General features: G+C 42.1%; 58 protein-coding genes and 1 riboswitch (1 of these 59 running past the window's edge). Of the genes, 32 read left to right on the top strand and 26 right to left on the bottom strand.

Features of this window, described 5'->3' with window-relative positions:
* Positions 1 to 284: 284 nt before the first annotated feature.
* From Q7U33_RS06635 to Q7U33_RS06660, 6 genes are all read right to left on the bottom strand, one after another.
* A complete protein-coding gene (locus tag Q7U33_RS06635) occupies positions 285 to 1,265 on the bottom strand; it encodes a TniQ family protein (RefSeq protein ID WP_304858869.1) in 981 nt (326 codons plus the stop codon).
* Positions 1,262 to 2,986: a TnsD family Tn7-like transposition protein gene (locus Q7U33_RS06640; RefSeq protein WP_304858871.1), complete on the bottom strand. Its 1,725-nt coding sequence runs from the start codon at positions 2,984 to 2,986 to the stop codon at positions 1,262 to 1,264. Before Q7U33_RS06640 ends, Q7U33_RS06635 begins: the two co-directional genes overlap by 4 nt.
* On the bottom strand, positions 2,986 to 4,482 hold the full coding sequence (locus Q7U33_RS06645) for an ATP-binding protein (protein ID WP_304858873.1): 1,497 nt from the start codon (positions 4,480 to 4,482) through the stop codon (positions 2,986 to 2,988). Before Q7U33_RS06645 ends, Q7U33_RS06640 begins: the two co-directional genes overlap by 1 nt.
* Positions 4,475 to 6,898 carry a hypothetical protein gene (locus Q7U33_RS06650; RefSeq protein WP_304858875.1) on the bottom strand — a complete coding sequence of 808 codons (2,424 nt, stop codon included), beginning with the start codon at positions 6,896 to 6,898 and terminating at the stop codon, positions 4,475 to 4,477. The genes Q7U33_RS06645 and Q7U33_RS06650 overlap by 8 nt, the downstream gene beginning before the upstream one ends.
* On the bottom strand, positions 6,895 to 7,818 hold the full coding sequence (locus tag Q7U33_RS06655) for a hypothetical protein (protein ID WP_304858877.1): 924 nt from the start codon (positions 7,816 to 7,818) through the stop codon (positions 6,895 to 6,897). The genes Q7U33_RS06650 and Q7U33_RS06655 overlap by 4 nt, the downstream gene beginning before the upstream one ends.
* 291 nt (positions 7,819 to 8,109) lie before the next feature.
* Positions 8,110 to 8,358 (bottom strand): DNA-binding protein, encoded by a 249-nt coding sequence (locus tag Q7U33_RS06660; RefSeq protein WP_304858879.1) that lies wholly within the window; start codon positions 8,356 to 8,358, stop codon positions 8,110 to 8,112.
* An 83-nt stretch (positions 8,359 to 8,441) separates the two neighbouring features.
* Between Q7U33_RS06660 and Q7U33_RS06665 the strand changes: the two genes are divergently transcribed.
* Both Q7U33_RS06665 and Q7U33_RS06670 read left to right on the top strand, forming a co-directional pair.
* A complete protein-coding gene (locus tag Q7U33_RS06665) occupies positions 8,442 to 8,876 on the top strand; it encodes a helix-turn-helix domain-containing protein (protein ID WP_304858881.1) in 435 nt (144 codons plus the stop codon).
* Entirely contained in the window at positions 8,869 to 9,483 is a 615-nt protein-coding gene (locus Q7U33_RS06670) for a hypothetical protein (RefSeq protein WP_304858883.1), read from the top strand. The genes Q7U33_RS06665 and Q7U33_RS06670 overlap by 8 nt, the downstream gene beginning before the upstream one ends.
* Positions 9,484 to 9,545: 62 nt before the next feature.
* Here the strand turns inward: Q7U33_RS06670 and Q7U33_RS06675 are convergent, their stop codons facing one another.
* From Q7U33_RS06675 to Q7U33_RS06695, 5 genes are all read right to left on the bottom strand, one after another.
* Positions 9,546 to 11,126, bottom strand: coding sequence for a hypothetical protein (locus Q7U33_RS06675; protein ID WP_304858884.1), 1,581 nt, complete (start codon positions 11,124 to 11,126; stop codon positions 9,546 to 9,548).
* Between the two features lie 44 nt (positions 11,127 to 11,170).
* Positions 11,171 to 11,356 (bottom strand): hypothetical protein, encoded by a 186-nt coding sequence (locus Q7U33_RS06680; RefSeq protein ID WP_304858886.1) that lies wholly within the window; start codon positions 11,354 to 11,356, stop codon positions 11,171 to 11,173.
* Between the two features lie 542 nt (positions 11,357 to 11,898).
* Positions 11,899 to 12,348 (bottom strand): DUF6527 family protein, encoded by a 450-nt coding sequence (locus tag Q7U33_RS06685; RefSeq protein WP_304858888.1) that lies wholly within the window; start codon positions 12,346 to 12,348, stop codon positions 11,899 to 11,901.
* Positions 12,338 to 13,507 (bottom strand): ThiF family adenylyltransferase, encoded by a 1,170-nt coding sequence (locus Q7U33_RS06690; protein ID WP_304858890.1) that lies wholly within the window; start codon positions 13,505 to 13,507, stop codon positions 12,338 to 12,340. Before Q7U33_RS06690 ends, Q7U33_RS06685 begins: the two co-directional genes overlap by 11 nt.
* A complete protein-coding gene (locus Q7U33_RS06695; RefSeq protein WP_304858892.1) occupies positions 13,482 to 13,763 on the bottom strand; it encodes a multiubiquitin domain-containing protein in 282 nt (93 codons plus the stop codon). The genes Q7U33_RS06690 and Q7U33_RS06695 overlap by 26 nt, the downstream gene beginning before the upstream one ends.
* A 61-nt stretch (positions 13,764 to 13,824) precedes the next feature.
* Between Q7U33_RS06695 and Q7U33_RS06700 the strand changes: the two genes are divergently transcribed.
* On the top strand, positions 13,825 to 14,463 hold the full coding sequence (locus tag Q7U33_RS06700) for a sigma-70 family RNA polymerase sigma factor (RefSeq protein WP_304858894.1): 639 nt from the start codon (positions 13,825 to 13,827) through the stop codon (positions 14,461 to 14,463).
* 8 nt (positions 14,464 to 14,471) lie between these two features.
* Entirely contained in the window at positions 14,472 to 14,885 is a 414-nt protein-coding gene (locus Q7U33_RS06705) for a hypothetical protein (protein ID WP_304858897.1), read from the top strand.
* A gap of 232 nt (positions 14,886 to 15,117) precedes the next feature.
* Here the strand turns inward: Q7U33_RS06705 and Q7U33_RS06710 are convergent, their stop codons facing one another.
* The 4 genes from Q7U33_RS06710 to dapF all read right to left on the bottom strand — a co-directional run bounded on the left by Q7U33_RS06710 (position 15,118) and on the right by dapF (position 18,244).
* Positions 15,118 to 15,699 (bottom strand): superoxide dismutase, encoded by a 582-nt coding sequence (locus Q7U33_RS06710; RefSeq protein ID WP_304858899.1) that lies wholly within the window; start codon positions 15,697 to 15,699, stop codon positions 15,118 to 15,120.
* 83 nt (positions 15,700 to 15,782) lie between these two features.
* A complete protein-coding gene (gene xerC / locus Q7U33_RS06715) occupies positions 15,783 to 16,664 on the bottom strand; it encodes a tyrosine recombinase XerC (RefSeq protein ID WP_304858901.1) in 882 nt (293 codons plus the stop codon).
* Between the two features lie 19 nt (positions 16,665 to 16,683).
* Positions 16,684 to 17,376 carry a DUF484 family protein gene (locus tag Q7U33_RS06720; protein ID WP_304858903.1) on the bottom strand — a complete coding sequence of 231 codons (693 nt, stop codon included), beginning with the start codon at positions 17,374 to 17,376 and terminating at the stop codon, positions 16,684 to 16,686.
* Between the two features lie 28 nt (positions 17,377 to 17,404).
* Positions 17,405 to 18,244, bottom strand: coding sequence for a diaminopimelate epimerase (gene dapF / locus Q7U33_RS06725; protein WP_304858905.1), 840 nt, complete (start codon positions 18,242 to 18,244; stop codon positions 17,405 to 17,407).
* 344 nt (positions 18,245 to 18,588) lie between these two features.
* On the opposite strand from dapF, the gene metK reads away from it, so the two are divergent.
* The 5 genes from metK to metF all read left to right on the top strand — a co-directional run bounded on the left by metK (position 18,589) and on the right by metF (position 24,086).
* Positions 18,589 to 19,752 (top strand): methionine adenosyltransferase, encoded by a 1,164-nt coding sequence (gene metK / locus Q7U33_RS06730; RefSeq protein ID WP_304858907.1) that lies wholly within the window; start codon positions 18,589 to 18,591, stop codon positions 19,750 to 19,752.
* Positions 19,753 to 19,938: 186 nt separating this feature from the next.
* On the top strand, positions 19,939 to 21,162 hold the full coding sequence (locus Q7U33_RS06735; RefSeq protein ID WP_304858909.1) for an HD-GYP domain-containing protein: 1,224 nt from the start codon (positions 19,939 to 19,941) through the stop codon (positions 21,160 to 21,162).
* Between the two features lie 95 nt (positions 21,163 to 21,257).
* Positions 21,258 to 21,338: riboswitch (S-adenosyl-L-homocysteine riboswitch) on the top strand.
* 88 nt (positions 21,339 to 21,426) lie between these two features.
* On the top strand, positions 21,427 to 22,836 hold the full coding sequence (ahcY, locus tag Q7U33_RS06740; RefSeq protein WP_304858911.1) for an adenosylhomocysteinase: 1,410 nt from the start codon (positions 21,427 to 21,429) through the stop codon (positions 22,834 to 22,836).
* 43 nt (positions 22,837 to 22,879) lie between these two features.
* Positions 22,880 to 23,224 (top strand): phage holin family protein, encoded by a 345-nt coding sequence (locus Q7U33_RS06745; RefSeq protein WP_304858913.1) that lies wholly within the window; start codon positions 22,880 to 22,882, stop codon positions 23,222 to 23,224.
* Between the two features lie 19 nt (positions 23,225 to 23,243).
* Positions 23,244 to 24,086, top strand: coding sequence for a methylenetetrahydrofolate reductase [NAD(P)H] (gene metF / locus Q7U33_RS06750; RefSeq protein WP_304858915.1), 843 nt, complete (start codon positions 23,244 to 23,246; stop codon positions 24,084 to 24,086).
* A gap of 128 nt (positions 24,087 to 24,214) precedes the next feature.
* On the opposite strand, the gene Q7U33_RS06755 is transcribed toward metF, so the two are convergent.
* From Q7U33_RS06755 to Q7U33_RS06765, 3 genes are all read right to left on the bottom strand, one after another.
* Positions 24,215 to 24,688, bottom strand: coding sequence for a DUF494 domain-containing protein (locus Q7U33_RS06755; protein WP_304858917.1), 474 nt, complete (start codon positions 24,686 to 24,688; stop codon positions 24,215 to 24,217).
* A gap of 65 nt (positions 24,689 to 24,753) precedes the next feature.
* The gene (dprA, locus tag Q7U33_RS06760; RefSeq protein ID WP_304858919.1) at positions 24,754 to 25,878 is read right to left on the bottom strand and encodes a DNA-processing protein DprA; all 1,125 of its coding nucleotides are present in this window, start codon (positions 25,876 to 25,878) and stop codon (positions 24,754 to 24,756) included.
* A 6-nt stretch (positions 25,879 to 25,884) separates the two neighbouring features.
* A complete protein-coding gene (locus Q7U33_RS06765) occupies positions 25,885 to 27,054 on the bottom strand; it encodes a LysM peptidoglycan-binding domain-containing protein (protein ID WP_304858921.1) in 1,170 nt (389 codons plus the stop codon).
* Between the two features lie 183 nt (positions 27,055 to 27,237).
* On the opposite strand from Q7U33_RS06765, the gene def reads away from it, so the two are divergent.
* The 3 genes from def to htpX are packed head-to-tail and all read left to right on the top strand — an operon-like array spanning position 27,238 to position 29,643.
* Positions 27,238 to 27,738 (top strand): peptide deformylase, encoded by a 501-nt coding sequence (gene def / locus Q7U33_RS06770; RefSeq protein WP_304858923.1) that lies wholly within the window; start codon positions 27,238 to 27,240, stop codon positions 27,736 to 27,738.
* A gap of 20 nt (positions 27,739 to 27,758) precedes the next feature.
* The gene (fmt, locus tag Q7U33_RS06775) at positions 27,759 to 28,721 is read left to right on the top strand and encodes a methionyl-tRNA formyltransferase (RefSeq protein WP_304858925.1); all 963 of its coding nucleotides are present in this window, start codon (positions 27,759 to 27,761) and stop codon (positions 28,719 to 28,721) included.
* Between the two features lie 58 nt (positions 28,722 to 28,779).
* Positions 28,780 to 29,643 carry a zinc metalloprotease HtpX gene (gene htpX, locus Q7U33_RS06780; protein ID WP_304858927.1) on the top strand — a complete coding sequence of 288 codons (864 nt, stop codon included), beginning with the start codon at positions 28,780 to 28,782 and terminating at the stop codon, positions 29,641 to 29,643.
* Between the two features lie 157 nt (positions 29,644 to 29,800).
* Here htpX and Q7U33_RS06785 read toward each other — a convergent pair whose 3' ends face one another.
* Positions 29,801 to 30,247: a hypothetical protein gene (locus Q7U33_RS06785; protein WP_304858930.1), complete on the bottom strand. Its 447-nt coding sequence runs from the start codon at positions 30,245 to 30,247 to the stop codon at positions 29,801 to 29,803.
* Positions 30,248 to 30,381: 134 nt separating this feature from the next.
* On the opposite strand from Q7U33_RS06785, the gene rsmB reads away from it, so the two are divergent.
* The 5 genes from rsmB (at position 30,382) to Q7U33_RS06810 (ending at position 36,479) form a co-directional block, all read left to right on the top strand.
* On the top strand, positions 30,382 to 31,686 hold the full coding sequence (gene rsmB / locus Q7U33_RS06790; protein WP_304858933.1) for a 16S rRNA (cytosine(967)-C(5))-methyltransferase RsmB: 1,305 nt from the start codon (positions 30,382 to 30,384) through the stop codon (positions 31,684 to 31,686).
* Positions 31,664 to 32,233 carry a DUF4390 domain-containing protein gene (locus Q7U33_RS06795; protein WP_304858935.1) on the top strand — a complete coding sequence of 190 codons (570 nt, stop codon included), beginning with the start codon at positions 31,664 to 31,666 and terminating at the stop codon, positions 32,231 to 32,233. Before rsmB ends, Q7U33_RS06795 begins: the two co-directional genes overlap by 23 nt.
* The gene (locus Q7U33_RS06800) at positions 32,230 to 34,371 is read left to right on the top strand and encodes an ATP-binding protein (protein WP_304858938.1); all 2,142 of its coding nucleotides are present in this window, start codon (positions 32,230 to 32,232) and stop codon (positions 34,369 to 34,371) included. The genes Q7U33_RS06795 and Q7U33_RS06800 overlap by 4 nt, the downstream gene beginning before the upstream one ends.
* 31 nt (positions 34,372 to 34,402) lie before the next feature.
* Positions 34,403 to 35,719, top strand: coding sequence for a sigma-54 dependent transcriptional regulator (locus tag Q7U33_RS06805; protein WP_304858940.1), 1,317 nt, complete (start codon positions 34,403 to 34,405; stop codon positions 35,717 to 35,719).
* A gap of 133 nt (positions 35,720 to 35,852) precedes the next feature.
* Positions 35,853 to 36,479, top strand: a complete 627-nt coding sequence (locus Q7U33_RS06810; protein WP_304859021.1) for a hypothetical protein — start codon at positions 35,853 to 35,855, stop codon at positions 36,477 to 36,479.
* A 124-nt stretch (positions 36,480 to 36,603) separates the two neighbouring features.
* Here the strand turns inward: Q7U33_RS06810 and hemB are convergent, their stop codons facing one another.
* From hemB to Q7U33_RS06845, 7 genes are all read right to left on the bottom strand, one after another.
* Entirely contained in the window at positions 36,604 to 37,593 is a 990-nt protein-coding gene (gene hemB / locus Q7U33_RS06815; protein WP_019896955.1) for a porphobilinogen synthase, read from the bottom strand.
* An 82-nt stretch (positions 37,594 to 37,675) separates the two neighbouring features.
* Entirely contained in the window at positions 37,676 to 38,464 is a 789-nt protein-coding gene (trpC, locus tag Q7U33_RS06820; protein ID WP_304858945.1) for an indole-3-glycerol phosphate synthase TrpC, read from the bottom strand.
* Between the two features lie 88 nt (positions 38,465 to 38,552).
* Entirely contained in the window at positions 38,553 to 39,011 is a 459-nt protein-coding gene (locus tag Q7U33_RS06825; RefSeq protein WP_304858947.1) for a DUF3465 domain-containing protein, read from the bottom strand.
* The gene (trpD, locus tag Q7U33_RS06830; RefSeq protein ID WP_304858950.1) at positions 39,008 to 40,024 is read right to left on the bottom strand and encodes an anthranilate phosphoribosyltransferase; all 1,017 of its coding nucleotides are present in this window, start codon (positions 40,022 to 40,024) and stop codon (positions 39,008 to 39,010) included. The genes Q7U33_RS06825 and trpD overlap by 4 nt, the downstream gene beginning before the upstream one ends.
* 4 nt (positions 40,025 to 40,028) lie before the next feature.
* The gene (locus tag Q7U33_RS06835; protein ID WP_304858953.1) at positions 40,029 to 40,592 is read right to left on the bottom strand and encodes an aminodeoxychorismate/anthranilate synthase component II; all 564 of its coding nucleotides are present in this window, start codon (positions 40,590 to 40,592) and stop codon (positions 40,029 to 40,031) included.
* Positions 40,593 to 40,771: 179 nt separating this feature from the next.
* Positions 40,772 to 41,857 carry an FAD-binding oxidoreductase gene (locus tag Q7U33_RS06840; RefSeq protein ID WP_304858955.1) on the bottom strand — a complete coding sequence of 362 codons (1,086 nt, stop codon included), beginning with the start codon at positions 41,855 to 41,857 and terminating at the stop codon, positions 40,772 to 40,774.
* 22 nt (positions 41,858 to 41,879) lie between these two features.
* Positions 41,880 to 43,865, bottom strand: coding sequence for a monovalent cation:proton antiporter-2 (CPA2) family protein (locus tag Q7U33_RS06845; RefSeq protein WP_304858957.1), 1,986 nt, complete (start codon positions 43,863 to 43,865; stop codon positions 41,880 to 41,882).
* Between the two features lie 311 nt (positions 43,866 to 44,176).
* Between Q7U33_RS06845 and Q7U33_RS06850 the strand changes: the two genes are divergently transcribed.
* From Q7U33_RS06850 to Q7U33_RS06920, 15 genes are all read left to right on the top strand, one after another.
* A complete protein-coding gene (locus tag Q7U33_RS06850; RefSeq protein ID WP_304859022.1) occupies positions 44,177 to 45,193 on the top strand; it encodes a KpsF/GutQ family sugar-phosphate isomerase in 1,017 nt (338 codons plus the stop codon).
* Positions 45,194 to 45,754 carry an HAD family hydrolase gene (locus tag Q7U33_RS06855; RefSeq protein WP_304858961.1) on the top strand — a complete coding sequence of 187 codons (561 nt, stop codon included), beginning with the start codon at positions 45,194 to 45,196 and terminating at the stop codon, positions 45,752 to 45,754. It begins immediately after the preceding gene.
* A gap of 68 nt (positions 45,755 to 45,822) precedes the next feature.
* A complete protein-coding gene (lptC, locus tag Q7U33_RS06860) occupies positions 45,823 to 46,533 on the top strand; it encodes an LPS export ABC transporter periplasmic protein LptC (protein ID WP_304858964.1) in 711 nt (236 codons plus the stop codon).
* The gene (gene lptA, locus Q7U33_RS06865) at positions 46,526 to 47,212 is read left to right on the top strand and encodes a lipopolysaccharide transport periplasmic protein LptA (RefSeq protein ID WP_370651994.1); all 687 of its coding nucleotides are present in this window, start codon (positions 46,526 to 46,528) and stop codon (positions 47,210 to 47,212) included. The genes lptC and lptA overlap by 8 nt, the downstream gene beginning before the upstream one ends.
* Positions 47,213 to 47,248: 36 nt before the next feature.
* On the top strand, positions 47,249 to 47,971 hold the full coding sequence (lptB, locus tag Q7U33_RS06870; RefSeq protein WP_304858969.1) for an LPS export ABC transporter ATP-binding protein: 723 nt from the start codon (positions 47,249 to 47,251) through the stop codon (positions 47,969 to 47,971).
* Positions 47,968 to 49,551 carry an RNA polymerase factor sigma-54 gene (locus tag Q7U33_RS06875; RefSeq protein WP_304858972.1) on the top strand — a complete coding sequence of 528 codons (1,584 nt, stop codon included), beginning with the start codon at positions 47,968 to 47,970 and terminating at the stop codon, positions 49,549 to 49,551. The genes lptB and Q7U33_RS06875 overlap by 4 nt, the downstream gene beginning before the upstream one ends.
* 145 nt (positions 49,552 to 49,696) lie before the next feature.
* Positions 49,697 to 50,023, top strand: a complete 327-nt coding sequence (gene hpf, locus Q7U33_RS06880; RefSeq protein ID WP_019896968.1) for a ribosome hibernation-promoting factor, HPF/YfiA family — start codon at positions 49,697 to 49,699, stop codon at positions 50,021 to 50,023.
* 36 nt (positions 50,024 to 50,059) lie between these two features.
* Entirely contained in the window at positions 50,060 to 51,001 is a 942-nt protein-coding gene (hprK, locus tag Q7U33_RS06885; RefSeq protein ID WP_304858976.1) for an HPr(Ser) kinase/phosphatase, read from the top strand.
* 26 nt (positions 51,002 to 51,027) lie between these two features.
* Entirely contained in the window at positions 51,028 to 51,861 is an 834-nt protein-coding gene (gene rapZ, locus Q7U33_RS06890; protein ID WP_304858979.1) for an RNase adapter RapZ, read from the top strand.
* A gap of 90 nt (positions 51,862 to 51,951) precedes the next feature.
* Complete coding sequence (locus Q7U33_RS06895; protein WP_304858982.1) at positions 51,952 to 52,374, top strand: PTS sugar transporter subunit IIA; 423 nt, start codon at positions 51,952 to 51,954, stop codon at positions 52,372 to 52,374.
* Positions 52,375 to 52,406: 32 nt separating this feature from the next.
* The gene (locus Q7U33_RS06900; RefSeq protein WP_304858985.1) at positions 52,407 to 52,676 is read left to right on the top strand and encodes an HPr family phosphocarrier protein; all 270 of its coding nucleotides are present in this window, start codon (positions 52,407 to 52,409) and stop codon (positions 52,674 to 52,676) included.
* A complete protein-coding gene (gene ptsP, locus Q7U33_RS06905; protein ID WP_304858987.1) occupies positions 52,673 to 54,439 on the top strand; it encodes a phosphoenolpyruvate--protein phosphotransferase in 1,767 nt (588 codons plus the stop codon). Before Q7U33_RS06900 ends, ptsP begins: the two co-directional genes overlap by 4 nt.
* 15 nt (positions 54,440 to 54,454) lie before the next feature.
* Positions 54,455 to 54,796 (top strand): DUF4870 domain-containing protein, encoded by a 342-nt coding sequence (locus Q7U33_RS06910; RefSeq protein ID WP_304858989.1) that lies wholly within the window; start codon positions 54,455 to 54,457, stop codon positions 54,794 to 54,796.
* A 36-nt stretch (positions 54,797 to 54,832) separates the two neighbouring features.
* Entirely contained in the window at positions 54,833 to 56,857 is a 2,025-nt protein-coding gene (locus Q7U33_RS06915; protein WP_304858992.1) for a M3 family metallopeptidase, read from the top strand.
* A 185-nt stretch (positions 56,858 to 57,042) separates the two neighbouring features.
* Positions 57,043 to 57,671, top strand: partial view of a hypothetical protein gene (locus Q7U33_RS06920; protein WP_304858994.1) — the 5' portion only. 118 nt of this gene lie beyond the right edge of the window; 629 of the gene's 747 nt are visible here — the first part of the coding sequence; its start codon is at positions 57,043 to 57,045; its stop codon lies off the right edge, out of view.

Consider the following 57,671-nt stretch of genomic DNA (forward strand, 5'->3'; position numbering starts at 1 on the left):
TGTCGTAACCAGCTTTTTATCTAAAATTTCATTTGAGAATTACGAGTGGCCGCTATTGCAAATTATGGGTGGATTTTTTGCGATAAGTTTAAGTGGCCTTTTTGAAATTGTTTTAGTTGGCCTTTTTACTAAGAATACGCACTAAGATCGAAACTATCTTTAAAGATAGCCTAGGATGTTGTCAGCGTCTTCAAAAGTTAAAACATCAATTAATGTGTGTTGGCAGAGTTTTTCTAATAATGCCACTTTTAGAATTCTTGAATCACATTTAATGTTGGAAAGTTTCACCACATGACAGGTGTTGGCTCGATGTAATCTATAGCCTTTTTAAGGCTGGGTATATTTCGTGTTAACTTGTACGGAAGGCTGCTCAAGTTTTGAAAGATTACAGATGCTAGTAAAAGAAGATTAATCAGTTTTGGGTCGTCTTTTATGATCTTGTCGAGCCCTTTATTAAGCTCTCCAGCAGAATTCTTTTTTAACTCAGGAAAATTTCTTACTAACCATGCTCTTGGAAATTTCTCAATTAAGAAATCACTCAAAAGTGTATCACTGGGCCGTAAAGAATTGTAAATGAGTTCATTAAACTGATAATTAATCAGGGAGGATATATCAGAATAATCAAAATTATGATCAGTAGCTGATAGATATTGAATGAGATTAATGAATTTCTTAATAAAACGGTTCTGCCCTGATTCATCATTTATCTCATAAATAAGATTTTTATGACTTTTTATATACTTGTAAGGTGGCTGATTCATCGCATATTCTTTATACACAATAAATAGGCCACAATGATGTTTTAAGCACCAATCTACACCTATAAGTTGGTGGGATCTTTTCCAGCTAGAGATCCCATATTCATCTATATCCTCTTCAGCACATTTTTTGCAGAAAAATGCCCCTTTTTTCATTATTTTTCTAGCATATTCATTGAAAACAACAGGTTTCTTGGTGGGTCTGTAATGATATGAATTTCTTGTTATCAATAAAGGAATGAGCGTGTGATGTTGAATAAATTCTTTATATGGAGTTTGGGACATAAGAGCTAGCTTATACGACATGGATGCTTTTATATTTTCATAATCAGCATTGCCAAAAAGACCATTAAAATAGGGATTGGCTTTCTGAATTGTCGGAATGTCCTTAATACTATTAGCCATCAGTATTCTGCCAAAATATCCAATCCAGAATTCATCAGGTATCAAAGATGGAATAAATAAGTGTGATTTGGGAAAAATAATTTTCTTTTTTTTGGCGGTCATAATTTATTTAATCGCTGAATTTCACCTTGAACCCATAATTTTGATTTTGGTAATTTATCTAATCTTGGTGAAAATGATAGTTTCGGAAGACGCCTCAGAAAAGCTTTAGGTTTTATTCGTTCCCAGCTTTCAAGGTTTTCCATATTTATAACCTTTAGTGCAGCCAAACACTGATTGTCTCTTTTTACCCAGTTAACTCTTGGTTTAACAGGAAGTGATTGTGCTCTTTTTATTGTGCGTTTCGTTGGTAGGTGTTGTGACAGCCATAATAAATCATTGTTATAGAGCCACCGGTATCCTGAGTCGTTACTTTGCCTTAGCTCAGATTGTGTTGTTGATGGATAGAGGGTTAAAAAATTCAGAAACTTTTCACGTTCTTTTTGACGTTTGTATTTCTTGTGGGCTTCTTTCCAAATTTTCTGCAGATTAGGTTCTTCATTACATATTCTGTCAATGGAGGAGCTCGAAAGTCCCGTTTGATAGGAAACGGCTTTCAGTGGGCAGCCCTGTTTAAGAAGATTGATAACATTCGCTCTGATCTTTGCAGATATTGTTTTCGGTTTGCGTGGTATTTCAATGAGGCCTAGTTTTCCTAACCATCGCATGGCTGTATTGATGTTTATATTTAGCTGTTTTGCAAGTGAAGTAAGCGATCCTTTTTTATTATTAAACCGGTTTGCTAATTCAAGAAGGTGGTCTTCAAGATCTTTGCTCAAGTTCTTATGGCTAGGGCAGGTGGCTTGGAGTTTGGTACCATTCTCTAATGGCAGATCCATTTGTTGTTCCCATAGATAGACCGAATTAAACAATTTCCAATCACCAAAAAGGAAATCGACCATAATCAGATGACTCGCTGTATGGAAATTTACTCTGGGTTTGCGCACTAATCTTAATAACCCATCTGCAAAGCGAGACCCTACAATCCGGTCAAATGTCGGAAGGTTTGATATGGCTTCATAATGTTTAGTTATTCTATTAACGAAATCTTTTGCTCGCACACGACCTGATACTGAAAGTAGTCCCTGCTGCTTTAGCCCATGTAAATAGGTTGCCTTTAGTGAATTGGCTGAATAAGGTGCGGATAACTCTTGGTCAAGCACCATTGATGATAATGTGGATAGTCTTTCCAGTATTGGTTTAGCGCTACCTATTAATTGTTTAGATTGATATTTCTGAATCTCATCGTCATTAGGCAAAAATAGGCCAGAGCGACCACGACCATTAATTCTTAGTTTTGCATAATTCAATGGAGTTGAATGTGTAGGACACACCATGACGGTTGGCAATTGATGTTTGCGGTGCCAATATGCATATCCATAATTTATAATATCCTCTTTAAGACATTCGTTGCAATAACTCAATGGTAGGAATGCCCCTGATGGTCCTGGCGGTAATCCCAAGACAAACTTAAGAGGCTCTACCGTTGACCCAGCCATCAATCCTAAAGCTTTGTCATGAGTGGTTTGTGGACGAAAGCGTAAAAAGTAAGGAAGTGTGGAAGTCTTGATTGCTACTTCAATTGGGTTTCCAAAAGCATTGCCAGTTTTGTTACAAAATACATCTAGATCTGGCGAAAAGTCATGTCTTAGTGCTGCAGATGAGTTGGAGAAAAGGGTTCTGCTGATTTCTTCTGCTTTTCCAATACCATTTAAGCGTTTAGTAACTGCAAGTAATGAATAGAAAGTCATGTCTGGATTTAATATTGGCATCATGATTTGCATTACATGCCTGCCTTCTCAATTTCTATTCTTAATTTTTCTAGACTCTTAAGATTGCTGTTAATCAATCCTTGCTGACGTATGTCCTCTGGACTCATAGTTGCAATCAGTTTTGCCCGATTTTCAACTTTCTTTTGGTTACGCTTTTGCTCAAGCATGAGCTTTGTTTTTCCAGATAAGGGTCTTTTCTGTTTGGTCCTTTCTTGCACCGCCTTATTTGAAATTTCATTTACATGTATTGTTTTTTGTTTGTTGTTGTCTTTTAATTGTTCCCATATGGCTTTGTAAAATTCGTCATTAACATCAGGATATAACGCTAATAGTTCTGAATTTTTGTAATGGAATCCGTCTGCTAACGGTCGCATTTCATCAAAACAAGCTGACTCATAAGCAGCCAGAATGTCAGCAGGGCCGATTGTTTTGCTGCCGTCATATAAAGCATTAGTTTGTGCGTAACACCACAAGGTTAGTGCTAGTCTTGCGATTCCTCCACTACATATCCTTAAAGTGAAGGAACACTCTTCTGGGTTAGTGATCGGATTCTTTAGCAAGTAATATGAAGATACTCCATCAAAGAGTGCATCCCATTCATCATCGGCTTCACGCTCATTCATCGCACCTATTGGAGAAAAAAGGGATTCTTGAGTTAATCCAAAGCGCGATTTATCTTGGCTATAGTCTACCCAGTTGAAAGCGCATTCATTGCCTGAAAAGACCAATGGAATACCGGAATTCATCAATTTTAGTAAAAACATTTGCATCTGCTCAGCCTGCGCTGAGTCAACGATATTACGTAATTGCGCTTCGTCCACGAATATAATGCCTGTGTAGTGGGCGACTAATCTTCCTATGGTGCCCACTGCCAGTGTTTCAACAGTTCTGAATTGTTTGGGTAAATTGTCTGCATAGTTGGTTTCCAAGTGTTTGTCCATCTCGGATAGTATGCTTATCAAGAATCCGCCACGGCTGCCATCGTGCGACAGATCAACGTTAAGATAAACCAATTGACGCATATTTTGCCATCCAGCAGCTTCCACTTTCCCGTGATCAATCACTTGAGGAAGGCATGCACAGAAGCGCTTATGCGTCACAGTTTTTCCAGTCCCGGTGGGACCTTTCATTATATTGATCGCCATTCCTGAAGTTGGAGCAACAGGAAGTCTGGTTTTGCCTTCATTAGCGCATTCTAGAACTTGGTAGTAGTATGCCCTGTTATTGGCAAGGGTAGGATTTCTGGCTCGTAAACCATTCACAAGCATGCCATGCCAGGTTATTGCTGCGCGTACAGATTTCATTGTCGGTTCTAACGGCGTTTTTTCTCCAGCTAACAGTCCAACTTTATCGACAAATGACATGGTGTTGACATCTATGCCTTCCAGAGGATTAAAAGCGATAGCATCTACTACGTCCTCATAATTGTTAAAGACCGGAATTTGCTCAAGTAGAGGATTGTAAGCATAAAACCAAGATTGAGTTCTAGCGTTATCTAACTCAGACATTTGCATATCTCCTTTCCCGGCGTTTCCTAAGAGCAGCTAATGCAATGTTGTTTTCCTCAGATACGGAGTTGGCTTTTTCAGATTTCATCTCTTGCATGCTTAGTTGAGTTATGAAGTCTTTTGTATTTTCTCCATTTTTGTCGGAGATACTGGATATGTCTGGTGGTGAGCTGGTATTTACATTTTCTGGAATCTGTGGCGGCATTCCGTAAATGAATCTTCCTTTTTCTTGATTACGATTATCTTTTTTATTTCTTTTTAAAGAGGCTTTGGATGGAGGTTTGTCTAATTTGGAAAGTGAGTCCTGATATTCCTCTTCAGCATTTTCTTTTGTCTGTTCTTGATGAAATTCCAGATCGCTAAGTGTTTGATTGCGAGACTCTTTGACGTTGAATGAGTAAATTGCATCTCGCTTCATAAGATCAACAATGTCTGGCATGCTGCACTCATCAGGCAGATCGCTATCTTTAGTAACTAAATCAAGCTTGATTAATTCGCCGGTGTAAATATCTTTAAAGAAAATCTCTGTCGGTTTGTATGGGTTGTGTAGGAAATCATCATCGTGTGAAATGGCATTCACTCTTGCCCGAGCAACTTTAGCTTTCATGGCACGCGCTTTGATGAGAGGGTGATGGCTGATGTACCGAATTTGCTCAATGAATTCACGTTTATTTCCAGTATCGGTTCTTAAAAGTTTTACGCCATGCTGTGTGAATGTGCCACGAACAGGAATAAGTAATTTGATGAGTGCTTCATCTTCTCCCATTAAAGTTGTATGACATCTTCCCCGATTGATTTCCCAGCGAGTCAGGTTGGCTCTCGTGAGTTTTATGCCTTTTTCAATCAGGTCACGTCTCATTTCCAGTGTTGGCTGGATATCGAGCTCAATGGTGTTATGTGTATATATGGCACGAGCAGTTTCACGGATTGCTTCTATTGTTGTGTGCCTTGCCAGGACAGTTGCAAGCTCTTCTCCGCGCTCGTGTTTTTGTCCATGTGTCGTGCCATGCATATTGTGGTCAACCATTCGATGTAAAATATGGTGTGAGGTCTCTACAGTTGCGTTTAGATCTGATCTGGCTACACCAACAAATTTGATGCCAGTACCTATGGAGGCCAGTTTTTCTTCGACTGCCTGGCAGCGAAGATCTGTATTGTCTGCAGTGACTGATCCATATTGAATTGGTATCCAGTCTTCCGGGTTTTGGTCATCAAGACCAAGCCACTTTAGCCATTCTGTTTTGTCTGTAAGTGAGTGAAGAAAAGCTAAACCTACAGTTTCGGCGCTTGGTGCATCAAGACCCAGATAGAATCCACTTATGTAGTAATACAGACCATCTACAATAAGAATTCTGTGAGCTGTTCCGATCCTATCCAGTCGGCTTGCGACACTTACTAATTCCACATCAATGCTTGTTGAATCAACTGCACCTCGCTGACCGACAGCGATAATGTCGCTATCCGATGTACCAAATAGCACACGTCCTAAGCGATTAAGGTTGAATTTTGAGATCTGTTTTTTCCAGCTCTCATGACCGGGCGATCTATTCTGTCCCCATGTTTCAAATTGATTTTGTGAAGGGTGTTCATTTATCCTTTTTAGCGATAGGACTGATTTTCCTTCGTCATTAATTGAAATGTCAGAGTAAAACTCGCGCCTCATCTTTCGATGTGCTTTTGTTATGGTGCTACCTTTGATGTAGTAATTTCGCCATGCAAATCCACAGATATCTTTGTCTTGATCTGACATTATGAATCCGGCGGTATTGTTAGCACCGTTTGTTGTTGGTGTATTCGGCCTGCCAAGCTTCCGTTTCTTTTTAGTACTTTTTTCTTTTCCTCTACCGCCTTGATTTGCTGAGTATGGCGTGACTGCTCCGACCGTACTTCCTTCTGCAAAATACTGATTTAATATCTCGGAGATCTGTTTAGTTATTCTTTTAAGTGAGCAATCTTCACTTTTTAAGTCGTTCGCTCTTTTTGTAATAAGCTCGGATCTAACCTGAGGGTCAAACAATAATGTTATGTTTTCATGATCATGAACAAGCGGTTGAATAATTGCATATCTCTCTGCTCTTTTCTTTCTTGGGATACTGATTGACTGGCCCTTACGTAGATATTTCTTGTCGAGTTCATCATCTGTTGCCATGACGTCAGCACGAGGTTTTACGCCATTGGTCAGGAGACGGAGCTTATGCTGAGAGATTTCCTCATTGATTCGATCCAAAGGTAACGACCTCATGCCCACAAAATACAATCTCATGTTGGTTTTATTACTTCCGGATCTTTTGGGAAGAATCGGAATAACTATACTTAGATTATTGTCTTTATTGATATATAAGACCCTGACTATGCAATCTAGTAACGCACTACCATTTTTTGTTTGAATGGCCATGCCTGGGATGATGTTGTTCATCTTGTTACTCCTGCCATGGAATTTCTTATTGCTTGAATTAGAGCTAAGCCACCTTTTTTTGGAGGTTGTGATTCTTTCAACTTTACTGAAAGATCACAGTCGATTAACTGGTTCCAAAGGATATGGTTTTTAAAGAAAGTGGCCTGCGCAGGTGAGCAGTTATAGTCCGTGATCAATCTTTCACGAATACTCTGCAAAGGTTCATTTTGTGCAGCCTCTCCGTGACGATCCAGAAAACTATGTAAGGTATATGACCAAGGATGAGTTGCAGGAAGAATTGCCGCATCAGCGAGCAATTCAAGCTGTGCAAAGACTGGTCCAGGGAAGAGAGATCTATCCCCAACAAAATAGTTTATTCCAAGCTGATTGGCATATCTTCTTTCACACTCCAGCTTTTCAGTTCCACGGTGTAGAGGATCTACATACAAATACTGTTCTGAGGTTAGAGGTTTTACAGAGATTAGGCATGTGGACTTCTTTAAATCAGATACCCAAGGCATGTGAGCGCAAAGATCCATGCTCCAGATATATGGAATATTTGTGCCTACAAAAGTACCGTGTTTGATTCCTGCATCTCTGCATATTTCAGCCATTCCCACTGATTCGGGTAGGATTGAGTCCATTTCTTGGTTACGACTGTATTCTGGGTGGCTATGTTGCCATGGCCATAGCGGAAATTGCTCCCTGATATGCGCACCAACCCAACTGAAGAGTAGCCCCAAATACCACTCGCTGTGAGAGAAAAAGTGACACTCTCTTTTGAATCGGGGTAGAGCTTTTAGTACCTGCACCGACATCGGCGATGGATTCCAGCGTTTTATTTCTAGCACGGGTTTATAGTATTCACCAAAACCAGTGCCCATGCCTGAAGCCATTGCACTATTCAATCTAACCCATGTGACTTTAGGTGCGCGCGCCATTATTTCACCTCATTAGCGATAGAGGTGTTGAAGTTAAGGTAAGTCATTGTATTTCCTATATTATGAAGAGAAGTTGTAGGCTTTGTCAGTAGGTAGACAAGCGCCATCGCACACTCTTTGATTGCGAAAATTTAGGGCGAACTAACCCCTTGACTCTTCACGCATTGATAGGCAGAATACAGTTATGTACTACGTTGTAACCCTGTTAGCGCAGGGGCATCAATAGCAAAGAGCCGATCTTAATGTTCGGCTTTTTTCTTTTATATTTTCTCTGTTAACTATTCCCCTTATTTAGTTTGCCATCTCAACTGATTGATTAACATGGTTGATGATTTCTAATTGCTTCCGTTGTTCGTGAGACGCTTTTGGCTTGATGCCTAATGCAATTGCAATTTTGTGGGTTTCTCCACGTCTGCATTTTGCTTCACCTCTTAACACTCTATATACCAAGGCAGAAGGAAACCCATGATCGCGTGACCATTCCGCAACCGATATTCCATTAGCCTCGAATAAATTGCGCACTTCCAAGAACGAGAGCATTTTTCACCCCAATAGTATAAACATATTTATTATATTTTATATATATTGTAAAAATGTTCAACAATTTGTGAGATAATTTTTTCATGAATACAACTTCTGAAAAACCTGTTGAAGCTTTCTCGCTACGATTGCGTGAAGAACGTAAACGCCTAAAGTTAAGCCAAGAAGAGTTTGGGAATTTAGGTGGCGTGAGTAAAACTGCTCAATATCTGTATGAAAGTGAGAGGAACTGGCCAACCCTGGAGTATCTTGAAGCCTTAAGGATGAGAGGTGTTGATGTTGGCTTTATCGCTACTGGTAAGCGTGCTAACCAAGATATTCTTGATTGGGAGTTGCTAAAGAATGCTTTCCTGCTGATTCAGCGAACCTTTGCCCAAAGACAAGACATGTCTTTTACAGCAGAGCAATTGTTTGATGCATTTAAGAGTGTGGTCGATGCAGCGAATGGGTCAACCAGACCAGAAATCAATGTTGATGATATGCTTACTAATAATGCGCTGGAGAGGTTAGGTGAGTAAGGAGCAAGACCAGATTAACGAATTCAAAGTAATGGTCGAGGCTCTTAGTAAGCAGGTTAAAGGTAGAGATGATTTAGGCTTAGCATTTATTGATAAATTATCAATGCAGTTTGATGACCATTTAGCACATCAGAATATTTATCCAAATGAATCTGGAAAAACTAGTGGCGTAAAATCATTATTTACTAAGTTATTAATAAAACTAGGGCTTCAAGCCAACAGATTATTCAGTATTGACCCAGTGATACAAAACTTCATTAATGAATTGAGTAAAACAGGTGTAATTACTACTGCTCAGTTTGAGCTGCTTAGAATTTATAGAATGATAAGGGTTGATGATGATGGCTCATATTTTGTGATGCAGCCAAGGGAGACAGATTACAAGAAGGCAAAATTACAGGCATTGTTGCTTCTAATTTTGACACCTTTTATGGTAGCCTTCGTGTGGGATATGTCTAAGTGTATTTATCCTGGATTACCAACTGCATTTATATTGGGGTCGGCTTTAGGATTGCTTTGGCAGGGGACATATAATTTGGCATGGGGTCGTGAGAAGTTAGCCAAATTTATAGTTTCTAGATACCCTTGGTTTAAGCTAGTTAAGTGATTTACCCGGCAGGAGTAATTTGGGGAGTTTACTTCAGAGTCTAACTTTAGCCATGCTAGATGTCAGCCCCTCATTGGTTGCAGAGGAGTGGTGTCAGTAGTTTGAGTACCTATATTCGGTAGCCCATTATTATTGAACTGTACAAATGACCCCACGGAGATAATATTTAAAGGATAATTTTTATTTAAATAAAGCATTAGTACAGAATTTGTAACTGTGTCACCAGTTGGGTCAATCAGTACAAAGCCAACTAAACTAGGTGTGTTGGCTGCACCTTGAGTACCATAAATAGACTTTAAATGTAGCTCAAGAATCCAGACTCGCTTAGGTAAGTCCATTGTCCTAAGTTCATCTTTTAATTCTTTTGCCATTATTGTTGAAGCAGCCCAATTTCTTAGTTTTCGTTTCTCAACCAACAAAATGCGAATAGCAATTTCTGCGGCAGAATGTTCCAAGTCAGCCTTATTCGCAGCAGTAACGAAGCCTTGGTATAAATCTGCAACTATGGTTAAACCAACACTTAGTGCCTCTTCACCAGACATAAAAACATCAGATGGTAATAATGGCATTGCATATACCATTTGCTCCATCGAGTAGCCAGTACCACCGCCATTAGAAGGTGGAAACTTCATGTAAGGCCCAGAGTTATCATTGTTTATAATAAATTCTGGAATCCAGCTAACGGCATGTGCAAACTTTAGATTTAAACCAACGGAGTTAGATACGTCCACATTTTTGAAAGTTTTAATTTTTTCATTCCATGTGTGACCAACAGCAACTACGGCATGACCACCATTTTGATTGATTAATATTAAAACTACTGGTATTTCAGATTCTATATATGGATGAATGTTTTGTTTTGCGATTTCAACATCAGAAGCGTTCATGACATTTAGGTTTTGATTATGCCATTGACCCAACCAAATTGAGTGTGGAGAATATCCAGCGGAGCGAATTGCCTCAATCATCTGTATATGAGTTAAGCCCTGGCGATTAGGTTTAATGCGCCCGTTTGCGTTATAACGAGTGGCTGCATCTGTAATTTGCGCTGGATCATGTGCTCTATCACCTTCACGTTTACGTAATGTCCGTAATGCCATCCATATCGAAGCTTGTGCACAAGCGCCCACAGCATTATCTTGCTGCATAAACGGAGTGCCACATACAGTTAATTGTTTTCCCATAATATGTACGGGAAATTTGTCCGCGCTGCGTATAAATCCAATTGATACTTCGCGACTTAAAATGGAGGCACCTACAGGACTCATGATGACAGGCCTAAGGGTAACAAATCCTAGATAATTTTCTGGGAGTATAGAATCAATATATTCAAGCGGAGTTGCTACACCAACTTTTGTTTCTTTGAAGAAATGAAGCCTTGTACAAAGTCGATTCACTTCTGTGAATTGTTTACTGTAATAAGAGCTATATTCTGCAAGAAAATCAGGATCATGCACCCTGTGTTGTGCCAAGATAGCAACTGCTCCAGCGTTAAACAGTGCTTCACAGCAATTAAGCAATGGTACTTGAGTGTTAGCAGATTGTTGAGGTTTGCGATGTGAAATTAACTCTAGCTCTTGATACACCGTATCAAGAAGACTTTTATAGTTTGTGATTTCGTGGATTGTTATTCTTGGGTCCATAAAAAAGCCGTCTGTTTGACGGCCCTATTCTTGTATAAGTAATATTAAAATATCGTAATATTTAGCGACTCTTCGACCGCTCTTCTTTGCACATTACGTATTTCTTCAATTTTACTAAAAATTTGATTTGAGAGGTTATCGTGAATCTCCTGAGCTTTATCTACAGGCATTACGACAGTTTTGTTTTCGCTCTTAGCTACCTCGAGTACGAATAAACCGAGATTAGACATTTTTAACTCCAAAGATAAGCATTTATAATGCTCAAATTGCAAAAGATTATAATTTCACAGATGCATTAGTTAGAAATACTAAATTTATAAACAGTTCCTTAAATTTAATAATTCATTTTACGTAAAAAAAGAAATTGCAAACGAATCTCTACAATAACATTGATTAATCCCTCTCTTTTCTGAAATTATCTACTTGACAATTTACATTGTCAATAAAGAGATTAGGGGAAATCCTTTACTAAACACAGTATTAGATTACTCTCAAGCTTTAGGAATGACTTTCTAGCAAAGAAAAACAAATTTCCTAAGCATTATGTAGGAATTAAATAATTATTGGCGTTAAAGTCTGCCTATGTTGATACAGCGGGGATGCTTTACTAGCGGTTAATATCTTTAAGTAAGCAAATATTCAATAAAACAACCTCAATTCATCATAAAAACAACAAATCAAGCTTAAGACTAAAAGATAGCGTACTTGAGGAGTGATAAAAGACTATGGAGGGGTAATCGAATCACCAGAAAAAGTTGATGATTCGATGAGGCTATCGAAATAAGTCGACTAATTTTTTGAAAACTACGGTAACAAAACTTAATCTAGCCACTTCAGGCTGAACATTTTGAATTTTTCTTGCAAGTTTTTGCTTGTCATTTCGTTCAAAATGTTCAGATTTTCTATACTTGTCTCTCTTCCTGACCTCATCGACTTGGTCTTTTGAAAACTTTCCAGACCACTCAATTTTGCCACTTCTGATCCAATAGTGGGACTGACAAGGAAAGCTCCAATTACCAATTGAAGGACTTAGAGAAATATTTTCCCCGTCATATATCAACTTCCAATCTGTTGGGGATAATGGCGTTACGACTTTATTGCCACAACCACAGCAGCAGTTATGAATCGCTGTTCCAAATCCCATGGATACATAAAGTATACCGTCCTTCAGTGACTGTGGCATGTACTCTACAAATTCCGCCTCAAGAAATTCAGTCTTCATTTATACATTCGCTTAAGTATAAGTTTGTATCAACAGTGTACGTAGAATGATGCTCGCTTTCGTGATCATGATAAAACCCGCTTAGTTTTTTCCACTTTATTACAGCCAAAGATGCGTTTAATGAGTTCAAATCTGCAATCTGGATATTTTGCGCATATTCGTCATCATCTCTATCAACCAATGACACTTTTTTAATAAAATGGTCACGCTTTGCTTCAGTACTAGTGGTAACTCTTAGAGTGGCTATTAGAGCATTTTTTACAGCTTGTACGCCAATTCCTACATCAATGAAGGAGGTGCCTTCGTTTTCAAGTTTAGCTATAAGTAACTTCTTAACTTCACCCTTATCTATGCATATAAATACAAAGTCAAAATGTGGTAAGTCATTAATATTTTGATCATTAAGATATTCAGAATGTGCAACAATATTCTTATGCATTTTTGAATATACATTATTGAAATAATCTACTTTATAGTTTTTCTCGTTAAGTTCTTCTAGGCTGATTGCGCCTGGTGCACGGAAAGCATTGTGCTGTAAAAATCTATCGCCATCAAATAAGTGAATTTCTGCCACAGGTGTTTTAGCAACAAGATCTAATACGTATGAGCCAGTACCACCCAGACCGATAATTGCAATTTTCTTACTTTTAAATTTATCGTTAATTGTTGAAATACCTGCTCGGCTTGACCATGAATCTAGATAATGAAAAACAGACTCAGGATCTTCTGATTCAATTACTTTAAAAGTCTGTGCGGATAATCCAGTTGGGGCCGAAATAATTTCGATGTAACGCTTCATTTTCTCGTAATAATCAGGATAACCAAGTCCGTCACGAGGTTTGCTAGAAAAAGAGTGATTAACCTCTACACCTTCTGCGAGTATCTGAGTGTTTGATGTATGTCTAAAGCCTTCTATTGGGGACCCATTTTTATGACATGGGTAATCTCCTTTAAACATTCCAACGTGCGTATCTGGCTTAGTAGTAATATTGCCAGCGAGATGCAATGTTGAAACCACAGTGCCATACTTAATTACACGGTCTGCATTGATATATGGTATGCCAGAAATCAGTAAGTGACCCGATTTTATTTGTACCTCATATCCCTCGTCACGCAGTTTCTTTAGATCAGGACTATGATTTATCAGTTGGTGTGACATTGAATATCATCCCTTTCTTAATTTTAACTGTATCACCAATATCCATGGCACCTTGTTGATTTGATGATGTGCCTTTTTTGTATGTAACTGTGTAAATAACATTGCCACCTATAACTGCGCTAGGGAAGCATAGTTGAACAACTTCAAGGTATGTTATGTCCTTATCGTCAACTACTTGCTCGGTTGCATTTACAATGATTGTAATTTCATGCTCTTTCGATTTATGAGGTTGTGATTGATTTTCTAATTCATTCATATTGCTCTCCAAATTATGAGGTTTGTTTGCTGCATAATTACAAAGGCTTAATAAGCATTGCATGCAGACAATTAAATTAAATATTTTTTATTTGTCTGCATCGTTAAGTTTTGGAGCCTTACGTTCTATGGGAAATGCATTGATCAAAAATGAAGATGTACAAGATGTTCTGTCGATATCTGAAATTAAGATATGCCTAGACACGCTTACAGAAGCTAAATGGATAAAACTGGGTAAAACTGCAAATAACTTATGTGTAGGTTTACCGTTTGAGGGAGCAGATCTTTTACATATTGTTGTATGTAAAGCGCTTGAAGGTAAGCGGAAATGCCGAAAATATTTGCCGATTGAGGTTTTTATATATGGTGCTATGGAGAGCTTAGTCGATGCATTTATTAAAAAGCGTAAGTCAGATCCACTTCAGCTAACTAGACATATTTCTGAGGAAAATGATGTCACAGAGCTAATTGACTTGTTTAGTAATAATATTGACACGCCTGAAGAAGAGTTAATTGCCAGTCAAGCTTTGCAAAGGATTGAACAGTTATTTGAAGGTGACGAAAATTCATTAAAGATTTTATCTTACCAAATGGATAATTTAACACCTGCAGATATTCAAGAGTTAATGCAACTTACTTCAGTGCAGTATGCAAGTGCATTAAGAGCTATTCGACGTAAATATGAAAAATTGGAAATATAGGACTCAATATGACTAGCGAAGCAAAAAATACTTTTGAGCAGTTATTTAATATTGCTCAAGCAAGATCACGTGAAATTATCAGTATGCCTGACGATGAAATATTAATTGAAGCTAATAAGGACTCTACACTGAAGAGCGATGGAATTATGGCTAAAAATGCATACCTTAAAGCGCTGAAAACAGTAAATTACCAAGAATCAAAAGAATTTGAACAGAAAAACAATAGTTTTAATTTAGCAAATATATTAATAAAGGGTATGGATGTTAGTTTGGTTCGACAAAAAATCATGGGATTGGCCGCTGCAAATGATCCATCTTTACAGCTGGTCGCAGGCAGAGTTAGCTCATTGTCTGATGATGAGGCATTAAAGATTTATCAGAATCTACTATCTACTGGGGTGCTTAAGTCTGATCCCAAATAAATATTAAATCAGCCTGTAATAAAGTAAATCATGCACTAAGTTATCAATAAATGCCCTTCATTTATTTCCAAGTAAGTGTCAAATAAAAAGCCTTAGAGTTTCCCCTAAGGCTTTTTGAATTACATAATAACTATACGATTGAAGAGTTACGTATTTAATATTATCGACATCTCATAAAGTTACGTATTTATTATTTAAGTTACGTATTTATTCTGCAGAAACAATTGTCACATTAAGCAAAGTTTGCTGATGCGAAATCCCAGTTAGCTAAAGATGCTAAGAATACTTCTACAAATTTAGCACGTGCATTACGGTAGTCGATATAGTAAGCGTGTTCCCATACGTCAATCGTTAGTAGTGCTTTATCGCCAGTTGTTAGTGGTGTACCTGCAGCGCCCATGTTAACGATATCTACAGAGCCATCTGCTTTTTTAACAAGCCATGTCCAGCCAGAGCCAAAGTTGCCAACAGCAGACGCTTGGAATGCCTTTTTGAACTCGTCGAATGAGCCCCATTTCGCATTGATAGCATCAGCTAATGCGCCAGAAGGAGCACCACCGCCGTTTGGTTTCATGCCATTCCAGAAGAAGGTATGGTTCCAGATTTGAGCTGAGTTGTTATAAATGCCACCAGAAGATTTCTTAATGATTTCTTCTAGACTTGAGTTTTCAAACTCTGTACCTTTAATCAGGTTGTTTAAGTTAGTCACGTAAGTTTGATGATGTTTTCCATAGTGAAACTCGATAGTTTCTTCTGAAATATGTGGTGCAAGTGCATCTTTCGCGTATGGTAAAGCTGGTAGTTGATGTTCCATGATAGTCCTTTGTTCGTGAAAAAGTCTAAAGTGTTATTTTGCCATAATAACACTGTAAATTAGTAGGGTATTATTGAATTTGGCTATTTTTTCTTGGCTCTAGGGTGTGCGTTGTCGTAAATTTTAGCCAGATGCTGAAAGTCTAAGTGAGTATATACTTGTGTCGTACTAATGTTGGCATGCCCTAACATTTCTTGCACTGCGCGCAAATCTTGGCTTGATTGTAAAACATGACTGGCGAAACTATGGCGTAGGAGATGCGGGTGCATGTTAGAGTTCACGCCTTGTTTAATCGCCCATAATTTGACTCTGTACTGTACGGCGCGTGGCGTTATTCTGCGACCTTGTTGGGTGATGAATACCGCTTGTGCATCTTTTTCATCAATCGTGATTAGCGCGCGTAACTGGAGCCACTTTTGCATGGATGTCGCAGCATGGCTCCCTAATGGCACGATGCGCGTTTTGTTGCCCTTACCAGTCACTTCAAGCGTACCTTCGCTAAAGTCTAAGCTATTGATGTTGAGATTAACGAGCTCGGCCAGACGTAACCCTGACGAATAGAATAATTCAAGAATGGCGTGGTCTCGAATTTCTAAAACACTGTCACCTTGAATATCCACAAATTTAACAGCTTGGTCCACAGATAGCGCTTGCGGTAAGGTTTTGGATGCTTTGGGTGCGCGCAACCCGGCAACGGGGTTTTGTGTAAATCCATGATGGTGAATTAAATAGTCATAAAACCCTCTCCACGCAGAGAGCGCCCGCGCAATGCTTTTGCTACTTAAGTCTCGCGCATGCATCTTGCCAATAAAGCGCCTGATTTGCACATGATTGAGCTCGTTTAGACTGGTATTTTCAGCGAGAGACTCTAAAAGCAGAATGTCTCGTGTGTAGCTTTTACAGGTGAGCTGGCTAAGGCCTCGTTCGAAAGTGAGATGCTGAATATATTGGTCTAGGTGAAGCACGGTTTAATACAGTTGCTGTTTATAGATTTAAGGCAAACAAATGATTCAGCAAGGTTGCCGCGACTAGTTCACCAATATGCTCTAGGTACAGTGTTCCCATGCCAACCTTGAAACGATCTTTGTCTTCTGCGCCTAAAATGAGCACTCCAAACGGGCGCTGATCCGCTGCTTTTGTGCCTAAAGGGATAATCACAAATGATTGCAATTTACTATCAAGTAAGTCACCAAGTATTTCAGGTTTACTACCGCAGTATGGTTGGGTTAATGACATCACCCATTCGTTAAATGCTTCACTCACATGGGTAAATGTAGGGTCTTGTACAATCGCACTGTTGCTTGGTTTAACCCAGATACGGATTAGTGACTCTGTCACAGCGAAATCAAGTTTTAAGGTTTCTGCTATCAGTTGTTGTAATGCTGTGTAGCTTTGTTGATTGAGTAATTTGACACTAAACTGATGCACTTTCTCACTTGTGGCATCATTTTCTTCTGCATGCACAATCATTTGTGCCATCATGGCCTCAATCACACGAGTTTTGTCACGCTGTGCTAATTGTTGGCGCTCTGTCAACGATATGACACCATTGCCGTGAGGGTTGGGTAGCGTAATCTCAGTGAGTAATGTGGCATTCTTTTCGAAAAAGTTTGGATGATTACGTAGATAATCTTTCACTTGTTCCGCAGAAATAGTCTCATCTTGATTGCTTGTCATTTTCGGGCTTTCTTTTAAGTATTATTAATTAGATAGCGTCTAAATCTATTTCGCCTGTAAATACGGTGACTGCTGGCCCCGTCATCATTACTGGTGCATCTGCGCCCTGCCATGCAATGCTAAGCTCGCCGCCACGGGCAGATACGCTAACGGGCGAGCTTAAGCGACCTAACTGTATGCCAGTTACTGCTGCGGCACAAGCGCCTGTCCCACATGCAAGGGTTTCACCAGAGCCGCGCTCAAAAACCCTTAATTTAATATGGTGCTCATCAATGATTTGCATAAAGCCAACATTGACACGCTCAGGAAAGCGAGGATGGTACTCAATCGCGCTCCCTAAGGGCAATACAGGTGCCGTTTCTACATCATCAACAACCAGTAGCGCGTGTGGGTTGCCCATGGATACTGCGGAAATGTCTAGTACTTGGTTGTCCACTTCAAGCATATAGCTATTTGCGCCTGATTCTGCAATAAACGGAATCGAGTCAGGGTTAAATCTTGGCGCACCCATGTTCACGGTTACTAGGCCGTGTTCTTCTAACTTAGGGGTGATGATGCCGCTGGCAGTTTCAACGCTAATTTCACGTTTGTTGGTCAGACCCTGATCAACGACAAAGCGCACAAAGCAGCGAGCACCATTTCCACATTGTGAAACTTCACTACCATCTGCATTAAAAATACGGTATTTAAAATCAGCGATGACTGAGGGTTCAACCAGTAACAACTGATCAAAACCAATGCCAAATTGGCGGTGTGCCAGTTTCTTAATCGTATCGGTAGAGAGCGAGATTGATTGTGTGACACCATCAATGACCATGAAGTCGTTACCAGCACCTTGCATTTTTGTAAATTTAATCATTTTAGCCATGTGTTTATTGTAATGAGAATGTATATCTAGAGGGGAAAAATTAGCAGTTTTTATTCTGCAGTTTTTATTAAATATCAGTAGTATTGAGATTTAACTTAATATTTTAATTGATCATATTTTTATTGTATTTAGTGATGTTTATTTTTAAGTCAGTGCATGTGCTAGACCTGTCATGTTAAATTTAATGAACTAATTGTTTTTTTACATCTCGTATACAGTTGGTAATGTGTTGATAATAAGTAATTTTTTATGCAATTGCTAATTCAGGTACAATTCACCACCCTCAATACTTGCTTCAGCCTTTAGTAAGTATCTTATAAACTTTTTCTTTTCAAGGCAGATGAATGAACGAATATCTTTTTACTTCAGAATCGGTATCTGAAGGCCATCCTGACAAATTAGCAGACCAAGTATCAGACAGTATTTTAGATGCGATTCTGGCGCAAGATCCAACCGCACGCGTAGCCGCTGAGACTTTGGCGAATACTGGTTTAATCGTACTCGCTGGTGAAATTACCACAACAGCAAATGTTGATTACATTAAAGTGGCGCGCGATGCAATTAAACGCATTGGTTACGACAATACAGAATACGGAATTGATTATAAAGGTTGTGCAGTATTGGTAGCTTATGACAAGCAATCACCTGACATTGCACAAGGTGTGGATGGTGCACAAGACGATCCACTAGACCAAGGTGCTGGTGACCAAGGTTTGATGTTTGGTTATGCGGTAGACGAAACGCCACAGCTCATGCCGTTACCAATTTGGTTGAGCCATCGCTTGATGGAACGCCAAGCGCAATTGCGTAAAGATGGCCGTTTGCCATGGTTGCGTCCAGATGCTAAGTCACAAGTGACAGTGCAATATGTAGATGGTAAGCCATACAAAATTGATACGGTATTAGTTTCTACGCAACACGCGCCAGAGATGAGTTTAGAAGCCGTACGTGAAGCGACGATTGAAGAAATCATCAAACCTATGTTACCTAAAGACTTAATCAAAGGTGACATCAAGTTCTTGGTCAACCCAACAGGTCGCTTTGTTGTAGGTGGTCCGCAAGGTGATTGTGGTTTAACATGTCGTAAATTCATTGTTGTTACTTATGGCGGTGCGGCACCACACGGCGGCGGCGCGTTCTCAGGAAAAGACCCTTCTAAAGTAGACCGTAGTGCTGCTTATGCAGGACGCTATGTTGCTAAGAATATCGTAGCTGCTGGTTTGGCATCACGTTGCCTAGTGCAAGTAAGTTATGCAATCGGCGTAGCCAAACCAACCAGCGTGATGGTGGAGACTTACGGTACAGGTAAGGTATCTAACGAAGTGTTGACGCAATTAGTGTTAGAGCATTTTGACTTACGACCAAAAGGTATCGTACAAATGCTTGATTTGTTACGCCCTATTTATACAAAGACAGCTGCTTACGGTCACTTTGGCCGTGATGAACCAGAATTCACATGGGAGCACACTAATAAAGCTGCTGCCTTACGCGCAGCCGCTGGTTTTTAGTCTTTACTGATTTCTCTGCTAAAGCTATTGAATCAAAAACCCCGCCTTGCTAACTACAAGGTGGGGTTTTTGATTCAATAGCGACCAGATTTATTTTTAAAAATAATCATGAAGTAATCGCGGCAATAGTTGAAAGTAATTCATCTATTCTAGTTATAATAATGTTAATTAAATGATTGTCATCACATGTTAAAAGTCGTTTCTACAAAGCAGGTGCGTTTAGGTATGTTTATTCATGAGCTTAAAGGCTCTTGGATAGATCATCCTTTCTGGAAGAAGGCTTTTAAACTAGAGGATTCGACAGATTTAAAGAAGTTACATGCTAGCGCAATTAAAGAGGTTGTGATTGATACCTCTAAAGGGCTAGATGTTCTGCAAGAGGTTGCATTAGATAAGCCTAATGAGCAGCAGTCGCCTATTTCTAAACCGATTGAAGAGCCACAAGCTATTCATCAAACGGTGCAGGTTAAGCGTGTGACGGCAGCTGAAGAGCGGGCTCGTGCCAAACAAGTCATTTCTGCTTCAAAAAAAGCGGTTACCTCTATGTTTAATGATGCCCGCATGGGTAAAGCCATCAAGGCTGAGGCTGCGATGCAGTTTGTTGACGATATTGCAGATTCAGTCGCTAGAAATGAAGGTGCGCTCATCAGTTTAGTGAGGCTCAAAAATAAAGATGATTACACGTATATGCACTCAGTAGCAGTGTGTGCATTAATGGTTGCTTTAGCTAAAGGTTTGGGTATGTCTGAACTGGATGTTAAGCAGGCTGGGTTGGCTGGGTTGTTGCATGATATTGGTAAGGCCGCGGTCCCGCTTGATGTCCTTAACAAGCCTGGTGCATTGACTGATGACGAGTTTTCTATGGTTAAGTTGCATCCAGAGCGCGGGCACGAGCTATTGATCCAAGCAAATATAACGGACACTGTCACGCTAGATGTGTGTTTACATCATCATGAGAAAGTAAACGGCACTGGATATCCACATCGTTTGCAAGGCGATGCGATTAGTTTGTTTGCCAGGATGGGTGCAGTCTGTGATGTATATGATGCGATTACTTCAAACAGACCTTATAAAGATGGTTGGGAGCCAGGCGTATCTCTGCAGCGCATGGCGCAATGGGCTGGGCATTTTGATGATGTCGTATTTAAAGCGTTCGTGAAAAGTGTAGGTATATATCCTATTGGCTCTATGGTGAAATTGAAGTCTGGGCGCTTAGCCGTTGTGATCGATCAAAGCCCAAAATCTTTATTAACACCGATTGTGAAAGTATTCTTTTCAACCAAGTCTAAAACAAGGCTGCCAGTAGAAGTCTTAGATTTATCTAAAGGTAGTGCCAATGATGCCATTATAGGGCATGAGGATCCCGTGTTTTGGGGAGTACATGATGTTGATAAATTATGGGCCGAGTAACAGGCTGAATCTCGATATAAAACAGATGCTTGATGCAAATGACATTGCAGAAAATCCGTATTTGCGCTAAAAATAATATCAAGTATAATAATCCTTCTTCTGAGGGGCGTTGCGAGGCATGTTAACCATACAGGCTCCCAGGCTCAGAAAGCTGCAGTAAACGACGCTCACCAATATTAACCGTGCCGGGCACGGGATATGGGTGAGATAGATTATCTTTCAATAAACACCCCTTCCCCCCGGTCACACATTCAAGGAAAACATATGAATACTGTGACTGATTTTAAAGATTACGTAATTGCGGACATCAATTTAGCGGCTTTTGGCCGTAAAGAAATTGCGATTGCCGAGACAGAAATGCCTGGCTTAATGGCAATTCGTGAAGAGTTTGCTAAAGCACAACCGCTCAAAGGTGCTCGTATTACGGGCAGCTTACACATGACGATTCAAACTGCTGTGCTGATTGAAACTTTAAAAGACTTAGGTGCAGATGTACGCTGGGCGTCTTGTAATATTTACTCTACTCAGGACCACGCAGCAGCAGCGATTGCTGCAGGCGGTACGCCTGTATTTGCAATTAAAGGTGAAACACTGACAGAGTACTGGGATTACACACACCGTATTTTCGAATGGACTGATGGTGGCTACACCAACATGATTTTAGATGATGGCGGCGATGCAACTTTGCTGTTACATCTTGGTACCCGCGCAGAAAAAGACTTATCTGTGATTGCCAATCCAAGTTCTGAAGAAGAAACCTGTTTGTTTGATGCAATTAAAGCGAAATTAAAAGTTGACCCAACTTGGTACTCAACACGATTAGCTAAAATTCTAGGTGTGACTGAAGAAACCACAACTGGTGTGCATCGTTTGTATCAAATGCATAAAGAAGGCAAGTTGGCTTTCCCTGCGATTAACGTGAACGATTCAGTGACTAAATCTAAATTTGATAACTTATACGGCTGTCGTGAGTCTTTGGTTGATGCAATCAAGCGTGCAACCGATGTGATGATTGCGGGTAAGGTGGCTGTGGTTGCTGGTTATGGCGATGTAGGCAAAGGTTCTGCGCAAGCTTTGCGTGCCTTGTCTGCCCAAGTATGGGTAACGGAAATTGACCCAATCTGCGCGCTACAGGCAGCAATGGAAGGCTACCGTGTCGTAACGATGGATTATGCTTGTGAGCATGGTGATATTTTTGTGACATGTACAGGTAACTACCACGTGATTACACATGACCACATGGCTAAAATGAAAGATCAAGCCATTGTGTGCAACATCGGCCACTTTGATAACGAGATCGACGTTGCCTCACTCGAAAAGTATGAGTGGGATGAAATTAAGCCACAAGTTGACCATGTAATTTTCCCTGATGGCAAAAAAATCATTCTGTTGGCAAAAGGCCGTTTGGTTAATTTAGGCTGTGGTACTGGTCATCCAAGCTATGTAATGAGCTCTTCATTTGCAAATCAAACGATTGCGCAAATCGAGTTGTTTACGCAAACAAATAAATACCCAGTAGGCGTATATACTTTACCTAAACATCTAGATGAGAAAGTGGCTGTATTACAATTGAAAAAATTGAATGCACAATTGTCGACACTTACTGATGAGCAAGCTGCTTATATTGGTGTGCAAAAACAAGGTCCATTTAAGCCTGACACTTATCGCTATTAATCAAAACTGCTTAGTAGTTTAAGCATACAAAAGGAGTTGCCACATGAAGTTGTTATTGGTTTGGATACTAAATGCATTAGCCTTATTAGCTGTCGCATATTTGTTGCCTAATATTCATGTGGCAAGTTTCTTGACTGCCTTGCTCGCGGCTTTCGTGATAGGGTTAGTCAATGTGTTGATTAGGCCGTTGCTCGTTATATTAACTTTGCCAATTACCGTACTTACATTAGGGCTGTTTATTTTAGTAATCAATGGGGTCTTGTTTTACGCAGTAGGGCAATGGCTACAAGGTTTTAATGTTGATACTTTGGGTGCTGGCATCTTGGGCGCTGTACTTTATAGTGTACTGTCATGGCTACTGACTGCAACATTGATTGATAATAAATAATTACTAAAAAGAATTAGAAATGAAACCGACTGCTAAAAAGTTCGACCTTAGTTTTGAGTTTTTCCCTCCTAAAACAACAGAGGGTATGGATAAACTGCGCGAAGCACGTGCGAAGTTAGCAAAATTTAATCCAGAATTTTTCTCCGTCACCTTTGGTGCGGGTGGATCTACGCGCGATAGAACCATGGATACAGTGCTCGAAATACAGCGAGAAGGGTTTCAGGCTGCGCCGCATATCTCCTGCATATCATCTAGCAAGTCAGAAATTCGCGATTTGCTACAAGCTTATCAAGCACAAGGTATTACGCGGCTAGTCACCCTGCGGGGTGACATTCCATCGGGTGAGGTGAGTGCTGGCGATTTTAAATACGCTTCAGAGTTGGTTGCATTTATTCGTGAAGAGACAGGGAATCATTTTAATATTGAAGTAGCGGCGTATCCAGAGTTTCATCCTGAGGCGCGTACGCCAGCGGCTGACTTGTTAAATTTGAAACGAAAAGTGGATGCGGGTGCTAACTCAGCGATTACGCAGTATTTTTATAATGCGGATGCATATTTCCGTTTTGTTGATCAATGTGATGCATTGGGCATCAATGTGCCCATCGTACCAGGCATTATGCCTATATATAACATCACGCAATTAGCGCGCTTCTCTAGTGTTTGCGGCGCTGAAATCCCACGCTGGTTAAAAATGCGTTTGGAAGAGTATGGTGAGGATATGGTATCTCTTCGTGCTTTTGGTATCGACGTGGTCAGTGAGTTGTGTGAAACATTGTTGGCTTGGGGTGTGCCAAGCTTGCATTTCTATACATTGAATCAATCAAATATCATTAGCAATATCATTGAGAATGTTCAGGACTAAAACAGTCTTGCAAGGCTGAAGCAGCTTATTAGGTGGCTAAGCTTGATTAAAGATTGCACTCATCTTGTTAAGATTGTCTGATGAGTGCTTAATCTTTGAGTCTAAATTATTAGTTAAAAGTATTTGCATTAATGTAATGTCGGCTTTTGCTCGTTGAGCAATACATCTTCAATAAATAAATACTCTTTTGTTTTATCTGGGCCAGATTTACTAGCGCCCCAGGTCGTCATGAGTACAATCCAACGCATTTCTTCAATGCCAATCGTAGCTTGCGGTAGATTCATGGCGAGTTCTAATACTAGCTCTCGTTGTGATGTATTCAGTATCTTGGCTTGTACTAGAAATAACATAAAGCCGATACTTTCACCAGAAATTTTCTTAAGCTCAATTTCCGTGAACACTCTGCTATTGGCCGCATCTGCCATTTGAAATAGCTCTGGCTTGCCAGTCATGGACTCTAGCTGATTAAACCAATCACATGCGCCATTAATATCTTCTTCGTCAAAGCCGGCAGCAAACAACTCTCTTGTTAACGTGTTGTTGTCAGGTCTAAATTGCGTATCAATGTAGTTTTCGAACATATAAACCAAGGCTTCAAACATAATTATTATCCTTTTTAAATGATTTACTTAAATGAAATGGTTTAACTAAATTTTGAAATTAAAAACTACATAATTTTTTGATATTGCCCTCCTGATAGACTGGCTACTTTCCCTTCTAACTCCAGTAGCATTAGCATGGATGAAACTTCGGCGACCGTCAAGCCTGTTAGCGTAACAAGACGCTCTAAAGGCGCTGGATCAAAGCCCATGGTGTCGAGCAGTAGTTGTTCTGGAGGCGTGCTCGTAGAGGTGTTGTCAGTATTTTTGGGAGTTTGTGTCGTTGATGAAGTGGCATCAGCCCGAGACTGTATTTTTAATTCTTCAGTAATGTCTTGTAAGCAATCTACTAGCTTTGCACCTTGTTTAATCAACTGATGGCAGCCTTTAGACATAGGTGAGTGGATTGAACCTGGAATTGCAAAAATTTCTCTACCTTGTTCTGCTGCCATGCGTGCGGTAATTTGGGAGCCACTTTGAATGTTGGCCTCAACCACTAAGCAGCCAAGACTTAGACCACTGATAATGCGGTTTCTCTTTGGGAAATTTTGCGGCTTAGATGGTGTGCCTAATGCAAATTCAGACACAATCAGGCCGTGCTCAACAATTTGGTGTGCGAGCTCGCGGTGTTTTGCGGGATATACAATGTCTAGCCCTGTCCCCACTACCGCAATTGTTGCGCCATTGGCTCTAAGGGCGCCACGATGTGCTGCACCATCAATACCTAACGCAAGCCCACTGACAATACATAGGCCGTGATGGCTTAAGTCATAAGCAAAAGCCTCTGCATTTTTTTCACCTTGTACGGATGCGTTGCGGCTACCAACGATCGCGATACTCGGTTGGTTCAGTAGCGCTAGATTTCCTTTTGCGTATAAATAAGGCGGCGGATCGCTGATTTCTAGTAAGGATTGAGGATACTCGGTATCCGCTAATGTCACGAGATGATTGTCAGGCGATGCAAGCCATTGTGCAAGGCTACTGAAATGCTCTTGATCAACACCTCTGTTAATTAGGCTGGCAATGTTGGCAGAAACAACTTCTTTTAGTTGTGAGAGGCTGGCGGCATAGACATTAGCTGGACTGCCAAAGGCTTTGAGCAAATTGCAATAGGTTTGTGAGCCTACGCCAGAAATACTGCCCAAGCTCACCCATAGCGATTTCTCCGCAATCTCTTCGCGATTAATCGTCATGCCTTGCTATGGGTTATGTATAGAGTCTAATGTGTTAATCGGCTCATTTGCTTGCATGACTAATCCATAAGAGATTCGGTCAAACACGCGGAACACCATCATTAAGCCTACACGCTCATCTGGCAATTTAACGTAGCCTGGCTCAAGCGCTAAAGTTGTACTTTCGTTTTTCTTTTTTTCGAAGTTAACAATAGGTTTGCCATCTTCTCCGCTAGAGACATCAAAGTTTAGTTCTTTTAGTTTTGGTTTCGCATCGGCTTCAGCTTTAGCCGCTTTTTCTTTATCTACTTTTGTTGGTTCAGGGTCTTTAATGATGCGGCCGTAACGACTAATTGCTAATACGTGCCCAACTTCTACGCCATCCTGTGAGCCACGATTAATGGAAACGATACTTTCTGGGCCAGCTTCAGCTAGGCCACCATAAATTTTAAGTAAGCGTCCTTTAATTGGAGTCTCTGGCGCTCGAGGGGTAAAGTTGGTAATCACTTCGTCGCCACTTGGCACCAGTCTGTCTTTCACAAAAATTTCTTCTTTTGCTTTCACTACTTCAGCCGTGGCAGGTCTGCCAAATCTTTTAACTCTTAGGTCACCTAAGTAAGTGGCTTCAACACCTAATACCTCTTTACTGTCTGGGTCGATTAAAGCGTCTCCTGGTCGATAAATGAACCAGTTGAGGTCAGAGTCTTCTTCAATATTGTTAATATAGACGCGTGTGCCTGTGCTTAATACGACACGATTGTCTGGCCCAGCAATGATTCTTGGCGAGTCAGCTAGCTGGTCTTTTTCTATAATCAGTGGTTGACTTAAAAAAGGTGTGATGACATTGAGTGGGATGGTCGAAATAGCCGATTGATCAAGTGGCTCGACAACAACGCCAGGCTCCAATGTGATGGTTTGGCGTAACAGTTTTAATTGAGGCTGTCCGCTACTTAAATCTAGTACGATCACATCACCAGGATAAATTAAATGCGGGTTTTTAATTTGGCTACGGTTTAATTGCCAAACTTTTGGCCATAACCAAGGGTCTTTAAGAAAGCGGTCTGATATCCACCATAAAGTATCCCCTTTGACAACAACATGGCGATCTGGGTGACCTTCTTTTAGTGCAATTACCTGTGCATTTAGATTGAAGCTTAAGCAACAAAACATGAGCAGCGTTATAATATTGCGAAACATATGTTGATGACCTCGGTCTAAAGTGCTTTTAAAGACATGCAGTGGTGTGCGAAGCGCACTGAGCACACCGTGAATTTACGTTAAATTTATCACGTAATTCATTAAAGAATCAAGCTTTTATAGAAAAAGCCACTGATTTGAGTTTTTTTGAATTTTTGAATACGAAATATTAAAGAGTTTTTTATGGCAATTTTAGATATCCTTAATTACCCTGATCCGCGTTTGCATACGGTGGCTAAGCCAGTCAAAGAGGTGAATGCAACTGTGCGCCGATTAATTGATGATATGGCGGAGACGATGTATGCAGCGCCTGGTATCGGCTTGGCTGCAACGCAGGTTAATCAGCATATTCAGTTGTTATTGGTGGACACTAGCGAGACCAAAGATCAGTTGCAGGTGTTTATTAATCCGAAAATACTGGAGCGTGATGGTGAGCAGGTTTATGAAGAAGGATGCTTGTCGGTGCCTGGCATCTATGAGAGTGTCACGCGGGCAGAAAAAATCTTAGTTGAGGCTTTGGATAAAGACGGTAAAAAATTTACTTTAGAAGCCCATGGCTTATTAAGCGTGTGCATTCAGCATGAGATGGATCATCTGCTTGGTAAGGTGTTTGTTGAATACTTGTCTCCACTTAAGCGCAATAGAATTAAAAATAAGATGCTCAAGCAATATCGAGGCAAATAGATAAATTAAAGGTTAATGCGTTGAAAATTATTTTTGCGGGAACTCCCGAATTTGCAGTACCCGCTTTGGCCGCGCTTATTGCGGCAGGGCATGAGATTGTGATGGTATTGACACAGCCAGACCGTCCAGCTGGTCGTGGCATGAAGCTCAAGGCAAGCCCCGTTAAAGTGCTTGCAGAGCAGCATCAGTTGTTTGTGTTTCAGCCAGAAACGTTAAAAGATGAGGCTGTTCAAGCGAGAATTGAACAGACGAATGCGGATGCGATGATCGTTGCTGCTTATGGCTTAATTATTCCAACAGTGGTGTTGAATATGCCAAAGCATGGCTGTTATAACATTCATGCCTCGTTATTGCCGCGCTGGCGAGGCGCTGCTCCTATACATCGTTCGATATTGGCTGGTGACACTGAGACTGGTGTGACAATTATGGAAGTGGTGCCTGCATTAGATGCTGGAGCCATGGTGAGTAAAGGTGTTGTGCCAATCACTGAAGCAGATACAACGCAGGGTTTGCATGACGCATTAGCAACTATCGGCGCAGGCTTGATGGTAGAAGCGATGCATGTATTAGCCGAAACGGGGCATTTAGCCAGTACGCCGCAAGATGAGGCTTTGGTTACCTATGCACATAAATTGGAAAAAGCTGAATCGGCTATTGGTTGGCGTAAAAGTGCTACCGAAATATCGAGGCAAGTGCGTGCGTTCAATCCGTTTCCAGTTGCGCAAAGTTTTTTGCGTGGAGAGGTTTGTCGCATTTGGATGGCAACAGCTGCCTCAGAAATAATAAGTGAAGATATCTTGCGTAGCGCTACACCTGGAGAAGTGCTCGGCGTGCATGATGGTGTTTTAGTGGCATGCGGCGAGGGGGTGCTGCGTATCACTGAGCTACAGGCGCCTGGGGGTAAGCGCTTGAGTGCTCAAGTGTTTATACAAGGGCATGCGTTAAAAGCTGGCGACCGATTTACAGCGGCCTCCGAGGGTTGAACTTTTGATGATCGTCTCCATTTTATGTAACATGAGTGCATAAAATGAGGATGAAAATATGCTAGGTAATTGGTTGAAAACTGCGGTCTTAATGGCCGCTATTGTTGCCTTGTTCGGTATGGTTGGGGCAGCATTAGGTGGTGCTGGTGGCATGATGGTTGCGCTATTACTTGCTGGTGCGATGAATATCTATGCGTACTGGTTTTCTGATAAAGCCGTACTCAAGATGTATGGCGCGCAGGAAGTGACTGCAGATAATATGCAGTTTCGTAGTTACTATCAAATGGTGCGGCAGTTGGCAGAAAACGCACAGCTACCGATGCCTAAAGTCTATGTGATTAATGAGTCGCAACCCAATGCTTTTGCTACGGGGCGTAACCCTGAGAATGCCGCGGTTGCAGCAACAGCAGGCATCATGCGCATTTTAAACGAGAGAGAGTTGCGTGGTGTGATGGCGCATGAGCTCGCACACGTAAAAAACCGAGATACTTTAATTTCAACAATTTCAGCGACTGTCGCTGGGGCTATTGCTTCTATTGCCCAGTTTGGAATGCTATTTGGCGGTGGTCGAGATAATGGTGGTGAGCGTAATTTGAATCCAGTGGTTGGAATATTGCTGATGTTGTTGGCACCATTGGCCGCGTCGTTGATTCAGATGGCCATTTCGCGAGCACGTGAGTTTGAGGCAGATAAAGCAGGCGCTGAGATTAGCGGTGACCCAAAAGCGTTGGCTAGCGCGTTGGAGAAGATTCACCATTATGCACATCAGGTGACAAATCAAACGGCAGAGGCTCACCCTGAAACTGCGCAGATGATGATTATTAACCCATTGTCTGGTATCTCATTTGATCGTTTATTTAGCACACACCCAAGAACTGAGGAGCGAGTAGCAAGATTAATGGCAATGGCTAGTGACTACTAGCCATTGCCATCGTTACATTTGGTGTTGGCTACAATTTTGTATCCCAATAGCCAACCCTACTAGTAGGGAGCTAGCTCAGTAATAACACTTTCATAATCTAACTAGCTATTAACGGAGGTTTAAAGTAGGTTAGCTTCTTACCTCCGTCTACACCTGATTAGTCTCTACCTTTACCCTTGCCATTGCCGTGTTTGTTGTCATGTTTGTCTCTACCGTGATCATCATAATCACCGCGATGGTTGTTACCATGGCGCTCGCGATAACGCGGTGCGAAGTCATCACGATACCAACCGTCTTGAACAAAGTAGACTTGGCGACCACAGGCATTATATCGTTTGCAATAATTCTTCCAATTTTTATAGTGGCCAGGTGGAACGCGTAGATACATAGGCTCATACACTTGTACTTGGCGATGAACAATAATAGGCTCTCTATAGATGACGCGCGGTTGGGGATACGGGTAGTCGCCAATGTCAATCTGACCATAAAAACCAGGTTGTCCAACGCTAATAGAAACCCCTACATCCGCTGCAATCGCTGTGTTAGCAGCAAGAAATAAAGCCCCGGCAAATATAGTGCGTTTTAAAATACTAGTTTTGTTCATGAATAACTCCTTGTGAATCGAAATCACTTAACGCACGAGGGTGTCGTTAAGATGACAGCATGTTAACAGCTTAACCCTAATATGTGGATATCAAGTAAAATCAGCGTTTTAGCAATTATGAATAGAAACTAATTTTGTATATTTCTCAACAAATCGCTGCAGATGCTGTTCATCAGGTATTTTCAGGCCGAAATCTTACAACAGCATTGCCTGCATCTTTGTCAAATTTCCCGAGCGCTACGCCGCAACAAAAAGGCGCTGCGGCTGACTTAAGTTACGGTACGTTACGTTTCTATGGTGAAATTGATGCTTATTTGAGAGCTTTACTTGAGAAGCCGCTAGACGATGAGCGTATTCATGCCTTATTGTTGGTGGCGATTTATCAGTTGACGCATGATAAAGCAGATGCGTTTACGGTAGTCAATCAAGCAGTGCATGCGGTTAGCCAGCTAAAGAAACCACCAGTCAAGTCTTGGGCAAAGGGTTTGGTGAATGCAATTTTGCGTAACTTTTTACGACAAAAAGAGCAATTATCCGCTAGGTTGAAGAGTAATGAAGTCGCGAATTATTCTTACCCTCAATGGTGGGTCAATAAATTGAAAGCTCAGTATTCTAATGATTGGCAAGAGATGTTAACGGTAGGTAATCAGCATCCACCGATGAGCTTACGTGTGAATGTAGAAAAGATTAGTGCCGTAGATTATTTGCAATTGTTAGCACGCAGTGAAATTGATGCTGTGCAAGTAGGTGCGCAGGCAGTGGTTTTAACTAAGCCAATTGCCGTTGAAAAGATACCTGGGTTCACTGATGGGGTAGTCTCTGTGCAAGATTACGGTGCGCAATTAGCTGCGCATTTGATAGATGCTCAGGCGGGAATGCGTGTGTTGGATGCTTGCTGCGCACCAGGCGGTAAGACAGGACATATTTTAGAGCTAGCGAATGTGCAGATGACGGCTTTAGATAGTGATGAGGTGCGTTTGCAGCGGGTGCAGAGTAATTTGGCGCGCCTTAATTTAAAGGCGAATCTGTTGGTTGGCGATGCTTCTGTAACTGATTGGTATGATGGGTCGCCTTTTGATAGAATTCTTGCAGATGTGCCGTGTACTGCCTCTGGTATTGTCAGGCGTCACGTTGATATCAAATGGTTAAGGCGAGAGGCTGATATTGCATCTTTTACTGCCCAACAAGCTAAAATTTTACCAACGTTATGGCAGATGTTGGCAAAGGGTGGTAAATTGCTTTACGTTACTTGCTCTGTTTTTAAAGAAGAAAATCAAGATCAAGTTGATCAATTTTTGCTGAAAAATTCAGATGCAGTTCAGTTGCCTATTCATCACATACTCGATACTACACATCAGAATATTAGACATATGCAAGGTCAGCTTATTCCTTCTAACTCACACGATGGTTTCTTTTATGCACTACTGCAAAAGAATTAAGGTCATTTTTTGCGTAGTCGCGTTGGTGTTGTTTTCAAGTTCAGTGCTTGCTGAAGGCAGTAGCCTACGTCTTAGAAGTGCAAATCTAACAGTATATGAAGATGATTATTTACTTAATGCAGATGCGGAAATCAACTTTGGCTCTGAAGTAGAGAAGGCGATTCTTAAAGGATTTGTGTTTAATTTCTTGATTGAATTTCAGTTATTCACGCCGAACAAGTATTGGTTTGATAATGAAGTTGTCACGACCGTACAGCAAGTGAGCTTAAGTTACCACGCGCTTACTCGCCAATACATCGTGATGCGAAATGATCAGCAGCGTGCATATGCTACCTTGGATGAGGCGCTTGAAGATTTGTCGATTATTCAGGATATGAAGGTGTTTCAAGAGGTCGATGTTGAGAAGGGCGAGCGGTATCGAGCCGCTTTATTAATGCGCTTGGATCAAAAGAAATTACCTAAAGCCCTACAGATAGAAGGCATGACTTCAAACGAGTGGAAAATTAGTTCGCAACGTTTTGAGTGGACGCCTCATTTATTCAAATGAAATACATTGTATTCACAAGTGCGCTACTGGGAGGCTTGCTGCTCTATTTGCTATCCAATGCAAGTGCTAATACAGCGGCGTCAGGGGAGCACTACACGCTCTTAGTGGCATTAAATATTGCGTTGGCAGTATTGTTAGTGTTATTAATTGGTGTTCAGCTATTTAGTTTGTACCGTAATATTCGTCAGCGAGTGATGGGGAGTCGTTTCACGCTTAGACTGTTAGGGTCGTTTGCGCTGATGGCGGTTATTCCTGGCTTGATTGTGTATTTGGTGTCAGTTAATTTTTTAACCCGATCGATAGAGTCATGGTTTAACGTCAAAGTGGAGTCTGCTTTAGAGGGCGGGTTGAACCTTGGGCAGACAGCCCTGGAAATCATGTTGGCTGACGTAAAGGAGAAGGGCGAAAGCATGGCGACTAGCCTAGCGTTTCAGCCAGCAAATATCCATTTCTCCATGCTCAACGACTTGCGTGAGAAGAGTGGAGTGCAGGACGCAGCGCTATTTACACCGCAAGGTGGAATTTTGGCGGTATCTAGTGGAGACGCGAGTAGTTTTCTGCCAGATCTCCCGAGTGTGACGCAGCTTAGACAGGCGCGCCAGCGCATTTATGGCAATATTGAGCCTATTAATGGTAAAGGTTTGTATCTGCGCGTGTTGATTCCCGTCAGTGTGCAAGATATTTCGGGTGAAATGCGTATTTTGCAGTTACTACAGCCTGTGCCTAAGTCGTTAGCAACAACCGCAGAAGCGGTGCAGGACGTGTATCAAGATTATCAGCAATTATCATATAGCAGAACTGCGCTAAGAGAAGTGTTTGCGCTGACGTTGACTTTAGTGATGATGCTGGCGATGTTCACGGCCGTGGCAATTGCATTTGTGTTGAGTCGTCGATTATCTGCACCACTCACGGTGCTGGCGGAAGGCACTAAAGCGATTGCCAGCGGAGATTACAGTACGATGTTGCCTGCACATGGGAAAGATGAGTTAGGCGTGTTGGTGCAATCATTTAACAGCATGACACAGCAGTTGGGCGATGCAACGAAAGCGGCTGATAGAAATCGCGCGCGAGTAGAAGCTGCCCGAGGTTATTTAGAAACTATCTTGGCACATTTGTCCTCAGGTGTATTGGCATTAAATGAGCGGAGTGAGTTACGTACCTTTAATGAAGCTACTGTGAACATACTAGGCGTGTCTCTAGAGGGCTATGTTGGATTTACGCCAGAGAAAATAATAGAAAAACAGCCTAATCTTGCGAACTTTTTTCATGCCATTGCTGTGAGTATTCAGCAAGAACATCCGCAGAAGAGTATGCAAAAAGAAGAGGTGCAAGCACAGGTTGAGTTGGCCACTGCACATGGAAAAAAAATTATTACGTTGCGAGGAACACGCTTGCCAGATGGCGGGTATGTTGCAGTTTTTGATGATGCTACCGCAATGGTTCAGGCACAGCGCGATGCGGCATGGGGGGAGGTGGCCCGCCGGTTGGCGCATGAAATTAAAAACCCGCTGACACCGATTCAGCTATCTGCAGAGCGGATGGCGCACAAATTACACAGCAAGTTGGAAGAGGCTGATGCTGAGATTTTGCAGCGCTCAACTGAAACCATCGTGAATCAAGTGGATGCACTTAAAAAAATGGTGAATGAGTTTAGTGAGTACGCACGCTCACCAACACCTCATCTGGAAAATTTAGACCTTAATGCATTAATTAGAGAGATTGTTTCTTTTTATGATGTGCCAAAAATAAAAGTTAAGTTAGCGCTCACAAACAAAGCTTGTCCGATTAAAGGCGACAGCACGATGCTACGCCAGGTGTTGCATAACCTCATGCAGAATGCACAAGATGCATTGGCATCTACTTTAACGCCGCTGATCCAAATTACAACCTCTGTTGATGACGGTATGTTGATATTAACTGTGCAAGATAATGGCGGTGGCTTTCCTGCCGAGATGATGTTGCACGTATTTGAACCTTATATGACTACCAAGCCACACGGCACGGGCTTGGGCTTGGCGATTGTTAAAAAAATCATCGAGGAACATAGAGGGAATATTAAAATTGAAAATGTATTATCTGATGAAGCAAATGGCTCGGGTGCTATCATAACGATTAGCATTCCACTATTACTCAATTAAACAACACACTTATTAATCAAAAACGAATCGTATGGCATCAAAACATATTTTAGTGATTGACGATGAAATCGGGATACGCGAACTCTTGCGTGATATTTTGCAAGATGAGGGATACCAAGTTCAGTTAGCAGAAAATGCTGCCACCGCACGGGAGATGCGTATGCATGAGCGTCCAGACGTGGTGTTGCTCGATATTTGGATGCCAGATTGTGATGGTATTAGCTTATTGAAAGAGTGGGCGAATAGTGGGCTGTTGACGATGCCTGTGGTGATGATGTCTGGACACGGCACCATTGATACTGCTGTAGAGGCGACGCGTATAGGTGCTTTTGACTTTCTAGAAAAGCCGATTGCTCTACAAAAGCTGCTTAAAACCGTGGCTACTGCATTAAAGCATAGCGAGCAACTGCCAAAATCAGAGATGAATTTGATTAGTTTGGGCAAAAGCCCAATCGTGATGGCCTTAAAAGAGCGTTTAGATAAAATTGCCGCTAGCTCGAGTGATGTGCCTAGCCCAGTTTTGTTGATAGGGCCAGTTGGATGCGGGGCTGAATTATGTGCGCGTTTTTTGCATAATACAAATACGCCATGGGTTGAGTTGTTTGAGTTTAGTCAGCTTGTGACTGCGCCACTAGATGTTTTAGCATCGGTCAATGATGGTGTCGTGTATATCCCTGAAATTGCAGAGCTCAATAAAACCGAACAAAAAGGGTTGTTGCTTTTGATTACAAAAGCAGAAAAATACAATGTGCGTGTGATTTGTGGGACTAGCCATAACTTACAGAAATTGCAAGCTGAAGGCTTATTTGACCATAATCTACTGCAAATTCTATCTGCAGTTTCATTAAGAGTGCCTGCGTTAGAAGAACATAAAGAAGATATTCCAGATTTAGTGATTACGATGGCAAATTTGCAGTTTGAGCTTGCAAACGTTCCTTACCGTGAGTTTGATATTGCTGCATTAAATGCATTACGCAATGCTAGTTGGCCAGGGGATATAGCACAGCTGGATGCTATAGTGCGCAATCTGATTCAGACCAGTTTAGGTGATAAGATTACCTTAGACGATGTAAACAGAGTAATGCATCAGTTTGAGGTTGGACTGCAATCAGAAGCTAAGGTCGCAGTTGCAACTAAATTGAATGGTGCAGAGCATTCGACTCCTGAATTGGAGACTAATCTTAATCAACCCTTACGTGAGGCGAGGGACGATTTTGAGCGGCTCTATTTTAATTATCACATTAAATCAGTCGCGGGAAATATGAACAAGCTGGCTGAGGTTTCGGGTCTGGAGCGTACACACTTGTACCGTAAACTTAAGCAATTAGATGTCAAAATTAAGGGTTAGGTTTCTAATTTTTAGCATTTAATCATATGCAGGCAACGCCATGATGATGCTACCCAATCTTTTAGGATGCTTGGTTAGTCATTGTGGTGAGTTCATTCATGACAGGCATGCTCACGATAGCGTTTATAAAATAATGGCAAAAGAAAACTTACAACACATCCGTCAGTTAGTTGCACAGCAGGCCGCGCGCATGATGGCAGAAGATGGTATATCGGATTATGCCTATGCTAAAAAGAAAGCTGGGCGGCAATTAGGTGCATTGGAAACTAGCAGCCTGCCATCTAACGCCGAGGTGGAAGAGGAGCTTAGGCTTTATAACGCACTCTTTTTAAGTGAAGAGCAGCCAGAAAACTTACGCGACTTACGCAACAATGCACTGTTTACAATGCAGATGTTAGAAAAGTTTAACCCGCATCTCACGGGGCCAGTATTGGATGGCACAGCAGGCTTGCTATCAGAAACCCACATTCATTTATTTGCAGATAGCATTAAGGAGGTTGAGATGTTTCTGCTTAACCAGCAAATTCCCTTTGATGTAAACGAGAAATCTTATCGCATTATGAATGATGGTAAGCGTGATAAAAGAGGCGATGGTCGTAAAACCGTGCCTGTGTTTACGTTAGAAATGGATACGGGACTAATTAAGTTGAGTGTATTTGAGGTGGATGATATTCGTGTGCCTACCAAGCGTGCAACAGATGGCAGTAATGCTGATCGGGTAGGCATCGACGGATTAAAGGCTTTGATTGCTGCAAGTTAAGTAAGCGCTCACCTATGTGGCGTTTACTTAACTTGAGTGACTGAAATCATTAATTTTTGAGAATTGTTAAATTGCTCGCTTTGAAATTGCCTGCTTTGGAATTGTAAGTTCTTTAGGAAAATTGCTAGTCCTTGAGCCAGCGAGCAACATCCATCGCAAAGTAAGTTAAAATGCCATCAGCCCCCGCGCGTTTAAATGCCAGCAAACTTTCTAGCACGCATGCTTTTTCATCCAGCCAGCCATTTTGAGCTGCTGCTTTTAACATTGCGTATTCGCCGCTGACTTGGTATGCAAACGTAGGTACGCCAAACTCATCTTTAACACGGCGTACAATATCTAAATATGGCATGCCAGGTTTAACCATCACCATATCTGCACCTTCTGAAATGTCCAAAGCAACTTCTTGCATCGCTTCGTCACTGTTAGCAGGGTCCATTTGGTAAGTGTATTTATTGCCTTTGCCTAAGTTAGCAGCAGAGCCAACTGCATCACGAAACGGCCCATAAAATGCTGAGGCGTATTTGGCAGAGTAAGCCAGAATTTTGGTATGGATATTTAGCGTGCTTTCTAATGATTCACGAATCTGGCCAATGCGTCCATCCATCATATCGCTAGGCGCAACAACATCCGCGCCTGCATTGGCATGAGAGATGGCTTGTTTGACTAAGACCTCAATCGTTTCATCATTGAGTACGTAGCCGGAGTCATCAATGAGTCCATCTTGTCCGTGCGTCGTGTATGGATCTAAAGCAACATCTGTAATCACTCCTAGTTCAGGGTAGGCTGCTTTCAACGCAATCACGGTACGTTGTACCAAACCTTCTGGGTTGTAGGCTTCGGCGGCATCTAAGCTTTTAAATTGTGCATCAACCACTGGAAATAAGGCGATGGCTGGAATCCCCAATGCGACACATTCGCCAGCTGTTTTAAGCAATACATCAATACTTTGGCGCTTTACGCCTGGCATAGAGGCTACTTCTTCAATGCGGTTTTCACCGTCTAACACAAACACTGGATAAATTAAGTCGTTGCTCGTCAGTACATTTTCACGCATCAAGCGGCGTGAAAAATCATCTTTACGCATGCGACGTGGACGAGAATAAGGGTAGCTCATGTTTAAACCTCAGTAAAAAGTAACTTTGCCATCAGTGTGTTCGGCAGTGTTCTTTGTTGTATATGTGTTCTAAATAGTTGTCTTAAGCGAACACTTTTGCAAGTTCAGCGCCTGGGTCTGGTTGTCGCATAAATGCTTCCCCAACCAAGAAAGTGTGTACATTACTTTTACGCATGAGCGCTACATCTTCTTGGGTGAAAATACCCGATTCAGTGACGACGATTTTGCCTTCTGGAATTCGTGCCAATAGGCCTAGGGTCGTGTCTAACGTGACATCAAACGTACGCAAATTACGGTTGTTGATGCCAAGTAGAGGGGTGTTGAGTTGCAACGCAAGCTCTAACTCTTCACCGTTATGGACTTCTACTAAAACCGCCATCCCTAGGCTGTGGGCAATTGATTCTAGTTCACGCATTTTGGCTAAATCAATAGCTGCAGCAATCAGTAAAATACAATCAGCGCCCATCGCCCGTGCTTCGTAAACTTGATACGGATCTATCATAAAGTCTTTGCGTAGCACCGGTAACTGACATGCGGCACGGGCTTGTTTTAAATACTCTGGTGAACCTTGAAAATACTCCACGTCAGTAAGTACTGACAAACACGCTGCGCCGCCTTGTTCATAGCTTGTTGCAATCTCTGCTGGTTTAAAATCTGCACGTATCACACCTTTAGATGGGCTGGCTTTTTTGATCTCAGCAATCACCGCAGCTTGTTTGTTCGCAATTTTTGTGCGGATGCTACCAACAAAGTCTCTTACTGCAATGGCAGATGCGGCTTCTGCCTGTACGACCTCAAATGGCTTTTTGATTTTCGCAGCGGCAACCTCAAGCATTTTAGTTGCAATGATTTTATTTAGAATGTCTGACATATGCTTTCGCTATTACATTAATAAATGAATTGGTAATAAATGTACTGGTAGTAAATGTATTGGTCTAGGAGCAAAGCTCCTAGCGTCTTTATTGGTATTTCTGGTTGTTGTGTATTACCCATCCGCCTTCATGGTCGCCTTTAGGCGCATGGTGGGTCCAGTGCATCACCCCACCTTTTGGATTATATACATACTCACCATTAAACGAAATTGTATCGCCTACTTGTAAAGGTACCTTTGGTGCTAGGTCTATATTGTGTGCAAATAACAAGGTTTGTTTAGCGTTGATTTTAACTAGAAACTTTTGGTGTTTTGCGCCTTTGTTATCATCGGGTAACAGTTTGATGACAACACCAGTGCCAGTGACTTGTACGTCGCTTAGTTTTGAGGCAAAAGCTTGTTCAATACTAGCATTGCTGACCGCAGCTAGGTCTGTATGTTCTGCAATTGTAAGTTGCTGGGTATCGCTGGCGCTTGGCTGATTGCAGCCAAATAAAGTAAATGCTAAGCCAAGTGCGATGAACAGATATTTAGCATCTACTCTCATGTGTTTGACGTGCTGATGAGTGCCTGTAGCTTTTGCATTGCCTTTCCACTATCTAACATAACCGCTGCTGTTTTGACACCTTCTGCTAGCGTAGATGCGATGCCTGAAACATAAATTGCAGCGCCTGCATTAAGCAATACAATGTCTCTGGCGGGACCTGTTTTCCCAGCGAGTAAATCTAGAATCATGTTCTTAGATTCTTGTGCATCACTCACTTTAATACTGCTTAGGTCGTGTAAATCTAAGCCAAATTGGGTTGGATTCACGGTGTATTCATGCACTTCACCATTTTTAAGTTCAGCCACATGGGTGTTGCCTGTGAAAGAGATTTCATCCATGCCGTCAGCACCGCATACCACCATCACATGCTCGCTACCCAGTTGCTTGAGCACATGCGCTAATTTAGCGGTTAAGTCTGGTGAAAATACACCCATGACCTGGCGCTTAGCATTGGCTGGATTGGTGAGAGGGCCAAGCAAGTTGAACAGCGTACGAATACCAAGCTCGCGACGTATTGGCGCGGCATGTTTCATTGCGCTATGGTGGTTTGGAGCGAACATAAACCCTAAGCCAACTTGATTAACTGAGTTGGCCACTTGCTCTGGGCTTAAGTTCACGTTAACGCCCAGCGCCTCTAATACATCTGCGCTACCACAAGTGGATGAGACTGAGCGGCCGCCATGTTTAGCTACTTTTGCACCAGCGGCTGCCGCTACAAACGCACTTACGGTAGAGATGTTGAAAGTTTGTATGCCGTCACCACCAGTGCCACAGGTATCGACTAGATAATTGGCATCTTGAATATTCACTTTAGTTGAAAGCGCACGCATCACACTGGCGGCTGCGGCTATTTCATCTACCGTTTCACCTTTAATACGCAATGCAACCAATAAGCCAGCAATCTGTGCGGGGGTAAGTTCGCCAGCCATGACTTGATGCATTAAGCTTTGCATAGCCGCAAAGCTTAAGTGTTCGCCGTTGATTAACTGGTTTAGCGTTTGCGCATAACTCATAGGATTAAGCTTTCAAGAAGTTATTTAAAAGCGCGTGCCCATGTTCGGTAAGGATAGACTCAGGGTGGAACTGCACACCCTCAACAGCAAGCGTTTTATGGCGAACGCCCATGATTTCGCCATCATCTGTCCATGCTGTAATTTCCAAGCAATCTGGTAGGGATTCTTTTTCAATCACTAATGAGTGATAGCGTGTAGCAGTGTATGGGTTAGGCAGTCCCTTAAACACACCAATATCTTTATGATTGATGAGTGAGGTTTTGCCATGCATCAATTGCTTGGCATGGATGATGTTGCCACCAAACGCTTGACCAATACTTTGATGGCCTAAGCAAACACCTAGCAAAGGTATCTTACCTGCAAACTCTTTGATGAGTGGCACGCTAATGCCAGCCTCGTTAGGTGTGCAAGGGCCTGGTGAAATCACAATATGATCAGGCTTAAGTTCTGCAACCTTGGCTAAATCAATTTCATCATTACGGTAAACCAATACCTCTTCACCAAGCTCACCTAGATATTGCACCAAGTTGTAGGTGAATGAGTCGTAGTTGTCGATCATTAGCAGCATGTTCTGTCCTAATTTACTTGCTGGCTTTTCATCCGTGAAAAGCCTTGTATTATCAGCACTATTTTACCAACGCTTAAAATCTACGTATAGGTAAATACGTCAAATTACTGAAAAGAAATCATATCTATTTGCTTACTGATTGTGTGTCACTTTATCAATAAGGCTTAGGCGTGCTTAAGTTAGTAAGCGCAGGCGTAGGGTGTTGCGTCTATGCTTGGTTTTTCTTCTGACATGATAGCTGCAATTAACTTCGCACTGGCTGGCGCCATGGTAAGCCCGTATCTAAAATGACCAGTGTTTAAAAACAGATTCTTGATAGTCGGATGAGCGCCTATGGTTGGAAGGTTCTCAGGGGTGCCTGGGCGCAAGCCGCTCCAGTGTTTGATAATGGGCTGGCCTTTTAATTCTGGCATAATGGTTTCAGCTTTTATCCGTAACTCTTCACGCACGTCTTCTGTCACGCTGGTGTCAAAGCCAACGTCTTCTAATGTGCTGCCCGCTAATAAGTAGCCATCTAAGCGAGGAATCATGTAGAAGCCTTCTCTATACACCATTTGCTCTAGATTTTTAGCGGGCTTGTAAAGCAGTATTTGTCCACGCATTGGCTTGATGTTGAGCTTTGCGCTGGTTTCTTTCAGTAAATCAAAACTCCATGCACCAGAGGTGACCACAAATTGATCTGCGCTGAGTTTCTCACCGCTTGTCGTTTGCCACTCATTCAGTTGTTGCGTCTCTTCTAGGGGCACAAGTTGAGTATGTTCAAGCATCGTTACATTGTGTTGCTCTAACCATTTACGCATACCCTGCATCAAATAAGGTGGGCGTATTTGGCATACGGTAGGCAGCCATAGTCCATCTTCGCCGCTTGGCGATTGCACACCAAAAGCGGCAGCTTTTACTGGTTGGAAGCTAAGCTGGTTGTGCTTGCACCATGTTTTAGCCGCGTCGAGATCAAACTTAGGCAGCAATAAAAAGCCTGACTGTGCAAAATCGGATGGAAAGCCTGTTTCGTGTTCTAGTTGTTGCGATAACGCACGGTAAAAATTAGCGCTGTTGTGCGTTAAAGTATTGACCGCTTCTGAATATAGCCATGGTAATAATGGGAAAATAATGCCACCGCCTGCCCAAGATGATTCGCCTGAAGTTTGGCTGGCAATTTGGTTGCGTTCAACGATGGTGACACGGTGACCACGGTTAATCAGCTCCATTGCGGTCATGCAGCCGACAATGCCGCCGCCGATAATCATGGTATGTTGTTTAGACATTAGATCCTCTAGATTTAAACCTTTATTTATTAGCGATACGCCCCATTAGCAATGCATTTTCTGCATTGGTTAAACCCGTTGGCTGACCAAGCAACACAACCACATCACCTTCGGCGAGTAGGCTTTCGTTAGACATCAGCGCACCTTCCGAATTGGGGCGGCGAATGTTTTTAATGTTGACATCAAAGCTATCCAATTGCATATCATCAAGGCATCTGCCAATCGCGTATGCACCTGCGGTGATGATGACCGAGTGAAGCCTAACCTCTTGTTTGGTGATGCTTTCATTTTCAGTGTCTGAAATACCGTGAAAGTAGCCTTTAAACATACTGTAACGTTCTTCACGAAACATTCTGATGCGTTTAACTACGCGATTTAATGGAACGCCAAGCAACATTAGCGCATGCGACGCCAGCATTAAACTTCCCTCTAAAATCTCAGGTACGACCTCTGTTGCACCAGCCTGACGTAGTATTTCCATATTGGAATCATCCACAGTACGAACGATGACTGGCAACTGCGGATAGCTTTCTTGTGCAATGTGTAAAATTTTCATTGCGGCACGGTTATCTGCATAGCTGATGATGAGTGCTTTTGCTCTGGCAGCGCCAGCTGCTTCTAGCACTACCCGTCTGGCGGCGTCACCAAACATCACGTTTTCACCAGCGGCTGCGGCGTCCAAAACTCTGGATGGGTCAATATCCAATGCTACGTAAGGGATGTTTTCTTCTTTCAGGAAACGCCCAAGATATTGGCCGCTACGGCCGTACCCGCAAATCACTACGTGGTTATGCAGGTGTTTACTGCCTTCATCTATTTCTTCTATGATTTGGCCGCTGTTACGGGTGTAACTACGTGCCAAACGGCGTGCAATGCGGCCATTGTATTGAATAAGAAGCGGTGCAATGACCATAGAAAGCAAAGCGGCAGCTAAGGTTACTTGTAATGCGGGGCCTTGAATCAGTTTTTGTTCAGCACCTAACGCTAGAATCACAAAGCCAAACTCACCAGCTTGTGCCAGAATGATGCCAGTGCGTATCGCTACGCCTATTTCATAATTAACAAATCGAACCACGGCCGTCACGATGATGGCTTTGAATAGGATAAATCCAAATAGAATCAGTAAGATTAGCCAGATGTGGTTGATAATTTCTGTAATATTGAGCAACATGCCAACGCTGATGAAAAACAACCCTAATAATATGTCGCGGAATGGTGCAATGTCAGATTCCACTTGGTAGCGATATTTGGTTTCGGAAATTAGCATGCCAGCGACAAAAGCACCTAAAGCATAAGATAGCCCAGCGGTTTTAGTGGCAAAAGCAACCAATAGAGTCACCATCAATACATTCATCACAAATAGTTCGCGTGAGCGTTGGTTGGCAACTAGGTTAAACAAGGGGTTAATCAACCATTTACCGACGGTGAATAGGAATAGCAGCATGCCAATGGCTTTAAGTGTGGCTAGTCCAAGTACATCAAATAAATTGGAGTTTGCTGCGCCAAGCGCAGGGATTAACACTAAGACTGGCACAACGATAATGTCCTGAAATAATAGTACGCCTATACTTAAACGGCCGTGCCTTGAGTTGAGGTCAATGCGCTCAGCTAAAATCTTTGAGACAATCGCTGTAGATGACATGGTCAGGGCAGCCCCAATCACAAAGGCGGCGGGCCAACTGACGCCAGCCAGTTTCGCAATACACATTGTGAGGGCTAGGGTAATAAACACTTGCGCGCCACCTAGCCCTAATACTTTTTTACGCATGGCATATAGCTGAGGTAGGCTGAATTCTAAGCCGATGCTAAACATGAGGAACACAATGCCGAATTCGGCAAACTCGCGACTTGCTTCATCATCTGGAAGCACGCCAAATGTGTGTGGGCCTAGTGCTAGACCAACTAGGAAATATGCCAGCATGGCAGGTAGCTGTAATTTGCGAAAAAGCGCAACAGCAAGCACTGAGCTGATGAGCAGCATTAGAATTAAAGGAAGTGTGCCTGACATATTGTCTTTATAGGAAGTTGTTTTTTTATTGTTGAATTATTAGATTATCTATTGTTTCATAAAGCACATCAAAACTAAAAATATCTTAGTCGATTTTACTCAATTTTTTGTAAAAATTGTTGGTCAATAGCAAAAACTATGCCTGTGGTGAAGTTTTTTTGGATATTTTTGACAATATTGGCATATTCATCATGCTTTAGGCTTTATCACTAAAGCATTCCCTTTTATACTAGTTGCTTAATGCTTTAATTGTTACAACGTCATTAAATAAATGATTAAAGTGTAGATAAAACTTGAGTGTAGATAAATTTATGGTGCAGTCATCACAGGTTAAAGCGACGCGTGAGCCGCAATTGGCAGATCAAACGCAGACGCTTGCATTGGCAAAAGAGATTCTGCAATTAGAATCAAGTGAGATTGATGCATTAGCGCAGCGTTTAGATCATCGCTTTAGCGAGGCAGTCTCCTTGATTTTACAGTGCAAGGGGCGTGTGGTCGTGAGCGGGATGGGTAAGTCTGGTCATATTGGCGGTAAAATCGCCTCCACACTGGCCAGCACAGGAACGCCTGCTTTTTTTATGCATCCAGCGGAAGCGAGCCATGGTGATTTGGGCATGATTACCGCAGAGGATGTTGTAATAGCGCTGTCTAACTCTGGTGAGAGTGATGAGATTTTAGCCATTATTCCTCCGCTAAAGCGCTTAGGTGCGAGCATTATTGGTATTACTGGAAATGATGCATCGAGCTTGGCAAAAGCGGCAGATATTCATTTAAGTGCGCACGTAAGTAAAGAGGCTTGCCCTCTCGGTTTGGCGCCTACTTCAAGCACGACCGTTGCGTTAGCGTTAGGCGATGCCTTGGCGCTTTGTGTGCTGGATTTGCGCGACTTTACCGCTGAAGACTTCGCGCGATCACACCCAGGGGGCAGCTTAGGGCGCCGTTTGTTAGTGAGAGTAAGTGATTTAATGCGCACGGGTGACGATGTGCCTCATGTGCCTGAGCAAGCTAGCTTGGCAGAGGCTTTGCTTGAGATGTCACGTAAAGGTCTAGGGCTAACAGCTGTTATTGATGCAGATAAAAAGCCGATTGGTATTTTTACTGATGGAGATTTAAGGCGTGCTTTTGCGCAAAATTTGAATGTGATGACGGCTAAAATTCTAGATGTAATGCATTCAAACCCAAGCACGATTCATCAAGATCAGCTCGCAATCGCAGCCGTTGAAGTCATGGAACAGCGTAAAATTAATGGACTGTTGGTAGTAGATGGTGATGGCTATTTGGTCGGCGCATTAAATATGCACGATCTTTTATTGGCAAAGGTGGTTTAGGTGAGTGTGTCACAAAATAATATAGCCTTAACTGAGCGGTTAAAGAATATTCGATTGTTGGTGCTGGATGTCGATGGCGTAATGACTGATGGCGGATTGACGATTGGTGATGATGGCCAAGAGTACAAAACGTTTCATGCACATGACGGCTTGGGTATGAAGCTATTGAAAGCAACTGGCGTTAATTTGGCTATTATCACAGGGCGGACTTCAGAGGTTGTTAAAAAGCGCGCCGAAAGCACGGGTGTTGCACATTTTTATCAGGGGGCAGAAGATAAGCTGGCTGCATTGCAAGATTTAATGAAGTTGAGCGGCTTAGAGGCTGCGCAGTGTGCTTTTATGGGCGATGATGTTGTAGATCTGCCGCCGATGTTGCAATGTGGCCTCTCGATTGCGGTGCCAGATTCACCAGATTTGCTGCTCAAGCACGCCCATTATGTGACGAAAAAACAAGGTGGTAGAGGAGCTGTGCGCGAAGTGTGTGAGTTGATTATGCAGGCGCAAGGCACATTTGATGGGCAAATGGCACGATTTTTAACGCAAGCTAGTATTTCCAACTAAGTAGAGAGCTACACCTGCATGATTAAACAGTTAATGCAATCTAGTCTCAACGGGGCAGGTGTTTAGTTATGCAGCTAGGCACAAAATCTGCGATTGTTTTCCCTTTAGCTTTGCTACTATTGTTAGCTTTGCTTACATTTTGGATTGATAAGTCGGTGCAGCAGCTGGCACCTAAATTAGATGGTAGTAGCCGTCACGACCCTGACTATATCATGAGTAATTTTGAGACAACGAAAACCGATGTCAACGGTGCCTTACGATACAAGCTGGCGGCAAGTGAGATGAGGCATTTTCCAGATGTGGATAGCACGGATTTGATTAAGCCACGTTTTACACAGTTTGCAAAGGATAAGCCTTATACTAAGTTGCAAGGTGACACAGGTAATGTTTCCAGTGATGGTGAGCAAGTTGAGGTGTTTGGTAATGTGCTGGTGTTGCGAGAAGCGTTTGGAGACAAGGGCGAAATGACTGTAGAGACGGATTACCTTAAAATTCTACCTAATGAAGAGTATGCGACGACCGACCGTCCTGTGGTGATTAAACAGGCGCCAGGTACAGTTGTTTATGCGACTGGGCTTATTTACGAAAAACAACAGCAAACAGTGACGTTATTGCATAAAGTGCGTGCGCATTATGAGCGGCCGGCTGCGAAAGCGAAGAAAGTTATGGCAACAGATAAAAAAAACAATCGGCAGCCTAGTGTGGCAGGCAAGCCTGCTGTGACGGTTCAACCAGACAAGACGGATAACAGTGCGCGCATTCGGAGACGCTATGAATAGGCAGTTTTTCATGATTAAAGTAAATACATTATCGCATTTATTGTTATGTAGCTTTTTGTTACTAAGTGCGAGCGACCGAGTATGGGCTGAGGCGGCGGATCGTGACAAACCGATTGATCTTGAAGCCGATACAATGAAGGTGGATGATGCAAAGCAAATCAGCACCTATGCGGGTAATGTGATTTTAACGCAAGGTACCTTGGAGATTCATGCAGACAAACTGATTGTGCGCGAGGATAAAGAAGGTTTTCAGCACAGTACTTCGTTAGGTAACCCGACCACTTTTAAACAAAAGCTTGAGGGTAAGAATGAGTATATACAGGGAAGTGCGCAGCGGATCGAATATGACGGACGCATGGACAAAGTGCAGTTGTATACTAAAGCGTGGGTGAAGCGTGGTGAAGACGTCGTGCATGGCGATTACATTATGTATGATGCCAATGCAGAGTATGCTGAAGTGATTGGTGGAGGTTCGCAGAATGCGACCTCTGGATCAGGGCGTGTTAGGGCAGTGATTCAGCCTAAAAACAAAAAAGCACCCGTAGAAATTAAACCAGTCGCACCAGCTACTAAAGCGAAGCCAGATAGCACTAGTGATAGTGGTGGCATTCCAACGGTAAAAGACTCAAGGTTTAGCCGTACTTTAGAAGTGAGTAAAAACGCGGGCAATGCTCAATAATTTTCAAAATAATAACAGCATGATAAGTGAATGATAATGAGCGAGCTGATTGTAGAAAACTTACGAAAATCTTACGGTGCACGTACTGTGGTACAAGATATTTCCTTGTCAATTAAAAGCGGCGAGGTAGTCGGCTTGCTGGGACCAAATGGGGCAGGTAAAACAACTAGTTTCTATATGATTGTTGGTTTGGTTGCTTTAGATGCAGGTCGAATTGGATTGGACGGGGCGGACTTGAGCCATATGCCGATTCATATGCGTGCCAGAATGGGCTTGTCCTATTTGCCACAAGAGGCTTCTATTTTTCGCAAGCTCACTGTCTCTGAAAATATCTTAGCAATTTTGCAGTTACAGGATATTTCAGAAGAAGAAATGGCTGAGCGCCTAGAATCTTTGTTAGAAGAATTGCATATTACGCATATCCGAGACAGTGCTGCGGTGAGTTTATCTGGCGGTGAGCGCCGTCGTGTAGAGATTGCCCGTTGTTTAGCATCCGACCCCAGCTTTATTTTGTTAGATGAACCATTTGCAGGGATTGATCCCATCGCAGTCATTGATATTCAACAAATTATCCGTTTTTTAAGTTCGCGCAATATTGGCGTGTTAATTACTGATCATAATGTGCGTGAAACATTGGGAATTTGTGATCGCGCTTATATTGTGAATCAAGGGCATGTATTCGCATCAGGTATTCCCGCTGAGATTGTTGCGAACGAGAGTGTTCGTGAAGTGTATTTAGGTAAAGATTTTCGCCTATGAAGCAAGGTTTACAACTTAAGTTTTCACAAAATTTATCACTAACCCCACAGTTGCAACAGGCCATTCGTCTATTGCAGCTTTCAACATTGGAGCTCAATCAAGAAATTGATGTGTTGATGCAAACCAATCCATTGCTGGAGAGGGGCGATGATACAGAAGATGAGTACGGTAATGAAGTCGAGTCTGTGGTTGATAGTGCAGATTCAAACTCTCAAAGTGTAGAGGTCGTTGCTGACGCAGATAAAGCAGAGCCTGACAGTTTTGATGCGGAGTATTTGGAATCTGGCAATGAGTTTAGTGGCTTGGAATCTTCCGTATCTAGTGTCACAGGGCAAGCGGAACCTTCAGAATTTGACGTAACAAACGCTGAATATGCGGATACTTTTTCGGCTGAGTTCGGTGATGAGTTTGATGAGTTTTCAAATGGTAGTCGCTGGGATGAAAACACCATGCCAGCGGATGACGACAGCGACTTTAAACCGCAAGAAACATTGCAGACGAGTTTGCGTGAGCATTTGCTCTCTCAGTTAAAGCTGATGCCCTTGTCTGAGCGCGATCAGTCACTAGCCTTAATGTTGGTAGATAGTATCAACGATGATGGTTATTTAGAGCAGTCACTAGAAGAAATTGCTGAGCTGATGCCAGAAGAGCTGGAGATTGATGCGATTGAGCTACAAACCGCATTGCGCCATGTTCAGCATTTAGATCCTGTAGGTGTTGGCGCACGCACGCTAAGTGAGTGTTTACTCTTGCAGCTTGAGGTGTTGCCAGAATTTACGCCACATTTAGCTTTGGCCAATTTGGTGGCCGAGCATCATCTACAAGCATTGGCATCGCGCGACTTTGTGAAGCTGCGTAAAGAGCTGGGTTGTGATGAAGCAACGTTAAAACAGATTCAGCAATTAATTACCAGTTTAAATCCTCGCCCTGGAAGCGCGTTCAGTCATATAGGCTCTGAGCATTACATCCAACATGAAGTGATTGTAAAAAAAGTAAAAGGTATTTGGATTGCCAGTTTGAATGACAGTGTGATTCCTAAACTTAAAATCAATCAGCTTTATGCTGGCATCTTGAAGCGTAATCGCGATAGTTCTAGTCAATACTTGCAAAGCCAAATGCAAGAAGCTAAATGGATGATTAAAAACATTCAGCAAAGATTTTCTACCATTTTGCGAGTATCGCAAGCGATTGTGGATAGGCAGCGTAATTTCTTAGAGTACGGTGAAGTCGCTATGCGGCCACTGGTGTTAAGAGAGATTGCAGATGAGCTTGAGTTGCACGAATCCACTATCTCGCGAGTGACGACTAATAAATATATGCTGACGCCTCGCGGTATTTTTGAGCTTAAATACTTTTTTGGCAGTTCAGTTGCGACAGATACTGGCGGTACTTGTTCTGCAACCGCAATTCGTGCGTTGATTAAACAGTTGGTAGATCAAGAAAATCCTAAGAAGCCATATTCAGATAATCAGATTACAGACTTGCTAGCAAAGCAGGGGATCGTTGTCGCAAGGCGCACGATTGCAAAGTATCGTGAGTCAATGAACATTGCACCAGCAAGTTTAAGAAAAACGCTATAGCTTGATTGTTGAAGTCTACGCAAAAAATTGTTGTATTCCTTGCCACAGACCTAATGAAAAGTTGTAAACTGAAACTGTTCTGTAAGTCTTAATCACGAATCTCTAAGAATTAATATTTGCGGAATATTTTCAAAAGGAGCAAGTCATGAATTTACAATTAACAGGTCATCATTTAGAAATAACGCCCGCTTTGCGTGACTATGTCACAAGCAAACTAACTAAAATCAGCAATCACTTTGATCATGTGATCGATGTCAAGGTGACCATGAGTGTCGAAAAGCTGGCTCAAAAGGTTGAAGCTACACTGCATGTGCCTGGTAATGATTTACACGCAGAATGCCAAGATGAGAATATGTATAGCGCAATTGATATGTTGACCGACAAGTTAGACCGTCAAGTGGTGAAACATAAAGAAAAAAATGCGGATCATCACAAAGCGAATGGTGCAGTTAAGCATCAAAACATTGACTGAGTTTTTTAGTATTTAATTGTTTTTGTTACCTTAAATATGGCTCAATTCAACGTCGCTGAGCTATTCAAAGAAACCCGCCGTAAACTCAAGTTAAGTTGGGTTGCAGGACTCGACGGCGGGTCAAATACTCTCACTAGCGAAACCGTTTCTAAACCATCTTTGGCATTGATAGGCCATCTTAACTTTGTACATCCTAATCGAGTGCAAGTGCTAGGCTGTGCTGAGATGGACTATCTTAAAAACTTGCCCCCTGCAGACGCAGAGCGTGCAATTCATAATTTATTTTCCACCGACTTAGCAGCAGTCATTGTAGCTAACGGTGAAAAAGTACTTGATATGTTGTTGGCAGCGGCCAATCAGCATAATGTTCCGTTATTTACCTCTACGTTACGTAGCCCAGAGCTTATGGATATTTTGAGCCACTTTTTAGCGCAAGCGATGGCTGAAACGCTCAGTGTGCATGGCGTTTTTATGGAGGTTCAAGGCTTTGGTGTACTCATTAAGGGTGAAGCTGCTATCGGTAAAAGCGAGCTGGCTTTAGAGTTGATTTCTCGTGGACATCGCTTGGTTGCTGATGATATTGTTGATTTTTTCAGAATCTCGCCTGAACGCATTGAAGGACGATGTCCTGCCTTGTTGCAAGACTTCCTGGAGGTCCGCGGTTTAGGTATTTTAAATATACGCGCACTGTTTGGTGATAACGCGGTGAAGCCTACTAAGCCGCTGGATTTAATTATTCAGTTGGAGAAGGCCGACCTGCAAACTTTGCAGATGTTAGATCGACTAAATATTAAAACACAGCATGAAGAAGTGCTCGGGTTAAAAGTAACCAAGGTACATATTCCGATTGCGGCAGGCCGAAATATTGCTGTGTTGGTAGAGGTTGCCGTGCGTAACCATATTTTGTTGTTACGTGGCGTCAATGCAACAAAGCAGTTGATGCAACGGCAACAACGCGCAATGAAGCAACACAAGTAACTCTTCTACTAGGGCTCATCAATAGTATGAAACAATTGATTATCGTTACAGGTCTTTCTGGATCGGGAAAAAGTATTGCATTGCGTGCGCTTGAAGATAGTGGGTATTACTGCATTGATAACTTACCAGCGACCATGCTGGCTACGATTGCCGATCATTTAGATGTTGACCATAAGCGCATTGCTATTAGCATTGATAGTCGTAGTATCGCCATTGAAGCGCTACCAGTACATATCAATCAGCTTAAGTTGAAAAATATCGATGTACAGGTGTTGTTCTTAGAGTCGAATGTTGAAACCTTGGTCAAAAGGTTTAGCGAAACAAGACGTAAACATCCGTTGAGTAAAGACGCGATCACCTTGGCTGAGAGTATCGCACTTGAGCGTGATTTGCTTGGCGGATTGGGTGGTCTTGGGCATGTGATTGATACTAGCTATTTAAGTGCTAATACCCTGCGTGGTTGGGTGAAAGAGGTGGTATCAATAGAGCATGCTGGGTTAACGCTTTTATTTACCTCATTTGGTTTTAAGCATGGTATTCCGTTAGATGCAGATTTTGTGTTTGACGTGCGTTGCTTACCTAATCCACATTACGATCCTGTTTTACGTGATCTCACAGGGCGTGATGAAAAAGTGCAGGACTTTCTTAAAGATCATGCAACTGTGAACGATATGATGCATGATATTAGAAATTATGTAGAGAAATGGTTGCCCTCTTTTGTGTTGGATAATCGTAGTTATCTCACGGTGGCAATTGGTTGCACTGGCGGGCAGCATCGTTCTGTGTATTTGGTTGAGCAGTTAAGTCAATATTTTCAAGATAAACAGAAAGTATTAACTCGACATCGCGAATTAAAATAAAACCAATATTTTAAATAGAACTTAACACTTAAAATTAAACTGAACATTAAAAAAATCAGGAATTAAAATAAACAGGATTAATTGTAAACGATGATAGGCATTTTGATTGTGACGCATGGCGCATTAGGTGAGAGCTTAATCTCTTGTGCTGCCCATGTGTTGGGTGAGGCTCCTGCCCAAGTTGTGTCAATGGCAGTCGGAGGACAAGATGATCCTAATATTATCTTACCGAAGGCGCTCAGTATGGTTAAGCAGCTAAACAGCGGTGATGGTGTGTTGGTGCTGTCTGATATGTATGGCGCAACACCATGTAATATTGTTGTTAAGCTCTTGCAACCAGGCGTAGTGGCTGGTGTAGCTGGTGTTAGCTTGCCTATGTTGGTGAGAGCCATATCCTACCGATATGAGCCACTAAGTGTTGTGGTAGAAAAAGCTATCAGTGGCGGTCGTGAAGGTGTGGTGCAGTTTACTAGCCAGCAATGCGAGCGCTATGAGCAGGGTTCCTCCGATTAATAGATGTTATAACAATAACTAGGTCCAATAGCATGATTAGTAAAGAGCTGGAAATTATTAATAAATTAGGGTTGCATGCACGTGCATCTACTAAGCTTACGCAGGCCGCTGGTAAGTTTGCGAGTGAGGTGTGGATCACGCGCAATGGTCGCCGTGTGAATGCAAAAAGTATTATGGGGGTGATGATGCTGGCAGCGGCACAGGGCTCTATTGTGACTTTGGAAGCGAGTGGTGGAGATGAAGCTGCTGCAATCGATGCGCTAGTGATGCTGATTAATAGCCGTTTCGGTGAGGATGAATGAGTAGTTTGACAATACCCAGCTTTAGCATTCATGGCGTCGCTGTTTCTAGCGGGATTGCCATCGGGCAGGCGCACCTTGTTTCTAATGCGCTGCTGGAGGTTGTTCATTACCAGCTACCAAAACATTTAATTGAAACCGAAATTGATCGGTTTAGTGAGGCGATTACAAGCGTTAAGGCCGAATTAGAGCAAATAAATCATAATCTACGTAAAAATGCACCAGCAGAGTTAAGTGCGTTTGTGGGTACGCATTTAATGATGTTAGAAGATAAATCTTTAACGGAAACGCCTAAAGAGATTATTAGAAACGAGCAATGCAATGCTGAGTGGGCAATCAAGCTGCAAATGGATGATATCGTCGAGCAGTTTGAAAAAATTGAAGATGTGTATTTTCGTGAGCGCAAACAAGATGTTGTACAAGTCGTTGAGCGTATTATTAAAGCATTGTTGGGGCACCCGAGCCAACTAAGTACCGAACAGCAAATGAGTGCGGTGAGTCAGGAACGAAAACTGATTTTAGTCGCACACGATATTTCACCTGCCGATGCAATTCAATTTAAGCAGCATCAATTTGCTGCATTTATTACGGATGTTGGTGGGGTTACTTCGCATACTGCTATTTTGGCGCGTAGCTTAAATATTCCATCCATTGTTGCTTTGCAGCGTGCGCATGATTTAATCAATGATGGTGAGCTGATTATTGTCGATGGTCATTTGGGCATTGTCATTGTTAATCCGTCAAAAGAGATTTTGGCCGAGTACAAATTACGTCAAGACCAGTGGGAATTAGAGCAGCAAAAACTTAAGCGTATCAAGAGCACAAAGGCTATCACTATTGATGGCGTTAGTATCGATTTGCTCGCGAATATTGAAGTACCAGAAGACGTAGCTGCAGTGAGGCTTGCAGGTGCTACTGGCATTGGGTTGTATCGAACAGAGTTTCTTTTTATGAATCGACACGATACGCCCGATGAAGAAGAGCAGTTTATTGCGTATAAAAAAGTAGCTGAGGCGATGAAAGGCGCGCCCGTCACCATTCGTACATTAGATCTTGGGGCAGATAAACAAGCTAACGCTGATACGGTGGTGAACTGTGCAAATCCAGCCTTAGGTCTGCGTGCAATTCGTTTTTGCTTATCAGAACCACAAGTCTTCCATACACAATTGAGAGCTCTGTTACGCGCTTCTCATTTTGGTAATATTAAGATTTTAATTCCTATGCTTTGTACGCTTTCTGAGTTACGCCAAACTAAGCTGTTGCTAGAGCGCGCAAAACAAAGTTTACGTAAAGAGAATATTTCTTTTGATGAAAATATTGCGCTAGGCGGTATGATAGAGATTCCAGCAGCAGCCATTAATGCAGAAGCATTTGCAAATGAGTTGGACTTTTTATCAATTGGCACTAACGATTTAATTCAATATACCTTGGCGATAGATAGGACTGATGATGCCGTTGCGCATTTATATAATCCTTTGCATCCCTCCATATTGAAATTGATTTCAATGACGATAAAAGCAGGTGCGAAACTTGGTAAGCCAGTATCTGTGTGCGGTGAAATGGCGGGTGATGCAAGATTTACTAAGTTGCTTTTGGGGATGGGTTTGCAGCAGCTGTCTATGCATCCATCACATATTCTTAGTATTAAACAGCAAGTACTACATAGCCAACTTGCAGAGCTAACAGTGCAAGCGCGTAAGGTGCTAGGTTTAACAGATACAGAAAAAATTGAACTCAGCTTAGCTAAATTTAATCAGATTCATTAGTGAGAGGATACTGAAATGAATAACGTAATAATAGTACCAAGTAATGATGATAAAAACATTGCCACCATTACCCACTTAAGTGGGATTTTGTTTTCGTTTATTCCCTCTTTGATTGTCTGGCTACTCAAAAAAGATGACAACGAGTATTTGTCGGCACAGGCTAAAGAGGCTTTGAATTTTCAGCTCACTATTTTGTTAGCACAATTTGTTGCAGGTATCTTGATTGCAATACTGGTTGGCTTCTTGCTGATAGGCATTATTTGGTTATTCAATATTGTTTTATGCATCGTTGCTGCCATCTCTACTAGTAATGGCGAAACCTATCGTTACCCATTGTGTCTACGTCTTATCAATTAATGCTGTACTCTATTAATGCTGTGCTAAGGATTGTTTGTGTCAAACCCATTATTACATTTTGCAGGCTTACCTAAATTTAACGAAATCAAGCCTGAGCATGTCGGCCACGCTGTTGATACGCTAATTGCCGAAGGGCGCGCTTTAGTCGAGCAATTGGCTACCAGTATAGAAACACCAACATGGCATAATTTTGCGATTAAGCTTGAAGATCACAGTGAAAAACTTGGTCGCTCATGGAGCCAAGTCGGCCATATGAATGCGGTGGTAAACAGCCCAGCGCTACGCGAAGCGTATAACGACAATTTGGCAAAACTTACCGATTTTTATAGCGATTTGTCACAAGATGAGCGTTTATACGCTAAGTTTAAATCTATTCAAGCCAGTGCAGAATTTGCCAAACTCACCCCTACGCAACAAAAAATTATCAATAACGAAGTACGTGATTTTAAATTAGGTGGTGCTGAGTTACCTGCTGAGCAAAAAGTACGTTTTAAAGAAGTCAGTGAAGCCTTATCTAAGCTTAGTAGCAAGTTTGAAGAAAATATCATGGACAACACCAACGATTTTAAATATATCGTTGAAAATGTTGCTGATTTAGCAGGCTTGCCAGAAGATGCAATCGAGGCCGCCAAAGAAGCTGCAACAGCCGATGGTAAAGACGGCTACCAGTTTAGCTTGCACTTTCCATCTTATATGCCAGTGTTGCAGTATGCAGATAACCGCGCATTACGTGAAACCATGTACCGTGCTTATGCCACGCGCGCTTCAGAGTTGAGCAAGCCAGAATGGGATAACACAACTTTAATTAGGGATATTCTCAAACTTAAACGAGAAGAAGCGCAAATGCTTGGCTTTAGCAACTTTGCTGAGTTATCACTTGCGACCAAGATGGCTGATAGTCCTAAACACGTGACAGAGTTTTTAAATACATTAGCTAAGCGCGCCAAACCTTATGCACAAAAAGATATGCAAGCGCTGACAGAATATGCCAGTAAATTGGGTATTGCCGACATGCAAGCTTGGGATGTGGCCTATGTGAGTGAGAAATTGCGTGTTGAAAATTATGCATTCTCTGATCAAGAAGTTAAACAGTATTTTCCAGAAAATAAAGTGCTATCTGGGTTATTTAAAGTCACTGAAACCATTTTTGGCGTGCAAGTTCACAAAGTAGATGCCCCTGTATGGCATGCCGATGCAAGTTTTTATGAAATTACAGATAGTGCTAATCAGCCAGTTGCATACTTCTACTTAGACCTCTATGCACGCAACCATAAACGCGGTGGTGCATGGATGGATGAATGCATCAGCCGTCGTCAAAAAGAACATGGTGTTGAGTTGCCAGTAGCCTACCTCACCTGCAACTTCTCAGCCCCAGTTGGTGGTAAACCTGCATTATTCACGCACGATGACGTCATCACCATGTTCCATGAGTTTGGTCATGGCCTTCACCATATGCTAACGCAAGTAGATGAATACGGCGTGTCTGGAATTAAAGGCGTGGAATGGGATGCCGTAGAACTGCCTAGCCAGTTTATGGAAAACTTTTGCTGGGAATGGGATGTGCTGCGCCATATGACGGCTCATGTAGAAACTGGCGCACAGCTACCGCGTGAACTGTTCGACAAAATGGTGGCCGCTAAAAACTTCCAAGCAGGTATGCAAACCGTTCGTCAAATCGAGTTTTCACTGTTCGATATGCGCCTACATGGCGAATTTGATCCTAATGGCGCACTCACGGCCTTAGATCTAATTGAACAAGTGCGTGATGAAGTCGCCGTAGTTCGCCCACCAAAATGGAACCGATTTCCTAATAGCTTTAGCCATATCTTTGCAGGTGGTTATGCGGCTGGCTACTACAGCTACAAATGGGCTGAAGTCTTATCTGCTGATGCTTACAGTCTATTTGAAGAGATGGGCGTACTTTCAGGTGACGCAGGTAAGCGCTTTAAAAATGAAGTGCTAGCAAAAGGTGGTTCGCGCCCAGCGATGGAATCATTTGTGGCATTTAGAGGTAGAGAGCCGAGTATGGATGCGCTTCTACGCCATAATGGCATGGCTTAAACAAACATCTTCGTTGCTTACGTTATTGCTTCTGCGCTTAAATATCATCGTAAACTAGGCAAGACCATGTGGCGTCTCAAAAGTCGCTGAGTCTTGTCTGAGTTAGATATTAGTGGTTTCATTTAAAATGGATTGCATGCCTCACGGTAGTTAAGCGCAAACTTTTTGTTGTTATTCCCTTGGTTATGAATAAAAAATTCGTTTTTATATTATCTTATATTGTTCTATTCACATCGATACCAGTACACGCAGACTTTGTAGAAGGCTCGGCAGGGTTAGGTAGCGCAGATCCACATATCCCAGAGCCACTACTTTTTGATTTAGTCAGGCCACTAGGAGCACGAAAGGGTGAGTTAGAGGTTAATACACTGGCACAAAGAAATGTGAATGGTGGCACTTTAGAATGGGCACCTGAAATTGAGTATGCGTTCGCAGATGGTCTTGCTATTGAGTTTGAGCTGCCAAGTGAAAACTCCAAACTTACTGATTATAAAATAGCACTTCAAGGCACCCTCAGTCATCATTTTAACAATCCAAGCTTGATTCAAGGCTGGCAAGTGATTGTAAAAAAGAATCGTGATTTAGGTAAATATTCTGCAGACGCACTATATATTAATGGTTACCGCTTCAATTCAAAGTGGAGTACGCTCAATATGCTAGGGGTTAGGAAAACAGCATTCGGCGGTGATGGTAAGCTAATGACCTTGATAAATAACAGTGTTTTTTATGACCTAAGTCCGAAACTGACCTACGGTATTGAGTTAAATCACGAGATTGACGCATCTGGCCGTTGGCGCTACAGCTATACTCCGCA

It is taken from the genome of Methylotenera sp. (assembly GCF_030653755.1).
Lineage (GTDB): Bacteria > Pseudomonadota > Gammaproteobacteria > Burkholderiales > Methylophilaceae > Methylotenera.

Coding starts and splice junctions, on each gene's coding strand:
- Q7U33_RS06635 (WP_304858869.1), bottom strand. CDS start 1,265: ATGACCGCCAAAAAAAAGAAAATTATTTTTCCCAAATCACACTTATTT.
- Q7U33_RS06640 (WP_304858871.1), bottom strand. CDS start 2,986: ATGCAAATCATGATGCCAATATTAAATCCAGACATGACTTTCTATTCA.
- Q7U33_RS06645 (WP_304858873.1), bottom strand. CDS start 4,482: ATGTCTGAGTTAGATAACGCTAGAACTCAATCTTGGTTTTATGCTTAC.
- Q7U33_RS06650 (WP_304858875.1), bottom strand. CDS start 6,898: ATGAACAACATCATCCCAGGCATGGCCATTCAAACAAAAAATGGTAGT.
- Q7U33_RS06655 (WP_304858877.1), bottom strand. CDS start 7,818: ATGGCGCGCGCACCTAAAGTCACATGGGTTAGATTGAATAGTGCAATG.
- Q7U33_RS06660 (WP_304858879.1), bottom strand. CDS start 8,358: ATGCTCTCGTTCTTGGAAGTGCGCAATTTATTCGAGGCTAATGGAATA.
- Q7U33_RS06665 (WP_304858881.1), top strand. CDS start 8,442: ATGAATACAACTTCTGAAAAACCTGTTGAAGCTTTCTCGCTACGATTG.
- Q7U33_RS06675 (WP_304858884.1), bottom strand. CDS start 11,126: ATGGACCCAAGAATAACAATCCACGAAATCACAAACTATAAAAGTCTT.
- Q7U33_RS06680 (WP_304858886.1), bottom strand. CDS start 11,356: ATGTCTAATCTCGGTTTATTCGTACTCGAGGTAGCTAAGAGCGAAAAC.
- Q7U33_RS06685 (WP_304858888.1), bottom strand. CDS start 12,348: ATGAAGACTGAATTTCTTGAGGCGGAATTTGTAGAGTACATGCCACAG.
- Q7U33_RS06690 (WP_304858890.1), bottom strand. CDS start 13,507: ATGTCACACCAACTGATAAATCATAGTCCTGATCTAAAGAAACTGCGT.
- Q7U33_RS06695 (WP_304858892.1), bottom strand. CDS start 13,763: ATGAATGAATTAGAAAATCAATCACAACCTCATAAATCGAAAGAGCAT.
- Q7U33_RS06700 (WP_304858894.1), top strand. CDS start 13,825: ATGCAGACAATTAAATTAAATATTTTTTATTTGTCTGCATCGTTAAGT.
- Q7U33_RS06705 (WP_304858897.1), top strand. CDS start 14,472: ATGACTAGCGAAGCAAAAAATACTTTTGAGCAGTTATTTAATATTGCT.
- Q7U33_RS06710 (WP_304858899.1), bottom strand. CDS start 15,699: ATGGAACATCAACTACCAGCTTTACCATACGCGAAAGATGCACTTGCA.
- Q7U33_RS06720 (WP_304858903.1), bottom strand. CDS start 17,376: ATGACAAGCAATCAAGATGAGACTATTTCTGCGGAACAAGTGAAAGAT.
- dapF (WP_304858905.1), bottom strand. CDS start 18,244: ATGGCTAAAATGATTAAATTTACAAAAATGCAAGGTGCTGGTAACGAC.
- metK (WP_304858907.1), top strand. CDS start 18,589: ATGAACGAATATCTTTTTACTTCAGAATCGGTATCTGAAGGCCATCCT.
- Q7U33_RS06735 (WP_304858909.1), top strand. CDS start 19,939: ATGTTAAAAGTCGTTTCTACAAAGCAGGTGCGTTTAGGTATGTTTATT.
- ahcY (WP_304858911.1), top strand. CDS start 21,427: ATGAATACTGTGACTGATTTTAAAGATTACGTAATTGCGGACATCAAT.
- Q7U33_RS06745 (WP_304858913.1), top strand. CDS start 22,880: ATGAAGTTGTTATTGGTTTGGATACTAAATGCATTAGCCTTATTAGCT.
- metF (WP_304858915.1), top strand. CDS start 23,244: ATGAAACCGACTGCTAAAAAGTTCGACCTTAGTTTTGAGTTTTTCCCT.
- Q7U33_RS06755 (WP_304858917.1), bottom strand. CDS start 24,688: ATGTTTGAAGCCTTGGTTTATATGTTCGAAAACTACATTGATACGCAA.
- dprA (WP_304858919.1), bottom strand. CDS start 25,878: ATGACGATTAATCGCGAAGAGATTGCGGAGAAATCGCTATGGGTGAGC.
- Q7U33_RS06765 (WP_304858921.1), bottom strand. CDS start 27,054: ATGTTTCGCAATATTATAACGCTGCTCATGTTTTGTTGCTTAAGCTTC.
- def (WP_304858923.1), top strand. CDS start 27,238: ATGGCAATTTTAGATATCCTTAATTACCCTGATCCGCGTTTGCATACG.
- htpX (WP_304858927.1), top strand. CDS start 28,780: ATGCTAGGTAATTGGTTGAAAACTGCGGTCTTAATGGCCGCTATTGTT.
- Q7U33_RS06785 (WP_304858930.1), bottom strand. CDS start 30,247: ATGAACAAAACTAGTATTTTAAAACGCACTATATTTGCCGGGGCTTTA.
- Q7U33_RS06795 (WP_304858935.1), top strand. CDS start 31,664: ATGCACTACTGCAAAAGAATTAAGGTCATTTTTTGCGTAGTCGCGTTG.
- Q7U33_RS06800 (WP_304858938.1), top strand. CDS start 32,230: ATGAAATACATTGTATTCACAAGTGCGCTACTGGGAGGCTTGCTGCTC.
- Q7U33_RS06805 (WP_304858940.1), top strand. CDS start 34,403: ATGGCATCAAAACATATTTTAGTGATTGACGATGAAATCGGGATACGC.
- Q7U33_RS06810 (WP_304859021.1), top strand. CDS start 35,853: ATGGCAAAAGAAAACTTACAACACATCCGTCAGTTAGTTGCACAGCAG.
- hemB (WP_019896955.1), bottom strand. CDS start 37,593: ATGAGCTACCCTTATTCTCGTCCACGTCGCATGCGTAAAGATGATTTT.
- trpC (WP_304858945.1), bottom strand. CDS start 38,464: ATGTCAGACATTCTAAATAAAATCATTGCAACTAAAATGCTTGAGGTT.
- Q7U33_RS06825 (WP_304858947.1), bottom strand. CDS start 39,011: ATGAGAGTAGATGCTAAATATCTGTTCATCGCACTTGGCTTAGCATTT.
- trpD (WP_304858950.1), bottom strand. CDS start 40,024: ATGAGTTATGCGCAAACGCTAAACCAGTTAATCAACGGCGAACACTTA.
- Q7U33_RS06835 (WP_304858953.1), bottom strand. CDS start 40,592: ATGCTGCTAATGATCGACAACTACGACTCATTCACCTACAACTTGGTG.
- Q7U33_RS06840 (WP_304858955.1), bottom strand. CDS start 41,857: ATGTCTAAACAACATACCATGATTATCGGCGGCGGCATTGTCGGCTGC.
- Q7U33_RS06845 (WP_304858957.1), bottom strand. CDS start 43,865: ATGTCAGGCACACTTCCTTTAATTCTAATGCTGCTCATCAGCTCAGTG.
- Q7U33_RS06850 (WP_304859022.1), top strand. CDS start 44,177: ATGGTGCAGTCATCACAGGTTAAAGCGACGCGTGAGCCGCAATTGGCA.
- lptC (WP_304858964.1), top strand. CDS start 45,823: ATGCAGCTAGGCACAAAATCTGCGATTGTTTTCCCTTTAGCTTTGCTA.
- lptA (WP_370651994.1), top strand. CDS start 46,526: ATGAATAGGCAGTTTTTCATGATTAAAGTAAATACATTATCGCATTTA.
- lptB (WP_304858969.1), top strand. CDS start 47,249: ATGAGCGAGCTGATTGTAGAAAACTTACGAAAATCTTACGGTGCACGT.
- Q7U33_RS06875 (WP_304858972.1), top strand. CDS start 47,968: ATGAAGCAAGGTTTACAACTTAAGTTTTCACAAAATTTATCACTAACC.
- hpf (WP_019896968.1), top strand. CDS start 49,697: ATGAATTTACAATTAACAGGTCATCATTTAGAAATAACGCCCGCTTTG.
- hprK (WP_304858976.1), top strand. CDS start 50,060: ATGGCTCAATTCAACGTCGCTGAGCTATTCAAAGAAACCCGCCGTAAA.
- rapZ (WP_304858979.1), top strand. CDS start 51,028: ATGAAACAATTGATTATCGTTACAGGTCTTTCTGGATCGGGAAAAAGT.
- Q7U33_RS06895 (WP_304858982.1), top strand. CDS start 51,952: ATGATAGGCATTTTGATTGTGACGCATGGCGCATTAGGTGAGAGCTTA.
- Q7U33_RS06900 (WP_304858985.1), top strand. CDS start 52,407: ATGATTAGTAAAGAGCTGGAAATTATTAATAAATTAGGGTTGCATGCA.
- ptsP (WP_304858987.1), top strand. CDS start 52,673: ATGAGTAGTTTGACAATACCCAGCTTTAGCATTCATGGCGTCGCTGTT.
- Q7U33_RS06910 (WP_304858989.1), top strand. CDS start 54,455: ATGAATAACGTAATAATAGTACCAAGTAATGATGATAAAAACATTGCC.